At 67.5% G+C, this 54851-nt stretch carries 58 protein-coding genes (1 of these 58 running past the window's edge); 42 read left to right on the forward strand and 16 right to left on the reverse strand.

Translation table 11 applies throughout. The annotated features are described in order from the left end of the window. The 30 genes from MMG85_RS13645 to MMG85_RS13790 form a co-directional block, all read left to right on the forward strand. On the forward strand, positions 1-512 hold a 512-nt coding region (locus MMG85_RS13645; RefSeq protein ID WP_241046535.1), incomplete at its 5' end, for an EF-Tu/IF-2/RF-3 family GTPase. 571 nt (positions 513-1083) lie between these two features. Continuing rightward, a complete protein-coding gene (gene rpsJ, locus MMG85_RS13650) occupies positions 1084-1395 on the forward strand; it encodes a 30S ribosomal protein S10 (RefSeq protein WP_027070119.1) in 312 nt (103 codons plus the stop codon). A gap of 11 nt (positions 1396-1406) precedes the next feature. Beyond that, positions 1407-2060, forward strand: coding sequence for a 50S ribosomal protein L3 (gene rplC, locus MMG85_RS13655; RefSeq protein ID WP_055941268.1), 654 nt, complete (start codon positions 1407-1409; stop codon positions 2058-2060). 11 nt (positions 2061-2071) lie between these two features. Further along, a complete protein-coding gene (gene rplD / locus MMG85_RS13660) occupies positions 2072-2677 on the forward strand; it encodes a 50S ribosomal protein L4 (RefSeq protein ID WP_241046536.1) in 606 nt (201 codons plus the stop codon). Beyond that, positions 2674-2973: a 50S ribosomal protein L23 gene (rplW, locus tag MMG85_RS13665; RefSeq protein ID WP_055941273.1), complete on the forward strand. Its 300-nt coding sequence runs from the start codon at positions 2674-2676 to the stop codon at positions 2971-2973. Before rplD ends, rplW begins: the two co-directional genes overlap by 4 nt. Before the next feature lie 11 nt (positions 2974-2984). Further along, a complete protein-coding gene (rplB, locus tag MMG85_RS13670) occupies positions 2985-3812 on the forward strand; it encodes a 50S ribosomal protein L2 (RefSeq protein WP_055941275.1) in 828 nt (275 codons plus the stop codon). A 6-nt stretch (positions 3813-3818) separates the two neighbouring features. Further along, positions 3819-4094: a 30S ribosomal protein S19 gene (gene rpsS, locus MMG85_RS13675; RefSeq protein ID WP_055941277.1), complete on the forward strand. Its 276-nt coding sequence runs from the start codon at positions 3819-3821 to the stop codon at positions 4092-4094. Between the two features lie 12 nt (positions 4095-4106). Further along, entirely contained in the window at positions 4107-4442 is a 336-nt protein-coding gene (gene rplV / locus MMG85_RS13680) for a 50S ribosomal protein L22 (RefSeq protein ID WP_055943295.1), read from the forward strand. 2 nt (positions 4443-4444) lie between these two features. After that, the gene (rpsC, locus tag MMG85_RS13685; protein ID WP_055941280.1) at positions 4445-5164 is read left to right on the forward strand and encodes a 30S ribosomal protein S3; all 720 of its coding nucleotides are present in this window, start codon (positions 4445-4447) and stop codon (positions 5162-5164) included. Between the two features lie 6 nt (positions 5165-5170). Beyond that, the gene (gene rplP, locus MMG85_RS13690) at positions 5171-5584 is read left to right on the forward strand and encodes a 50S ribosomal protein L16 (protein WP_055941282.1); all 414 of its coding nucleotides are present in this window, start codon (positions 5171-5173) and stop codon (positions 5582-5584) included. Next, positions 5584-5769 (forward strand): 50S ribosomal protein L29, encoded by a 186-nt coding sequence (gene rpmC, locus MMG85_RS13695; RefSeq protein WP_055941284.1) that lies wholly within the window; start codon positions 5584-5586, stop codon positions 5767-5769. The genes rplP and rpmC overlap by 1 nt, the downstream gene beginning before the upstream one ends. A 12-nt stretch (positions 5770-5781) precedes the next feature. Beyond that, the gene (gene rpsQ, locus MMG85_RS13700; protein WP_241046537.1) at positions 5782-6048 is read left to right on the forward strand and encodes a 30S ribosomal protein S17; all 267 of its coding nucleotides are present in this window, start codon (positions 5782-5784) and stop codon (positions 6046-6048) included. 15 nt (positions 6049-6063) lie between these two features. After that, positions 6064-6432 carry a 50S ribosomal protein L14 gene (gene rplN, locus MMG85_RS13705; protein WP_013535986.1) on the forward strand — a complete coding sequence of 123 codons (369 nt, stop codon included), beginning with the start codon at positions 6064-6066 and terminating at the stop codon, positions 6430-6432. 15 nt (positions 6433-6447) lie between these two features. Next, positions 6448-6765: a 50S ribosomal protein L24 gene (gene rplX, locus MMG85_RS13710; protein WP_055941288.1), complete on the forward strand. Its 318-nt coding sequence runs from the start codon at positions 6448-6450 to the stop codon at positions 6763-6765. Between the two features lie 11 nt (positions 6766-6776). After that, a complete protein-coding gene (rplE, locus tag MMG85_RS13715; RefSeq protein WP_055941290.1) occupies positions 6777-7319 on the forward strand; it encodes a 50S ribosomal protein L5 in 543 nt (180 codons plus the stop codon). A 20-nt stretch (positions 7320-7339) separates the two neighbouring features. Beyond that, positions 7340-7645 (forward strand): 30S ribosomal protein S14, encoded by a 306-nt coding sequence (rpsN, locus tag MMG85_RS13720; RefSeq protein WP_055941292.1) that lies wholly within the window; start codon positions 7340-7342, stop codon positions 7643-7645. A gap of 204 nt (positions 7646-7849) precedes the next feature. Continuing rightward, complete coding sequence (rpsH, locus tag MMG85_RS13725) at positions 7850-8248, forward strand: 30S ribosomal protein S8 (RefSeq protein ID WP_055941294.1); 399 nt, start codon at positions 7850-7852, stop codon at positions 8246-8248. 16 nt (positions 8249-8264) lie between these two features. Beyond that, the gene (gene rplF, locus MMG85_RS13730) at positions 8265-8792 is read left to right on the forward strand and encodes a 50S ribosomal protein L6 (RefSeq protein ID WP_241046538.1); all 528 of its coding nucleotides are present in this window, start codon (positions 8265-8267) and stop codon (positions 8790-8792) included. Between the two features lie 29 nt (positions 8793-8821). Further along, the gene (gene rplR, locus MMG85_RS13735) at positions 8822-9178 is read left to right on the forward strand and encodes a 50S ribosomal protein L18 (RefSeq protein ID WP_241046539.1); all 357 of its coding nucleotides are present in this window, start codon (positions 8822-8824) and stop codon (positions 9176-9178) included. A gap of 156 nt (positions 9179-9334) precedes the next feature. Beyond that, positions 9335-9877, forward strand: a complete 543-nt coding sequence (gene rpsE / locus MMG85_RS13740) for a 30S ribosomal protein S5 (protein WP_055941300.1) — start codon at positions 9335-9337, stop codon at positions 9875-9877. Continuing rightward, entirely contained in the window at positions 9870-10061 is a 192-nt protein-coding gene (gene rpmD, locus MMG85_RS13745; RefSeq protein ID WP_055941302.1) for a 50S ribosomal protein L30, read from the forward strand. The genes rpsE and rpmD overlap by 8 nt, the downstream gene beginning before the upstream one ends. Continuing rightward, positions 10061-10504 carry a 50S ribosomal protein L15 gene (gene rplO / locus MMG85_RS13750; RefSeq protein ID WP_083537711.1) on the forward strand — a complete coding sequence of 148 codons (444 nt, stop codon included), beginning with the start codon at positions 10061-10063 and terminating at the stop codon, positions 10502-10504. The genes rpmD and rplO overlap by 1 nt, the downstream gene beginning before the upstream one ends. A 7-nt stretch (positions 10505-10511) precedes the next feature. After that, on the forward strand, positions 10512-11873 hold the full coding sequence (gene secY / locus MMG85_RS13755; RefSeq protein ID WP_241046540.1) for a preprotein translocase subunit SecY: 1362 nt from the start codon (positions 10512-10514) through the stop codon (positions 11871-11873). Between the two features lie 339 nt (positions 11874-12212). Then, positions 12213-12569: a 30S ribosomal protein S13 gene (gene rpsM, locus MMG85_RS13760; RefSeq protein WP_055943298.1), complete on the forward strand. Its 357-nt coding sequence runs from the start codon at positions 12213-12215 to the stop codon at positions 12567-12569. A gap of 12 nt (positions 12570-12581) precedes the next feature. Further along, positions 12582-12974 (forward strand): 30S ribosomal protein S11, encoded by a 393-nt coding sequence (rpsK, locus tag MMG85_RS13765; protein ID WP_055941307.1) that lies wholly within the window; start codon positions 12582-12584, stop codon positions 12972-12974. 14 nt (positions 12975-12988) lie between these two features. After that, the gene (rpsD, locus tag MMG85_RS13770; protein WP_055941309.1) at positions 12989-13618 is read left to right on the forward strand and encodes a 30S ribosomal protein S4; all 630 of its coding nucleotides are present in this window, start codon (positions 12989-12991) and stop codon (positions 13616-13618) included. Positions 13619-13668: 50 nt separating this feature from the next. Further along, the gene (gene rpoA, locus MMG85_RS13775; protein WP_055941311.1) at positions 13669-14667 is read left to right on the forward strand and encodes a DNA-directed RNA polymerase subunit alpha; all 999 of its coding nucleotides are present in this window, start codon (positions 13669-13671) and stop codon (positions 14665-14667) included. Positions 14668-14860: 193 nt separating this feature from the next. Continuing rightward, entirely contained in the window at positions 14861-15235 is a 375-nt protein-coding gene (rplQ, locus tag MMG85_RS13780) for a 50S ribosomal protein L17 (RefSeq protein ID WP_241046541.1), read from the forward strand. 161 nt (positions 15236-15396) lie between these two features. Then, the gene (locus MMG85_RS13785) at positions 15397-15912 is read left to right on the forward strand and encodes a disulfide bond formation protein B (RefSeq protein WP_241046542.1); all 516 of its coding nucleotides are present in this window, start codon (positions 15397-15399) and stop codon (positions 15910-15912) included. A gap of 51 nt (positions 15913-15963) precedes the next feature. Beyond that, positions 15964-17358, forward strand: a complete 1395-nt coding sequence (locus tag MMG85_RS13790) for a 3-deoxy-7-phosphoheptulonate synthase class II (RefSeq protein ID WP_241046543.1) — start codon at positions 15964-15966, stop codon at positions 17356-17358. 7 nt (positions 17359-17365) lie between these two features. Here MMG85_RS13790 and MMG85_RS13795 read toward each other — a convergent pair whose 3' ends face one another. The 4 genes from MMG85_RS13795 to typA form a co-directional block, all read right to left on the reverse strand. Further along, positions 17366-20884, reverse strand: a complete 3519-nt coding sequence (locus MMG85_RS13795; RefSeq protein WP_241046544.1) for an EAL domain-containing protein — start codon at positions 20882-20884, stop codon at positions 17366-17368. 102 nt (positions 20885-20986) lie between these two features. Beyond that, entirely contained in the window at positions 20987-22585 is a 1599-nt protein-coding gene (locus tag MMG85_RS13800) for an amidase (RefSeq protein ID WP_241046545.1), read from the reverse strand. A 51-nt stretch (positions 22586-22636) separates the two neighbouring features. Continuing rightward, entirely contained in the window at positions 22637-23107 is a 471-nt protein-coding gene (locus MMG85_RS13805) for a DUF2127 domain-containing protein (protein WP_241046546.1), read from the reverse strand. A 19-nt stretch (positions 23108-23126) separates the two neighbouring features. After that, positions 23127-24956 carry a translational GTPase TypA gene (gene typA, locus MMG85_RS13810; protein WP_055941322.1) on the reverse strand — a complete coding sequence of 610 codons (1830 nt, stop codon included), beginning with the start codon at positions 24954-24956 and terminating at the stop codon, positions 23127-23129. Positions 24957-25246: 290 nt separating this feature from the next. Here typA and MMG85_RS13815 point away from each other — a divergent pair, with 290 nt between their 5' ends. The 6 genes from MMG85_RS13815 to prpE all read left to right on the forward strand — a co-directional run bounded on the left by MMG85_RS13815 (position 25247) and on the right by prpE (position 32108). Next, positions 25247-25744 (forward strand): peptidylprolyl isomerase, encoded by a 498-nt coding sequence (locus tag MMG85_RS13815; RefSeq protein ID WP_241046547.1) that lies wholly within the window; start codon positions 25247-25249, stop codon positions 25742-25744. 52 nt (positions 25745-25796) lie between these two features. Then, entirely contained in the window at positions 25797-26579 is a 783-nt protein-coding gene (locus MMG85_RS13820) for a hypothetical protein (protein WP_241046548.1), read from the forward strand. 130 nt (positions 26580-26709) lie between these two features. Further along, positions 26710-27912, forward strand: a complete 1203-nt coding sequence (locus tag MMG85_RS13825) for a pyridoxal phosphate-dependent aminotransferase (RefSeq protein ID WP_241046549.1) — start codon at positions 26710-26712, stop codon at positions 27910-27912. A gap of 119 nt (positions 27913-28031) precedes the next feature. Beyond that, entirely contained in the window at positions 28032-29018 is a 987-nt protein-coding gene (locus tag MMG85_RS13830) for a malate dehydrogenase (RefSeq protein ID WP_055941329.1), read from the forward strand. A gap of 90 nt (positions 29019-29108) precedes the next feature. Next, positions 29109-30089 carry a hypothetical protein gene (locus MMG85_RS13835; protein ID WP_241046550.1) on the forward strand — a complete coding sequence of 327 codons (981 nt, stop codon included), beginning with the start codon at positions 29109-29111 and terminating at the stop codon, positions 30087-30089. Positions 30090-30206: 117 nt separating this feature from the next. After that, a complete protein-coding gene (prpE, locus tag MMG85_RS13840) occupies positions 30207-32108 on the forward strand; it encodes a propionate--CoA ligase (RefSeq protein ID WP_241046551.1) in 1902 nt (633 codons plus the stop codon). A 1-nt stretch (position 32109) separates the two neighbouring features. On the opposite strand, the gene MMG85_RS13845 is transcribed toward prpE, so the two are convergent. Together MMG85_RS13845 and MMG85_RS13850 are read right to left on the reverse strand one after the other, a co-directional pair. Then, the gene (locus MMG85_RS13845) at positions 32110-33516 is read right to left on the reverse strand and encodes a M14 family zinc carboxypeptidase (RefSeq protein WP_241046552.1); all 1407 of its coding nucleotides are present in this window, start codon (positions 33514-33516) and stop codon (positions 32110-32112) included. 85 nt (positions 33517-33601) lie between these two features. Next, complete coding sequence (locus MMG85_RS13850; protein WP_241046553.1) at positions 33602-34828, reverse strand: citrate synthase family protein; 1227 nt, start codon at positions 34826-34828, stop codon at positions 33602-33604. Positions 34829-34968: 140 nt separating this feature from the next. Between MMG85_RS13850 and prpB the strand changes: the two genes are divergently transcribed. The 3 genes from prpB to MMG85_RS13865 all read left to right on the forward strand — a co-directional run bounded on the left by prpB (position 34969) and on the right by MMG85_RS13865 (position 37844). Further along, a complete protein-coding gene (gene prpB, locus MMG85_RS13855; protein ID WP_241046554.1) occupies positions 34969-35853 on the forward strand; it encodes a methylisocitrate lyase in 885 nt (294 codons plus the stop codon). Between the two features lie 177 nt (positions 35854-36030). Further along, a complete protein-coding gene (prpC, locus tag MMG85_RS13860; RefSeq protein WP_055941340.1) occupies positions 36031-37179 on the forward strand; it encodes a 2-methylcitrate synthase in 1149 nt (382 codons plus the stop codon). A gap of 167 nt (positions 37180-37346) precedes the next feature. Then, a complete protein-coding gene (locus tag MMG85_RS13865) occupies positions 37347-37844 on the forward strand; it encodes a hypothetical protein (protein WP_241046555.1) in 498 nt (165 codons plus the stop codon). Between the two features lie 16 nt (positions 37845-37860). Here MMG85_RS13865 and MMG85_RS13870 read toward each other — a convergent pair whose 3' ends face one another. The 9 genes from MMG85_RS13870 to MMG85_RS13910 all read right to left on the reverse strand — a co-directional run bounded on the left by MMG85_RS13870 (position 37861) and on the right by MMG85_RS13910 (position 51116). Further along, a complete protein-coding gene (locus tag MMG85_RS13870) occupies positions 37861-38472 on the reverse strand; it encodes a glutathione binding-like protein (protein WP_241046556.1) in 612 nt (203 codons plus the stop codon). Positions 38473-38837: 365 nt separating this feature from the next. Next, on the reverse strand, positions 38838-39293 hold the full coding sequence (locus MMG85_RS13875; RefSeq protein ID WP_055941346.1) for a cell wall hydrolase: 456 nt from the start codon (positions 39291-39293) through the stop codon (positions 38838-38840). A 469-nt stretch (positions 39294-39762) separates the two neighbouring features. After that, positions 39763-41802, reverse strand: a complete 2040-nt coding sequence (locus MMG85_RS13880; protein ID WP_241046557.1) for an NADPH-dependent 2,4-dienoyl-CoA reductase — start codon at positions 41800-41802, stop codon at positions 39763-39765. A gap of 86 nt (positions 41803-41888) precedes the next feature. Continuing rightward, positions 41889-43115 carry a DUF2399 domain-containing protein gene (locus tag MMG85_RS18545; RefSeq protein ID WP_241046558.1) on the reverse strand — a complete coding sequence of 409 codons (1227 nt, stop codon included), beginning with the start codon at positions 43113-43115 and terminating at the stop codon, positions 41889-41891. Then, entirely contained in the window at positions 43112-46540 is a 3429-nt protein-coding gene (locus tag MMG85_RS13890) for an SbcC/MukB-like Walker B domain-containing protein (RefSeq protein ID WP_241046559.1), read from the reverse strand. Before MMG85_RS13890 ends, MMG85_RS18545 begins: the two co-directional genes overlap by 4 nt. After that, positions 46527-47168 (reverse strand): DUF4194 domain-containing protein, encoded by a 642-nt coding sequence (locus MMG85_RS13895; protein WP_241046560.1) that lies wholly within the window; start codon positions 47166-47168, stop codon positions 46527-46529. The genes MMG85_RS13890 and MMG85_RS13895 overlap by 14 nt, the downstream gene beginning before the upstream one ends. After that, entirely contained in the window at positions 47165-48610 is a 1446-nt protein-coding gene (locus MMG85_RS13900) for a Wadjet anti-phage system protein JetA family protein (RefSeq protein ID WP_241046561.1), read from the reverse strand. The genes MMG85_RS13895 and MMG85_RS13900 overlap by 4 nt, the downstream gene beginning before the upstream one ends. Positions 48611-48805: 195 nt before the next feature. Beyond that, the gene (locus MMG85_RS13905) at positions 48806-49822 is read right to left on the reverse strand and encodes a zinc-binding alcohol dehydrogenase family protein (protein ID WP_241046562.1); all 1017 of its coding nucleotides are present in this window, start codon (positions 49820-49822) and stop codon (positions 48806-48808) included. Positions 49823-49904: 82 nt separating this feature from the next. Further along, positions 49905-51116, reverse strand: a complete 1212-nt coding sequence (locus tag MMG85_RS13910; protein ID WP_241046563.1) for an MFS transporter — start codon at positions 51114-51116, stop codon at positions 49905-49907. 95 nt (positions 51117-51211) lie between these two features. On the opposite strand from MMG85_RS13910, the gene MMG85_RS13915 reads away from it, so the two are divergent. Beyond that, positions 51212-52132: a LysR family transcriptional regulator gene (locus tag MMG85_RS13915; RefSeq protein ID WP_241046564.1), complete on the forward strand. Its 921-nt coding sequence runs from the start codon at positions 51212-51214 to the stop codon at positions 52130-52132. Here MMG85_RS13915 and MMG85_RS13920 read toward each other — a convergent pair whose 3' ends face one another. Next, positions 52133-52933: a dioxygenase gene (locus MMG85_RS13920; RefSeq protein WP_241046565.1), complete on the reverse strand. Its 801-nt coding sequence runs from the start codon at positions 52931-52933 to the stop codon at positions 52133-52135. It abuts the gene before it with no gap. A gap of 320 nt (positions 52934-53253) precedes the next feature. Here MMG85_RS13920 and MMG85_RS13925 point away from each other — a divergent pair, with 320 nt between their 5' ends. Together MMG85_RS13925 and MMG85_RS13930 are read left to right on the forward strand one after the other, a co-directional pair. Beyond that, the gene (locus tag MMG85_RS13925) at positions 53254-54327 is read left to right on the forward strand and encodes an OmpA family protein (RefSeq protein WP_241046566.1); all 1074 of its coding nucleotides are present in this window, start codon (positions 53254-53256) and stop codon (positions 54325-54327) included. 199 nt (positions 54328-54526) lie between these two features. Continuing rightward, a protein-coding gene (locus tag MMG85_RS13930; protein ID WP_241046567.1) for a hypothetical protein crosses the window boundary here: on the forward strand, positions 54527-54851 show its 5' portion. It continues 179 nt past the right edge of the window; only the first 325 of its 504 coding nucleotides appear in the window; its start codon is at positions 54527-54529; the stop codon falls past the right edge of the window.

Below are 54851 nucleotides of genomic sequence, written 5' to 3' on the forward strand. Positions count from 1 at the left end.
GCACCGTGGTGACCGGCCGTATCGAGCGCGGCGTGATCAAGGTGGGCGAGGAAATCGAGATCGTCGGTATCCGTCCGACCCAGAAGACCACGGTCACGGGCGTGGAAATGTTCCGCAAGCTGCTGGACCAGGGCCAGGCGGGCGACAACGCCGGTCTGCTGCTGCGCGGCACCAAGCGTGACGACGTGGAGCGTGGCCAGGTGCTGGCCAAGCCGGGTTCGATCACCCCGCACACCGAGTTCGAAGCCGAAGTCTACGTGCTGAGCAAGGACGAAGGCGGCCGTCACACCCCGTTCTTCAAGGGTTACCGTCCGCAGTTCTACTTCCGCACGACCGACATCACCGGCGCGGTGACGCTGCCGGAAGGCGTGGAGATGGTCATGCCGGGCGACAACATCAAGATGGTGGTGACGCTTATCAACCCGGTGGCGATGGACGAAGGCCTGCGTTTCGCGATCCGCGAAGGCGGCCGTACCGTCGGCGCCGGCGTGGTAGCCAAGATCATCAAGTGACGTCCTGACCCGGGCGGGCATTGCCCGCCCGGCTTTGTCAGGCCGTCATCCCCGCGCAGGCGGGGATCCAGCGGCCTGATGAAGCGACAAGGGCGGACCGGAACCCCGGCCCGCCTCTTTTTTGCAGAAATCCCGCGTTTTCATTCAACGGGATGCTGCAAAACAGCAAAACCTGCGCTATCATTCGCGCCCCTTGAAAGCCGCTTGGCTCGAAAGGAATCGCATGATCCGCCAGCGCCCCCTGGGAGGCCGCTGGTTCTACCGCGAAAAGAGGTGCAGGAAGCGCCTCGTGTTCGCCAGACACGGAGTGTCGCGTGCCTTCCTGCGGGCCTTCGGGTCGGGCAGGGCTTCCCGGTGGTTGACGGGATGTGTCACGCGTCCTATACTTTCATGTCTGGGCGGGCCGGTTTACCGGCCTGCCTAGTTTTTCAGGAAGAATCCCCAGCCGATTCCGGCGCTGCCCGTCCGTGGAGTCCACGCGGCCGGTGGGGAGCTGGAACAGCTTGGACTAACCGGGGCAAGGCATCCCAGAGGCCGCGCCCGTCGCTCTTTAACGAAGGAAATTTCCGTCATGGCGGACCAAAAGATCCGAATCCGGCTCAAGGCGTACGATCATCGTCTGATCGACCGCTCGGCCAGCGAGATCGTCGAGACGGCCAAGCGGACCGGCGCGCAAGTGCGCGGCCCGATCCCGCTGCCGACCAAGATCGAGCGTTACACCATCCTGGTTTCCCCGCACGTCGACAAGGACGCGCGTGACCAGTACGAGACCCGCACGCACAAGCGCGTGCTCGACATCGTCGACCCGAATGACAAGACCGTGGACGCGCTGATGAAGCTCGAGCTCGCGGCTGGCGTCGACGTGCAGATCAAGTTGACCTGAGGCCCACGACCATGACCGCGAAGAAATATTCGTTGGGTCTCGTCGGCCGCAAGGCTGGCATGACCCGTGTGTTCACCGAAGACGGCAAGTCCATCCCGGTGACGCTGATCGAAGCTACCCCCAACCGCATCACCCAGATCAAGACCCCCGAAACCGACGGCTACAGCGCCGTGCAGGTCGTCGTGGGTACCCGTCGCGCCTCGCTGATCACCAAGCCGGTCGCCGGTCACCTGGCCAAGGCCAAGGTCGAAGCCGGTCGTGGCCTGTGGGAGCTGCGCGTGGAAGCCGACAAGCTGGGCGACTTCACCGTCGGCGGCGAGATCAAGGCCGACATCTTCGAAGTCGGCCAGATCGTCGACGTCCAGGGCGTCACCAAGGGCAAGGGCTTCCAGGGCACGATCAAGCGCTGGAACTTCCGCATGGGCGACGCCACCCACGGTAACTCGCTGTCGCATCGCGCGCCGGGTTCGCTGGGTCAGCGTCAGACGCCGGGTCGCGTGTTCCCGGGCAAGAAGATGTCCGGCCACATGGGCGCCGTGCAGCAGAGCACGCAGAACCTGGAAGTCGTCCGCGTGGACGCCGAGCGCGGCCTGATCGCCGTTCGCGGCGCCGTGCCGGGTGCACCGGGTGGTGACGTGATCGTGCGTCCGGCAAGCAAGGGTTGAGGAGAACGACCATGGAACTAGCCATTACAGGTAGCGCCAACAAGCTGTCGGTCTCCGACGACGTGTTCGGCCGCGAATTCAGCGAGGATCTGGTCCACCAGGTCGTCGTTGCCTACCGCAACGCCGGTCGTGCAGGCACCAAGGCGCAGAAGACGCGCGCCGAAGTCAACGGCACCACCAAGAAGTCCAAGAAGCAGAAGGGCGGCGGTGCCCGTCACGGTGCTCTGACCGCGCCGATCTTCGTCGGCGGCGGCGTGACCTTCGCGGCCAAGCCGCGCAGCTTCGCGCAGAAGGTCAACCGCAAGATGTACCGTGCGGCCATCAGCTCCATCCTGTCTGAGCTGAACCGCCAGAACCGCCTGAAGGTCGTGGAAGCGTTCGACGTGGACGCCACCAAGACCAGCGCCCTGATCGAGAAGCTGAAGGGCTTCGACGTGGGCAAGCGTCCGCTGATCGTCACCGAGGATGCTTCCGAGCACCTGTACCTGTCCGCCCGCAACCTTCCCTACGTGGAAGTGCGCGACGTGCAGGGCCTGGATCCGGCGGCGCTGGTCGGTGCCGACTCCGTGTTGATCACGGCCGACGCCATCAAGAAGATCGAGGAGTGGCTGGCATGATCAGCAACGAAAAGATTTTTGCCGTGCTGCGTGCTCCGCGCGTCTCCGAAAAGACCGTGCGCCTGCAGGAACTCTCCAACCAATACGTCTTCGAAGTCTCGAACGATGCCACCAAGGCCGATGTGAAGGCCGCGGTCGAGCAGCTGTTCGACGTCAAGGTCGAGACGGTCAACGTGGTCAACGTGAAGGGCAAGAACAAGTCCTTCCGTAACCGCGCCGGCCGCCGCGGCGACTGGCGCAAGGCGTACGTGCGTCTGGCCGATGGCCAAGCCATCGACGTGTCGGCCAAGGCCTGAGGTAGACCCACATGCCATTGATGAAATTCAAACCCACCTCTCCCGGTCGCCGTTCGGCGGTCCGCGTGGTGACGCCCGACCTGCACAAGGGTGCCCCGCATGCTGCGCTGCTCGAGAAGCAGAGCAAGTCCGGCGGTCGCAACCACCACGGTCGCATCACCACCCGTCACATCGGCGGTGGCCACAAGCAGCATTACCGTCTCATCGACTTCAAGCGCGACAAGGAAGGCATCCCGGCGCGTGTGGAGCGGATCGAATACGATCCCAACCGCACCGCGCACATCGCGCTGCTGTGCTACGTCGATGGCGAGCGTCGCTACATCATCGCCCCCAAGGGCCTGAAGGCCGGTGATCAGGTCATCGCCGGTAGCGATGCGCCGATCAAGGCCGGCAACACGCTGCCGCTGCGCAACATCCCGGTCGGTACGACGATCCACGGCATCGAGCTGAAGCCCGGCAAGGGCGCGCAGATCGCCCGCGCCGCCGGCGCCGCCGTGCAGCTGGTCGCACGCGAGCAGGGTTTCGCCACGCTGCGCCTCCGCTCCGGCGAGATGCGCAAGGTGCAGGTCGAGTGCCGCGCCACGGTGGGCGAAGTCGGCAACGACGAGCACAGCCTGGAGAAGCTCGGCAAGGCCGGTGCCAAGCGCTGGCGCGGTATCAAGCCGACCGTCCGCGGTGCGGCCATGAACCCGGTCGATCACCCGCACGGTGGTGGTGAAGCCAAGGCCGGCCAGGGCAACCCGCATCCGGTCACCCCCTGGGGTGTGCCGACCAAGGGTTACAAGACGCGCAAGAACAAGCGCACGCAGCAATTCATCGTCCGCGATCGTAGGGGCTAATCGACCATGGCACGTTCACTCAAGAAGGGCCCGTTCGTCGATCACCACCTCGTCAAGAAGGTGGAGGCCGCGGGCGGCAGCAAGAAGCCGATCAAGACCTGGTCGCGCCGTTCGATGATCCTGCCGGAAATGGTGGGTTTCACGATCGCCATCCACAACGGCAAGAACCACGTTCCGGTGCTGGTCAACGAGAACATGGTCGGCCACAAGCTCGGCGAATTTGCCGTCACCCGGACCTTCAAGGGTCACGGTGGCGACAAGAAAGCCGGCGGCAAGAAGTAAGGAGAGATGACCATGGAAGCGAAAGCCATCCTGCGCACCGCGCGCATCTCTCCCCAGAAGGCCCGCCTGGTCGCCGACCAGGTGCGTGGCCTGCCGGCCGAACGCGCCGTCAACCTGCTGAAGTTCTCGGACAAGAAGGCCGCCCACCTGATCAAGAAGGTCGTGGAGTCCGCCATCGCCAACGCCGAGAACAACCAGGGTGCCGACGTCGACGAGCTGAAGGTCAAGACCATCATGGTCGACGAAGGTCCGATGCTGAAGCGTTTCATGGCCCGTGCCAAGGGCCGTGGTACCCGCATTCTGAAGCGCACCAGCCACATCACCGTGGTCGTGGGCGAGGGTAAATAAACATGGGTCACAAAGTTCATCCGACCGGTATCCGTCTGGGCATCGCCAAGGACTGGAATTCCAAGTGGTTCGCCAACAAGCGCGACTACGCCGAGTACCTCGCCGCGGACCTCAAGGTGCGTGAAATGCTTCGCAAGAAGCTGGCGCAGGCAGGCATTTCCAAGATCCTGATCGAGCGTCCGGCCAAGACCGCCCGCGTGACCATCCACACCGCCCGCCCGGGCGTGGTGATCGGCAAGCGCGGTGAGGACATCGAGAAGCTGCGCAAGGAAGTGAGCGACCTGATGGGCGTCCCGGCGCACATCAACGTCACCGAAGTGCGCAAGCCCGAGCTGGACGCGCAGTTGGTGTCCGAGTCGATCGCGCAGCAGCTGGAACGCCGCATCATGTTCCGTCGCGCCATGAAGCGCGCCGTCGGCAACGCGATGCGCCTGGGTGCCCTGGGCATCAAGGTCAACGTGGCAGGCCGCTTGAACGGTGCGGAAATCGCCCGTTCGGAGTGGTACCGCGAAGGCCGCGTGCCGCTGCACACGCTGCGTGCCGACATCGATTACGGTTTTGCCGAGGCGAAGACCACCTACGGCATCATCGGCATCAAGGTGTGGGTCTACAAAGGCGAGATCTTCGATTTCAGCCAGGTGGGTCAGGAGAAGCAGGACGACGCGCGCCCCGAGCGCAGCGAACGTCCGTCGCGCCCGCCCCGTGACCGCGACGCGAGGTAATCAGTCATGTTGCAACCCAAGCGAACCAAATACCGCAAGATGCACAAGGGCCGTAACGAAGGCCTGAGCTGGAGCGGCAACCTCGTCAGTTTCGGCGAGTACGGCCTGAAGGCCACGGCGCACGGTCAGCTGACCGCGCGCCAGATCGAAGCAGCGCGTCGTTCCATCAGTCGCTACGTGAAGCGTGGCGGCAAGATGTGGATCCGCGTGTTCCCCGACAAGCCCATCACCAAGAAGCCCATCGAAGTCCGCATGGGTTCCGGCAAGGGCAACGTCGAGTACTGGGTCGCGCAGATCCAGCCGGGCCGCATGATCTATGAAATCGAAGGCGTCAGCGAAGACATCGCGCGTGAGGCGTTCCGCCTGGCCGCGGCCAAGCTGTCCGTCACCACCACTTTCGTGACCCGGACGGTGCGCTAATGGAACTCAAGCAACTCCGCGAGAAGTCGGCAGACGAGCTGAAGGCCCACCTGACCGAGCTGCGCAAGGAGCAATTCTCCCTGCGCATGCAGAAGGTCACCGGCCAGCTGCCGAAGACCCACGAGACCCGCCGTGTCCGCCGCGAGATCGCTCGCGTCAAGACGCTGCTCGGCAGCCAGAAGTAAGGAGCGCCCAAGATGAGCGATAACAAAGACAAAGCGCAACGCACCATCGAAGGCCGCGTCGTCAGCAACAAGATGGACAAGACGGTCACCATCCTGGTGGAGCGTCAGGTCAAGCACGCCCTGTACGGCAAGTACATCAAGCGTTCCACCAAGCTGCACGCGCACGACGCGGACAACAGCTGCAAGGAAGGCGACGTGGTGCGCGTGACCGAGATCGCCCCGATGTCCAAGACCAAGAACTGGCGCGTGGTGGCAATCGTCACCCGCGCGGCTGAATAAGAGGAGATCTGAATCATGATCCAGATGCAGAGCTACCTTGACGCGGCCGACAACTCCGGCGCCAAGGAACTGATGTGCATCAAGGTGCTGGGCGGCTCGAAGCGCCGTTACGCCGGCATCGGCGACATCATCAAGGTGACCGTCAAGGACGCCATCCCGCGTGGCAAGGTCAAGAAGGGCGAAGTCTACGACGCCGTGGTCGTGCGTACCCGCAAGGGTGTCCGCCGTCCGGACGGTTCGCTGATCCGCTTCGATGGCAACGCCGCCGTCCTGCTCAACAACAAGCAGGAGCCGATCGGAACCCGCATCTTCGGGCCCGTGACCCGCGAGCTGCGTTCCGAGAAGTTCATGAAGATCGTTTCGCTCGCGCCTGAAGTGCTCTGAGCGGAGGACATAGAAATGGCAAACCGTATCAAGAAGGGCGACCAGGTCGTCGTCACCGCCGGCAAGGACAAGGGCAAGAAGGGCGACGTCGTGCGTGTGGACGGCGACCGCGTGGTCGTGTCCAACGTCAATGTCGTCAAGCGCCACACCAAGCCGAACCCGCAGGCCGGTGTCGCCGGCGGCGTGGTTGAGAGCGAGCGCTCGATCCACATCTCCAATGTCGCGCTGTTCAACCCGGCAACGGGCAAGGGCGAGCGTATCGGTTTCAAGGTGCTGGAGGATGGACGCAAACTGCGTGTGTTCCGCTCCAGCGGTGAGGCGCTCGACGCCTGAGGAATGAGGACATGACCACCCGTCTCGAAAAAATCTACAAGGAAGAAGTGGCGCCGGCTCTGATGAAGAAGTTCGGCTACACCAATCCGATGGAAGTGCCGAAGATCACCAAGATCACCATCAACATGGGTGTGGGTGAAGCGGCGACCAACAAGAAGATCCTGGAAAATGCCGTGGCCGACCTGGCCAAGATCACCGGCCAGAAGCCGATCACGACCAAGTCCCGCGTGTCGGTGGCTTCGTTCAAGATCCGCGATGGCTGGCCGATCGGCTGCAAGGTCACCCTGCGTCGCGCCAAGATGTACGAGTTCCTGGATCGCCTGATCAGCATCTCGCTGCCGCGCGTCCGCGACTTCCGTGGCGTCTCCGGCCGTTCGTTCGATGGCCGCGGCAACTACAACATGGGCGTGAAGGAACAGATCATCTTCCCGGAAATCGATTTCGACGCCGTCGACGCGATCCGCGGCATGGATATCGCCATCACGACGACCGCCAAGAACGACGCCGAAGCCAAGGCGCTGCTCGAAGCGTTCAAGTTCCCGTTCCGCAACTGATTCGCTAGGAAAACGACATCATGGCAAAGACCTCGATGGTCAACCGCGACATCAAGCGGGAAAAGCTGGCCAAGCAGTACGCCGCCAAGCGTGACGCGCTGAAGAAGATCATCTCCAGCCAGAACGCGTCGTACGAAGAAAAGGCCGACGCGGTCACCAAGCTGCAGAAGCTGCCGCGCGACTCGTCGCCGAGCCGCCAGCGCAACCGCTGCGAGCTGTCCGGTCGTTCGCGTGGCGTGTACCGCAAGTTCGGCCTGGGCCGCAACATGCTGCGCAAGGCCACCATGAACGGCGACGTGCCCGGCCTGCGCAAGGCGAGCTGGTAAGGACGCCAGGGGCGCCCGACCCGGGCTCCCCCGTGGTTTCAAGGACAAGTCCGGCACACGCCGGACTTGTTGTTGTACAATGTTCGGCTCCCGCGACCCGGTCGAGGGAGGGTCGGGGAACCGGCTGCCCGCCTGGGGGATTCCAGGGACAACACAAGATTTTCGCGAAAGCGGATATCGGTGCTACTCATAAGGCAGACTCTAATGAGCATGACTGATCCCATCGCCGACATGCTGGTGCGCATTCGCAATGCCGCCGCTGTGGGCAAGCCGACGGTGAAGATGCCGTCCTCCAAGATCAAGACCTCGATCGCCAACGTCCTCAAGGCGGAAGGCTACATCGGCGACGTCCGCGTGACGCCGACCGAGAACAACAAGGCCGAGCTCGAGATCGTCCTGAAGTACTTCGAAGGCAAGCCGGTCATCGAGAAGCTGAGCCGCGTGTCCCGTTCGGGCCTGCGCCAGTACCGTGGCAAGGCCGAGCTGCCCAAGGTCCTCGGCGGCCTGGGCGTTGCCATCATTTCCACTTCCAAGGGCATCATGACCGATGCGCAGGCCCGTGCGGCCGGCGTGGGTGGTGAAGTCCTGTGCTTCGTGGCCTAAGCGAAGGAGCCCAGACATGTCCCGCGTAGCCAAGCAGCCGATCAATCTCCCCAAGGGCGTCGAACTGAACGCCCAGGGTGAAACCCTCAACGTCAAGGGCCCGAAGGGCACCCTGTCCATCGCCAAGCCGGCCGGCGTCGAACTCAAAGTCGACAATGGTACGGTGAACCTGTCGCCGGCCACCCCGGCCGACGATGCCATCACCGGCACCATCCGCGCGATCCTGGCCAATATGGTCAAGGGCGTATCGGACGGTTTCGAGCGCAAGCTCGAGCTGGTCGGCGTGGGTTACCGCGCCGCGATGCAGGGCAAGGACCTGAACCTGTCGCTGGGTTTCTCCCACCCGATCCTGTTCAAGACGCCGGAAGGCATCACCATCGTCACCCCGACCCAGACCGAAATCCTGGTGCAGGGTGCCGACAAGCAGCGCGTTGGTGAAGTCGCCGCCAAGATCCGCGGTTTCCGTCCGCCGGAGCCCTACAAGGGCAAGGGCGTGAAGTACTCCGACGAAACCATCATCCGCAAGGAAGCGAAGAAGGCCTAACCGGGCTTTCGGCTTCGAGGAACCAGATCATGAGCATCAAGAACACCGCCCGCCTGCGCCGCGCCAAGTCGACCCGCGCGCACATCCGCGAACTCGGCGTGCCGCGCCTGTCGGTGCTGCGCACCGGCCAGCACATCTATGCGCAGCTGTTCACCGCCGATGGCTCCAAGGTCATCGCGTCGGCCAACACGCTGCAGGCCGATGTGAAGGATGGCCTGAAGAACGGCAAGAACAGCGATGCCGCCGCCCGCGTGGGCAAGTTCATCGCCGAGCGCGCCAAGGCCGAAGGCATCGAGAAGATCGCGTTCGACCGTTCGGGCTACCGTTACCACGGCCGCATCAAGGCCCTGGCCGACGCGGCCCGCGAAGGCGGCCTGCAGTTCTAATCCTGAAGGGCATGGGGGCAACCCCATGCCTTGTCCTGCCGGCGCGGGCTGCGCCGGGCGCGGTCGCTCTTCTGCAGCGGCCGTTGCGCCACCGCTCCACACCACAACCATAAGCGGCCAAGCCGTACATATCCCAACCATCAAGGAATTCAAGCAATGGCAGAAGAACGTCAGCCGCGGGGTCGCGATCGCGACCGCAACCGCGAAGAGAAAGTCGACGACGGCATGATCGAGAAGCTGGTCGCGGTCAACCGCGTCAGCAAGACCGTCAAGGGCGGTCGCCAGTTCACCTTCACCGCACTGACGGTGGTGGGCGACGGCAACGGCAAGATCGGTTTCGGTTATGGCAAGGCGCGCGAAGTGCCGGTCGCCATCCAGAAGTCGATGGAATATGCCCGCAAGGGCATGCTGAATGTCGATCTGAACAACGGCACGCTGTGGCACCCGGTGAAGGCCGGCCACGGTGCGGCGCGCGTGTTCATGCAGCCGGCCTCGGAAGGTACGGGCGTCATCGCCGGCGGCGCCATGCGCGCCGTGCTGGAAGCGGTGGGCGTGAAGAACGTGCTGGCCAAGGCCGTCGGCTCGCGCAACCCGATCAACCTGGTCCGCGCCACGCTGAAGGGCCTGAGCGACATGCAGTCGCCCACGCGCATCGCGGCCAAGCGCGGCAAGAAGGTGGAGGAACTCCTCAATGGCTAACGAGTCCAACAAGACCGTCAAGGTGCGCTTGGTGCGTGGCCTGCGTGGTTCCCAGTCGCGCCACCGCCTGTCGGTGAAGGCGCTGGGCCTGAACAAGCTCAACGATGTGCGTGAACTGAAGGACAGCCCGCAGGTACGCGGCCTGATCGCCAAGGTCCACTACCTCGTCAAGGTCGAGGAGTAATCAACATGCGTCTCAACACACTGAAGCCCGCCGACGGCGCCCGCACCGAACGCACCCGCGTCGGCCGTGGTATCGGTTCCGGCCTGGGCAAGACCGCCGGTCGCGGCCACAAGGGCTCGTTCGCGCGCGCCGGCAAGGGCAAGATCAAGGCGAAGTTCGAAGGCGGCCAGATGCCGCTGGTCAAGCGTCTGCCGAAGGTCGGCTTCCGCTCCAAGCTGAAGCTGGATTGCGCCGAAGTGCTGTCCTACCAGTTGGAGAAGCTGGAAGCCGGCGAGATCGACTTCGCCGCGCTGCGTGCCGCCAAGCTGGTGCCCAGCACCGCCAAGCGCGCCAAGATCGTCAAGAAGGGCGAACTGACCAAGAAGTTCGTGCTGAAGGGCGTGGCCGCCACGGCCGGTGCCAAGGCCGCCATCGAGGCTGCCGGCGGCAGCGTGCAGGAGTAACGGACGCATGGCGCAGGGTAATGCCGCCGGTGCGCTGGCAGGCGCGGGCAAGTTCACCGAACTCCGCCAGCGCCTGCTGTTCGTGCTGGGCGCGCTGATCGTCTACCGGATCGGCTGTTTCATCCCGGTCCCGGGCGTCAATCCCGATGCCATGCTTGCGATGATGCAGGCGCAGGGCGGCGGCATCGTGGACATGTTCAACATGTTCTCGGGCGGCGCCCTGCACCGTTTCAGCATCTTCGCGCTGAACGTCATGCCCTACATTTCGGCATCGATCGTGATGCAGCTGGGCGTGCACATCTTCCCCACCCTGAAGGCGCTGCAGAAGGAAGGCGAGTCCGGTCGCCGCAAGATCACCCAGTACTCGCGCATCGGCGCCGTGCTGCTGGCGATCGTGCAGGGCGGCAGCATCGCCACCGCGCTGCAGAACCAGGTCGCGCCGGGCGGCATGCCGGTGGTGTACGCGCCGGGCATGGGCTTCGTGCTGACCGCCGTGGTCGCACTGACCGCCGGCACCATCTTCCTGATGTGGATCGGCGAGCAGGTGACCGAGCGCGGCATCGGCAACGGCGTCTCGCTGATCATCTTCGCGGGCATCGTGGCCGGCCTGCCGGGTGCGGTCATCCAGACCGTCGGCGCCTTCCGCGACGGCACGCTGAGCTTCATCTCGCTGCTGGTCATCGCCGTGGTGGTGTTGGGCTTCACGTTCCTGGTGGTGTTCGTGGAACGCGGGCAGCGACGGATCACGGTGAACTACGCGCGCCGCCAGGGCGGTCGCAACGCGTACATGAACCAGACCTCGTTCCTGCCGCTCAAGCTCAACATGGCCGGCGTGATCCCGCCGATCTTCGCCTCCAGCATCCTGGCCTTCCCGGCCACGCTGGCGATGTGGTCCGGCCAGAACAGCGGCGCCACGACTTGGCTGCAGCGCGTTTCCAACGCGCTGGCGCCGGGCGAGCCGCTGCACATGATCGTGTTCGCGGCGATGATCATCGGCTTCGCGTTCTTCTACACGGCGCTGGTGTTCAACTCGCAGGAAACCGCGGAGAACCTGAAGAAGTCGGGTGCGCTGATCCCGGGCATCCGTCCGGGCAAGGCCACGGCCGACTATGTCGATGGCGTGCTGACGCGCCTGACGGCGATCGGTTCGATGTACCTGGTGGCGGTCTGCCTGTTGCCGGAAGTGATGCGTACCCAGCTGGGCACGTCGTTCTACTTCGGCGGCACCTCGTTGCTGATCGTGGTGGTGGTGGTGATGGACTTCATCGCGCAGATCCAGGCGCACCTGATGTCGCACCAGTACGAGAGCCTGTTGAAGAAGGCCAACCTGAAAGGTGGTTCGCGGGGCGGTCTTGCCCCCCGCGGCTGAGGTATAATCGCGGGCTTCCCGCACCAGCCCGGCCTGTCATGGCCGGCTGACTTAGATGGGCGGCCCCTGCAGCGATCCGGTGCGGGGGTGTGAGCCAGCCGGTCCTGCGCCAGAGTAGCGCGGGCGGGGCAGGGCGGGGTAACCCCGTTCCGCACCAGGCAGGCTCCGGCGCTGGAGCATGGGCACACTCCCCATGCCGGTCCGCTGTCGGCACTGCCGGCACGGGCTTCCCGTAAACACCGGATCTTGTTAGAATTTCCAGTTCACTCCGCCTATCTGCGCGAATCCCGCCCGGGATGACCGTACACGGGCCAATACTCACAGTTGGAGAGCCGCGTCATGGCGCGTATTGCAGGTGTCAACCTGCCTGCCCAGAAGCATGTCTGGGTCGGTTTGCAAAGCATCTACGGCATTGGCCGTACCCGTTCCAAGAAGGTCTGCGAAGCCGCCGGCGTCGCCTCGACCACCAAGATCCGCGACCTGTCGGAGCCGGAAGTCGAGCGCCTGCGCGCCGAAGTCGGCAAGTACGTGGTCGAGGGCGACCTGCGCCGTGAAGTCGGCATCGCGATCAAGCGCCTGATGGACCTGGGTTGCTACCGCGGTCTGCGCCACCGTCGCGGCCTGCCGCTGCGTGGCCAGCGCACCCGCACCAATGCCCGCACCCGCAAGGGTCCGCGCAAAGCCATCAAGAAGTAAGGGGCGACCATCATGGCCAAGCCAGCAGCTGCCAAAGTCAAGAAGAAGATCAAGCGCGTCATCACCGACGGCGTCGCCCACGTCCACGCTTCTTTCAACAACACCATCGTCACCATCACCGACCGCCAGGGCAATGCGCTCTCGTGGGCGACATCGGGTGGTGCCGGTTTCCGCGGTTCCCGCAAGTCCACGCCGTTCGCGGCGCAGGTCGCGGCCGAAAAGGCCGGCCGTGCCGCACTGGACTACGGCGTGAAGTCGCTGGAAGTCCGCATCAAGGGCCCGGGTCCGGGTCGTGAGTCGGCCGTGCGTTCGTTGAACAACGTGGGCTACAAGATCACCAACATCATCGACGTGACGCCCATCCCGCACAACGGGTGCCGTCCGCCGAAAAAGCGTCGCGTCTAAGGGGGCGATAAGAAATGGCTCGTTATATCGGTCCTACCTGTAAGCTCGCGCGCCGTGAAGGCGCCGACCTGTCGCTCAAGAGCCCGGCCCGTGCGCTGGACTCCAAGTGCAAGCTGGAGCAGAAGCCCGGCCAGCACGGCGCGACCGCCCGCAAGGGTAAGCTGTCCGACTACGCCACCCAGCTGCGTGAAAAGCAGAAGGTCAAGCGTATCTACGGTCTGCTGGAGCGTCAGTTCCGCAACTACTACAAGAAGGCCTCGACCAAGAAGGGCAACACCGGCGAGAACCTGCTGCAGCTGCTGGAAACCCGTCTCGACAACGTCATCTACCGCATGGGCTTCGCTGTGACCCGTCCGGCTGCCCGCCAGTTGGTCTCGCACCGTGGCGTGCTGGTCAATGGCAAGCCGGTCAACCTGCCGTCCTATCAGGTCAAGGCCGGCGACGCGATCGCGCTGTCGGAGAAGGCCCAGAAGCAGCTCCGCGTCCAGGAGTCGCTGACCGTTGCCGAGCAGCTCGACCTGAACCCGTCGTGGGTAGAAGTCGACGCCAAGAAGTTCAGCGGTGTGTTCAAGGCGGTGCCGGCGCGTTCGGACCTGCCCGCCGACATCAACGAAGCGCTGATCGTCGAGTTGTACTCGAAGTAATTCATTCACGCACCCCCGGGCGACCGGGGGACCGCAGGAGACAAAGCAACATGACGGGTATTACTCAGCAAGTGCTGCGCCCCCGCGGCCCGCAGATCGAGCGCCTGACCGGCAATCGCGCGAAAGTGGTCATCGAGCCGCTGGAACGTGGTTACGGCCATACGCTCGGCAATGCGTTGCGCCGCGTGCTGCTGTCGTCGATCCCCGGCTTCGCGATCACCGAAGTCGAGATCGATGGCGTGCTGCACGAATACAGCACCATCGAAGGCATGCAGGAAGACGTGCTGGAAGTGCTGTTGAACCTGAAGGATGTGGCCATCCGCATCCACAGCGGCGACTCCTCCACGTTGAGCCTGGCCAAGCAGGGCCCGGGCGTGGTGACCGCCGGCGACATCAAGACCGACCACAACGTCGAGATCCTCAACCCGGAACTGGTCATCTGCAACCTGACCAAGGATACGGCGCTGAACATGCGCCTGAAGATCGAGCGTGGTTTCGGCTACCAGCCGGCCGCCGCCCGGCGTCGTCCGGACGAAGAAACCCGCGTGATCGGTCGCCTGGTGCTGGACGCCTCGTTCTCGCCGGTCCGTCGCGTCGCGTACGCGGTGGAAGCCGCGCGCGTCGAGCAGCGCACCGACCTGGACAAGCTGGTCCTGGACATCGAAACCAACGGCACGATCGATGCCGAGGAAGCCGTGCGCACCGCCGCCGACATCCTCAGCGACCAGCTGTCGGTGTTCGGTGACTTCACGCACCGCGACCGCGGCGCGCCGAAGCAGGCCGCCAGCGGCGTGGATCCGGTGCTGCTGCGCCCGATCGACGACCTGGAGCTGACCGTGCGTTCGGCCAACTGCCTGAAGGCCGAGAGCATCTACTACATCGGCGACCTGATCCAGAAGACGGAAGTCGAACTGCTCAAGACCCCGAACCTCGGCAAGAAGTCGCTGACCGAGATCAAGGAAGTCCTGGCGCAGCGCGGCCTGTCCCTGGGCATGAAGCTGGAGAACTGGCCGCCGGCCGGTGTCGCCCAGCACGGCATGCTCGGCTGATGATGTAACAGGGAACTCCTGCGTCCGCGCGGGAGTTCCTCTGCTTCAAACGTGTTACCCATGCCGACGGACCTGAAGGTCCGCGGTTATCCGGTCAAGGACGGCCGGTTCGGACCAACCGCAGTCCATTGTGGCAACGCCTGGAAGGCGACAGCGAAATCCAACGACCCACCATTCACCAGGAATCACACCCATGCGCCACCAGAAAGCCGGTCGCAAGTTCAACCGCACCAGCGCCCATCGCGAAGCGATGTTCCGCAACATGGCCGCCTCGCTCATCAAGCACGGCCTGATCAAGACCACCCTGCCGAAGGCCAAGGAACTGCGCCGCGTCGCCGAGCCGCTGATCACCCTCGGCAAGGTCGATGGCGTCGCCAACCGCCGTCTCGCCTTCTCGCGCCTGCGCGACAAGGAAGCCGTCGGCACGCTGTTCACCACCCTCGGCCCGCGTTACCAGGCGCGTCCGGGTGGCTACCTGCGCATCCTGAAGTGCGGCTTCCGTGCCGGCGACAACGCGCCGATGGCGTACGTCGAGCTGGTCGACCGTCCGGAAGCGGCGGCCGAATAAGCCCCGCCTCCTGCAGCACACCAGAAACCCCGGCCGATGCCGGTGTTTTTGTTTTCCGGCGATGTCGGGCCTGTCACATCGGCAGCGACAAACGGCCACGGGGTGACGTTCGGTAGGTTGCGCGTGGATAATGCAGGCAAGACCTCACGCTGCTGGTGCCGATGAATCCTCTTCGCTGGAGTTTCCGCGCGCAGTGCTTGCTGGGCTTCGCCGTCTGCGCGGGCCTGCTGGGCTATGCGCTGTACGTGCAGTTCGTGCAGCAACTGGAACCGTGCCCGTTCTGCATCTTCCAGCGGCTGGCGTTCGCGGCGACGGGCGTGCTGTTCCTGCTCGGCGCGCTGCACGGTCCGCGACGGTCGACGGGACGGCGCACCTACGGCGTGCTGGCCTTCCTTGCTGCGGCCACCGGTATCGGCATCGCGGGCAAGCACGTGTGGGTGCAGCTGTATCCGCCGCTGATGCCGAGCTGCGGTCCCGGCTGGGACTACATGATCGAGAACAACACCTGGCTGGGCGTGGTGCAGAAAGTGCTGGCCGCCAAGGGCGACTGCAGCACGATCGACTGGAGTTTCCTTGGCCTGACCATGCCGATGTGGAGCCTGGTGTGGTTCGTGCTGCTGGCCGTCTGGGCACTCTGGACCGGCTTCCGCGCCCGCAGGACCTCGACCTTCCGCTGATTTGACGCGGCGCACCAATCTGGCACGATGGTGGGCCCCCAGGAGTCCACCATGAATCCGTCCGACCGCAACCTGCGCGCCGTCACCCTGCCGCCGAACTGGGCGCCGGACAGCTGGCGCCAGCGCCAGGCGATGCAGATGCCCACCTATCCCGATGCCGCCGCGCTGGCATCGGCGCTGGCCGAGCTGCGCGAACTGCCGCCGCTGGTGACGTCGTGGGAAATCTTCTCGCTGAAGAAGCAGCTGGCCGAGGCGCAGGAAGGCAAGCGCTTCCTGCTGCAGGGCGGCGACTGCGCGGAGAATTTCAGCGACTGCGAGTCGGGGCTGATCTCGAACCGGTTGAAGGTGCTGCTGCAGATGAGCCTGGTGCTGGTGCACGGACTGCGCCTGCCGGTGGTCCGCGTCGGCCGCTTCGCCGGGCAGTACGCCAAGCCGCGTTCGGCGGATACCGAAACGCGTGATGGCGTCACCCTGCCCAGCTATCGCGGCGACGTGGTCAATGCGCCCGAATTCACGGCCGAGGCGCGCGTGCCGGATCCGCGCCGCATGATCAAGGCGCATGCGCGCTCGGCGATGACGATGAACTTCGTGCGCGCCCTGATCGATGGCGGCTTCGCCGACCTGCATCACCCCGAATACTGGAACCTCAACTGGGTCGGCTATTCGCCGCTGGCGGCCGAGTACCAGCACATGGTCGCGTCGATCGGCGACGCGGTGAGGTTCATGGAGACCCTCTCGGGCTCCGAAGTACACAACCTCAACCGCATCGATTTCTACACCTCGCACGAGGCCTTGCTGCTGCCCTACGAGGAAGCGCTGACCCGCGAGGTGCCGCGCCAGTGGGGCTGGTTCAACCTCAGCACGCACTATCCGTGGATCGGCATGCGTACCGCCGCCGTCGATGGCGCGCACGTGGAGTACCTGCGCGGCGTGCGCAACCCCATCGCGATCAAGGTGGGGCCGTCGGTCACGCCGGACCAGTTGCTGCGGCTGATCGACGTGCTGAATCCGGAAGACGAACCCGGCCGCCTGACCTTCATCCATCGCATGGGCGCGAGCCAGATCGCGGACAAGCTGCCGCCGTTGCTGGATGCGGTGCGTCGCGATGGCCGTCGCGTGCTGTGGGTCTGCGATCCGATGCACGGCAACACCGAGAGCACCAGCAACGGGTTCAAGACGCGGCGTTTCGACAACGTCCGCAGCGAGGTCGAGCAGTCGTTCGACCTGCATGCCGCCGCCGGCACCCGCCTGGGGGGCGTGCATCTGGAGCTGACGGGCGAGGACGTCACCGAATGCACCGGCGGCGCCCGCGAGTTGACCGATGCGGACCTGGAACGGGCGTATCGCTCCACCGTCGATCCGCGGCTGAACTACGAGCAGTCGCTCGAGATCGCCATGTGCATCGTGCGCAAGCAGAACCAGTTGGCCACGCCGACGGCGCGGTAGGCCGGTTTCACGACGCCGGCATGCCGGCGTCGTGGGCGGCACGGGGAATGTCCCAGGTCTTGCCGCGCGCGTAGAGCTTTGCGAATTCGGGCGCCGGCAGCGGCTCGCTGAAGTAGTTGCCCTGCAGCTCGTCGCAGCCGTTGGCGGCGAGCCAAGCGGCCTGCTCGGAGGTTTCCACGCCCTCGGCGATGGTGCGGCACTGCAGCTGCGCGGCCAGGCTGATGATGGCGCGGGTGATGGCGGCCTGGTTCGGCTCGGACACGTCACGCACGAACGACTGGTCGATCTTCAGCACGTTGAAGCCGTAGTTGCCCAGGTAGCTGAGGCTGGAGAAGCCGGTGCCGAAGTCGTCGATGGCGATGCGCACGCCCAGCGCCTTCAATGCGCGCAGCGTGCGGTCTGTGCGCTGCACGTCGCGCATCAGCGTGGTCTCGGTGACCTCGAGTTCGAGGAACCCGGCGGCCAGCCCGCTGTCCTGCAGCGCGTCCACCACCGTGTCCACCAGATCATCGGTGTCGAAGTTGGCGGCAGCGATGTTCACCGACACACGGATAGGGGGCAGGCCTGCCTGCTGCCAGATCCGGTTCTGCCGGCACGCGGCGCGGATCGCCCATTGGTCGATGTCGACGATGAGGTTGGTTTCTTCGGCGATCGGCAGGAACTCGCCCGGCATCATCAGCCGGTCGCCGCGCTGCCAGCGCGCCAGACCCTCGACACCGACGATGCGGCCGCTGGCACGGTCGATCTGCGGCTGGTAGTGCAGCGACAGGTCGCCGTTGCGCAGGCTGCGGCGCAGGCTGTTTTCCAGTTCGATGCGGGCATCGACGCTGGAGGCGAGTTCGCGCGTGTAGAAGCGGGTGGCGTTGCGGCCGTTGCGCTTGGCCAGGTACATCGCCGCATCGGCGCGCATCATCAGCGTGGCCGCGTCGTAGCCGTCTTCCGGGAACAGGCTGACCCCGATGCTGAAGGCCTGGTGCAGTTCGTGCGCAGCCACCGTGTAGGGCGTGCCTGCCAGGGCCAGCAGCCGATCGGCGACCTGCAACACGCTGTCGCGTGCCAGCACGTTGGGCAGCAGCACCACGAATTCGTCGCCACCGGTGCGGTACACCGTGCCGAGGTTGCCGATGTTGCGCTGGATGCGGCGCGCCACCTGCTGCAGCAGTTCGTCGCCGGTGTGGTGGCCCAGCGCATCGTTGACGTGCTTGAACAGATCCAGGTCCAGGAACAACACGGCGATGCCGTTGCCGTGGTTCGTCGCATGCGTGATGGCCTGGCCCAGGCGTTCGTTGAGCTGCAGGCGGTTCGGCAGGCCGGTGAGCGCGTCGTGGTGGGCGAGATAAGTCATGCGCGAGCTGAGAGCGCGTGATTCGGTGATGTCGCGCAACACCATCACCGTGCCCACCATGCGCTCGTCGCGGTCGTGGATGGAGGACAGCGAGCGTTCCACCAGCAGGCGGCTGTCGTCCCGGCGCACCAGTTGCAGGTCGCCGGGTTGCCCCATCGGGTGCGGCTCGTCGTCGGCGTCGTACGCTTCCACGCGCACCAGCGGCGCCACCTGGTCCAGGGGCTGCTGCAGTGCCTGGTCCAGGCGCCATCCGCAGAGCGCTTCCGCGGCCGGATTCATGTAGGTCACGCGGCTGGCGCCATCCACGGTGATGACCGCTTCGCTGATCGAGGTCAGCGTGACCTCGGCCAGTTCGTTGGCATCGTGCAGCGCATGCTCCAGCCGCGCCTTCTCGGTGATATCGACGGACATGACGAAGAAGCCGCAGATCGTGCCGGTCTCGTCGGTGTCGGGGGTGTAGAAGCTGTGCATCCTCCGCATGCCGTCGGCGGTGTCGAAGCTGCTTTCGAACTCGCCCTCGCGCCCGGAAAACGCCGTCTCGATCTGCGGCTTGTGCCGCAGATAGGCCTGCTCGCCGAACAGCTCGCGCATGTGCAGGCCGGGCATCGGTGGCGTCCGCCAGCGCACCAGTTCGGCGAACGCGCGGTTGTGGAACACCAGTCGATGCTCCGCGTCGAACTGCGCGATCAGCGCCGGCAGGCGGTCGGTGACGCGCTTCAGGTGGTCGCGCGCCATCGCCAGTTCGCGGTGCGCCCGGCGCTGCTCGCTCACGTCGTTGCCCATCAGGTACCAGCCGGCGATCTTCCTGTCGGATTCGACATCGGGCACCAGGTACAGGTGCACGGGGCGCGCCGGTCGTCCCAGTTCGGTATCCCAGGCGGTCCAGTGGTCCGGCGTGCAGTCGCGCATCGCACGCTTCAGCGAAGCGAGGAAGTCCGGCGCATCGGCGTGCACGTCGTCCACGTGGCGGTCGCTCCATTCCTCCGGCGTGCCCGACCACGTGCGGCAGGCGCGGTTGGCGAAACCGTAGCGGCCGTCGGCGTCGATGTAGGCGATCAGCGCGGGGAGATGATCGGCGACGGCATCCAGCAGCGCCCGGCTGCGACGCTCCGTGCGCGCGAGATTGTGCAGCAGCAGGAACAGCAGCAGTCCAAGGCCGATGCCGCACAGCGTCAGCATCACGATCGAGGTCAGCCCGGGCAGTGCCTCGCGCAGGGGCGGGGAGCGCAGCACCAGCTGCCAGTCGCTGCCCAGCAGGCGAAGCTCGCGCTGGGCGATGAAGGCGGGCTGCCAATCGCTGCCGTGCCGGGTCTCCAGTGCGCGGGTCTGGAAAATGGGGGCGCCTGCATGGTCGTGCGCGCGCAGTTGCAGGTCGAACTCGTCGTCTCCGGCGTGGCCGACGGCGTCCTCCACGACCCGGCGCCAGCCGAAGCCGGCGGTAGCGAAACCGCGCAGCAGGCGACGCCGCGCGTCCACGTCGCCGCGCGCGGCGATCGGGTCGTCGTAGACCGGCGCGTAGAGCAGGAAGCCGGCCAGGCCGGTGCTGCCTTTCGTCGCATCGCCCAGTGCCACCAGCGGTGCGGCAGACAGTTCGCCGCTGTCGCGCGCGGCTTCGATCGCGGCCCGGCGCACGGTCTCCGCCATCACGTCCTTGCCGAGCAGCGGGCGTATCCCCGGTGAGTCGGGATACAGCAGGTCAAGCACCACATACTCGTCGCGGTCGCCGGCGGGGTGGATGGCGAAGGCATCGCCGTAGCGCGCGCGTTGTGCCGCGAGATAGGCGTCGCGTTCGTCATGGCGCACGTGGCGCGCGAATCCGAGCCCGTGTACGGCCGATTGACGCGTGGGCACCTGCAGCTTCTCCACGAAGGCGTAGAAGCTGTCCTGTTCGATGTCCTGGCGCCCCTCCAGCACGGCGGCGGCGGCACGCACCGTGTCTTCGTAGGCATGCATGCGCGTGGTCACGGCCGTGGCCACGGCGTCGGCGCGCGCATCGAACTGCGCGCGGGCATGTTCGCGGGCCTGCTGCCAGGCCGTGGCGCCGGACCACAGCGACAGCAGGCAGGCAATGACCAGCACGCCCCAGGCCAGCGAATTCAGGTTGCGCTGCCGCCGCCGGGCGGTGGATCCGGATCCACTGAACGCCCGCAGCTCCGATGCCCGGTCCGCGCCTGACTCCACGCGTGCGCTCCCCGCCTGCTGGTTGCCGGCTATCACGCCACGAACGCGCAGCGCCTGCAAGCGCTGTCGCACGCGGGCCAGCTCACACTTGCGGGGTGTCGCTCAGCGGCGTACGGCGCGCGCCGGCAGCGTGGGCCAGTATTCGGGCGGCTTGCGTGCCCGCGTGCGCTGTTCGTAGTCGTACCCCAGCGCGATCAACTGCGCTTCGCTCCATGCCGTGCCCATGAACACCAGGCCCAGCGGCAGGCCATCGCTATGGCCCATCGGGACGGTCAGGCTGGGATAGCCCGCCACGGCGGCGGCGCTGTAGCCGGACCCGGGGAAGTGGTCGCCGGCCTTGTGGTCGGTGAGCCAGGCCGGACCGGTGGTCGGCGCGATCAGCGCCACCAGTTGCTGGGCCTTGAGTGCGGCGTCGATGCCTTCCGGGCCGGCCAGCCGGCGCGCGCGGCTGCGGGCGGCGATGTAGGCGGTCTCGCCCAGGCTGCCCTTGCTGTTGGCCTGCTCGAACAACTCCTGGCCGAAGAACGGCATTTCCGACACGCGGTAGCGCTCGTTGTAGCCGATCAGCTGCGTCAGCGTGGTCAGCGGCGCCTGCCGTTCGCTCAGGTAGCGCTCCACGCCATGCTTGAACTCGTACAGCATCAGCTCCAGCTCGTCGGCGTTCCACTGGCCGTCGGTGGGGATCTCCGCATCGACCACGATCGCCCCGGCCTCGCGCATCACCTGGATCGCGCCTTCCAGCGCGGCCGCCGCGTCGGGGTGGATTGCCGTCTTGCTGCGCAGCACGCCGATGCGGGCGCCCTTCAAGGCGCCGGGCTTCAGCCGTGCGCTGTAGTCCACGGCGGTGTTCCAGGCGGCCTGGGTGGTCGCGGCATCGGCCGCATCGCGTCCGGCCAGCGCGGCCAACAGCAGGGCGGCGTCCGACACGCTGCGGGTGATGGGGCCGGCGGTGTCCTGGCTGTGCGAGATGGGCAGGATGCCCTGCCGGCTGACCAGGCCGACGGTCGGCTTCAGTCCCACCACACCGTTGATGGCGGCGGGACAGAGGATGCTGCCGTCGGTCTCGGTGCCCACGCTGACCGCCGCGAGGTTGGCCGACACCGCCACCGCACTGCCGGAACTCGACCCGCAGGGATTGCGGTCCAGCGCGTACGGGTTGCGGGTCTGCCCGCCACGGCCGCTCCATCCGGAGGTGGAGTGTGTGGAACGGAAATTCGCCCACTCGCTGAGGTTGGTCTTGCCCAGGATGACCGCGCCGGCCTCGCGCAGGCGCCGCACGAGGAACGCGTCCTGGCCGGGCCGGAAATCCTTCAGCGCCAGCGAGCCGGCGGATGTGGCCATCGGCACCGCGTCGATATTGTCCTTGAGCAGCACCGGGATGCCGTGCAGCGGGCCGCGCACGGCGTTGGCGCGGCGCTCGACGTCGCGCAGTGCGGCTTCCTTCAGGGCGTCCGGATTCAGTTCTATGACCGCATTGAGCTGCGGCCCGGCCTTGTCGATGGCGGCGATGCGGTCCAGGTAGGCCTGCGTCAGGCCGCGGCTGTCCAGTTCGCCCGCCTGCATGCGCGCCTGCAGGTCGCTGATGTCGAGCTCGGCGTAGATGAAATCGGTGGGGGCGGGCACCGTCGCGGCCGGAGGCGTCGCCGGCTGGCAGGCCACCAGGGCGAGCATCAGGCCAAGCGGCAGCGGGAATCGACGCATGCGGACACCTTCGCGGGGTTGCCGCAGGCTACGCAGGGGCCGGCCCGCGCGTCAAATATCCCGGCGGCGGCGGATATCCCGCCACAGGACCCACACGATCACCAGGTTCACGATCAGCAGCGCCCACGTGTGCCAGCCGGGGTGGTGGTACAGCGCGTAGACGTCCAGCGGCAGGTAGGCGGCCGAACCGATGCAGCCCAGCCACGACGCCCAGGCGCGGGCGCGCCACAAGCCCCAGCCCTCTAGCAGGCGCATGCCCGCATACACCGCGATGATCAGCACGGTGATGTGGATGGAGCCGGGGTTGATCCGGTCCAGCCACTGGCTCATCACGCCGGGGCCGGCGTCGGGAATGAAGCGGGTGACCACCGCCTGCACGCTCTCGCGCAGGCGGTCGGGGCCCAACGCCAGCAGGCCGCCGGCGAAGGCCAGGGCCAGCACGCCCTTGGCGCCCTCGAACAGGGCGATGGCGTGCAGGCCGGGATGCGCCCTGGGATCCGGGTCGTACGCGGATGTCTCCAAGGCGCGGTACCTGCCGGAATCAGGCGGCGCGCGAGGCGCGCTTGCGGTCGCTTTCGGTCAGGAACTTCTTGCGCAGGCGGATTTCCTTCGGCGTGATCTCGACCAGTTCGTCGTCGTCGATGAAGTCCAGCGCCTGCTCCAGCGAGAACTTGATCGCCGGCGTCAGCTGGATCGCGTCATCCTTGCCCGAGGCGCGCATGTTGGTCAGCGGCTTGGTCTTGATCGCGTTGACGGTCAGGTCGTTGTCCTTGGAATGGATGCCGATCAGCTGGCCTTCGTACACGTTGTCGCCTTCGGCGGCGAACAGCTTGCCGCGCTCCTGCAGCGGGCCGAGCGAGTAGGCCGGCGTGGCGCCCGGGGCGTTGGCGATCATCACGCCGTTGAGGCGCTTGGCGATGGCGCCCTGTTCCTTCGGACCGTAGTGGTCGAACACGTGGAACAGCAGGCCCGAGCCCTGCGTCAGCGTCTTGAACTCGTTCTGGAAGCCGATCAGGCCACGCGCCGGGATCTGGTAGTCCAGGCGCACGCGGCCCTTGCCGTCCGGTTCCATGTTCTTCAGCTGGCCCTTGCGCACGCCCAGCTTCTCCATCACGCCGCCCTGGTGGGTTTCCTCCACGTCGACGACGAGCTGCTCGATCGGCTCCATCAACTGGCCGTCGATCTCCTTGATGATCACTTCCGGACGCGACACGGCCAGCTCGTAACCCTCGCGGCGCATGTTCTCGATCAGCACCGACAGGTGCAGCTCGCCACGGCCGGAGACCAGGAACTTGTCCGCGTCTTCCAGCTGCTCGACCTTCAGTGCCACGTTGTGCACGGTCTCGCGCTCCAGGCGCTCCTTCAGCTGGCGGCTGGTCAGGAACTTGCCGCCCGACAGGTCCTTGTGGCCGGCGAACGGCGAGTTATTGACCTGGAACGTCATGCTGATGGTCGGCTCGTCGACGGTCAGCGCCGGCAGTGCTTCCGGGGTGTCCAGCGCGCAGACGGTATCGGAGATGGTCAGGTCCTGGATGCCCGAGATGGCGACGATGTCGCCGGCCTCGGCGCTGTCCTGCTCGATGCGTTCCAGGCCCAGGAAACCCAGCACCTGCAGCACCTTGCCCTGGCGCTTCTTGCCTTCGCGGTCGATGACGGCGACCGGCATGTTCTTCTTCAGCGTGCCGCGCTGGATGCGGCCGATGCCGATGACGCCGACGAAGTTGTTGTAGTCCAGCTGGCTGATGCGCATCTGGAAGGCGCCGTCCGGATCGACTTCCGGCTTCGGCGCGTGCTTCATGATGGCTTCGTACAGCGGGGTCATGTCGCCGCCGCGAACGGTGTCTTCCAGGCCGGCATAACCGTTCAGCGCCGAGGCGTAGACGATCGGGAAGTCCATCTGCTCGGGAGTGGCGCCCAGGCGGTCGAACAGGTCCCACACCTGCTCCACGACCCATTCCGGACGCGAGCCGGGACGGTCGACCTTGTTGATCACCACGATCGGCTTGAAGCCCATCGCGAAGGCCTTCTGGGTGACGAAGCGGGTCTGCGGCATCGGGCCGTCCATCGCGTCGACCAGGATCAGCACGGTGTCCACCATCGACAGCACGCGCTCGACCTCGCCGCCGAAGTCGGCGTGGCCCGGGGTGTCGACGATGTTGATGCGGTTGCCCTGCCAGGTGATGGCGGTGTTCTTGGCCAGGATCGTGATGCCACGTTCCTTTTCCTGGTCGTTGCTGTCCATCACGCGCTCGGCCAGCACGGTGCGCTCGGAGAGGGTGCCGGACTGCTTCAGCAGCTGGTCGACGAGGGTGGTCTTGCCGTGGTCGACGTGAGCGACGATCGCGATATTGCGGAGGTTTTGGATGGACATGGATTCTGGGATCGGAAAAACGCACCCGGATACCCCTTGAGCAGGGCAGGGCGCGAGGACGGGGAGGAAAGAAGGCGGCGTATTATAGCCGGCTACGGCGCGCTAAGCACCTGATTTTCCGAACAACGTCAGAATGGAAGCCGGTTGCCGGAGGGTCTGCCCTTGAAATCGCCCCGGATCGTCGTGATCTGGGTGCGGGGGGCGCCTGAACGGGCGCCCGTCTTCCCTTTGGCGACCACTACGGCCGGTCCGGCTGTCCGTCCCCTTTTTCACCCCTGGAGAACCACACGATGAGCCAGCTGACCGCCACCTTCGACACCTCGCGCGGCCCGATCACGATCGAGCTGTACCCCGACAAGGCCCCGCTGACGGTGGCCAACTTCGTCAACCTGGCCAAGCGCGGGTTCTACGATGGCCTGAACTTCCACCGCGTGATCCCCGACTTCATGATCCAGGGCGGCTGTCCGGAAGGCTCGGGCCGCGGCGGCCCGGGTTACCGCTTCGAGGACGAGACCACCAATGGCGTGCGCCACGAGCGTGGCGTGCTGTCGATGGCCAACGCCGGCCCGAGCACTAACGGCAGCCAGTTCTTCATCACCCACGTGCCCACCCCGTGGCTGGATGGCAAGCACACCGTGTTCGGCAAGGTCACCGAAGGCCTGGACGTGGTGGATGCGGTGAAGCAGGGCGACCTGATCACCAAGGTTACCCTCAGCGGCGACACCGATGCCGTGCTGTCCGCCAAGGCCGACCGCGTAGCGGAGTGGAACCGCGTCCTGTCCGCCTGATGCAAGGGAGGGCCGGTCACTGACCGGCCCTTCTTCTTTACGGAGCACCACCATGAAGGATCGCCGTCCGCGCCCGATGCGCGCGATGCTGCTGTTCGCCGCCGTGCTGATGCTGGCGGCCTGTCGCCAGGAGGCCGAGACCGATCCGGTCGCCGCAGCGCCGGACGTGGAGCAGCCGTCGGCCGAACGTTTCCAGCAGAGCCTCGAGGGCCTCTGGAGCACCGACGAGAACGAAGGCGATGACGCGGAAACGCTCTACGCATTCGCGTGGCAGGCCGAAGGCGGGCTGCGCGTCGTGCGCGACGGCGCCTGGCTGGACGGCAAGGTCGAGGATGTCGACCTGGACAACGGCACGCTGGCCCTGCACGTGACCTCGGACACGGGGCCCAGCGAGACCGTCACCGTGCGCAAGGTCCCGGATCCGGAGACGCGGGATGCCTTCAGCCTGCGCATCACCTGGGGCGGCGGCCAGACGGAGGCCTTGGGCTTCGTGAGGCGCCTGACGGCGCGGGATCGCGAGGGGGTGGAGGAGGCGATTGGTGCCGCGGCCCAGCGGGGTGATGGAAGCGCGGCCTGCGACACCGATGCGCCCGCCGGCAGCGTACGCGCGGCACTGGTCTGCGGACACGAGGAGTTCGGCATCCTGGACGCCGGCATGCGCAAGCAGTTCAAGGAACTGGCCGACCGCTACCCCGATGGCGACCGCACGGTGGAGGCGGCGACCCGGCAACTGGACGCCTGCGGGACCCCCGCCTGTCTGCGCGCGGCGTACGCGCAGTGGCAGGCCTACTTCGACGAGAACTACGACCTGGGCGACGTCGTGGACTACCACTGACGGCGCGTGGCTGACCGGCCCGGTGTAGACCATGGCCGGGTCGGTCGCGGCGGAGTGCCGTGATACCATTTTGCGCCGCAAAAAAAGACGGCGGCGCCGCTCCCTAACCGTTTCCTCGCGAGGTTGTGCAATGCCCCTGCTTGCCCGGCGCATCGGTCGCGCCAAGCCAAGTGCGATCATGGCGGTGGCCGAGAAGGCCAAGCAGCTGAAAGCCGCTGGCCGCGACATCATCAGCTTCTCGATCGGCGTGCCGAATTTCCTGCCCGGCGACCATGTCTACCAGGCCGCGCGCGACGCGCTGGCCAAGGACTCCGGCCAGTACGGCAGCAACCGCGGCACCGACGCGCTGCTCGATGCGTTCCTGCAGCACATCGAAGCGCTGGGCCTCACCGGCTATACGCGCGCCAACCTGTCCACTGGCATCGGCGCCAAGCACATCCTCTACAACCTGGCCGAGTCGCTGCTGGACGAAGGCGACACCCTCGTCTATCCGTCGCCGTACTGGACCACCTACGCCGACATCGCCGACATCGTCAACGCGAAAGCGGTGCCGCTGCCGTGCCCGGCCAGCCAGGACTACAAGCTGACGCCCGCGCAGCTGGACGAGGCGCTGGCGACGCACACGCCCAAGGTGTTCCTGTTCAACAATCCATCCAACCCGACCGGCATGGTCTACACGCGCGAGGAAGTCGCCGCGCTGGCCGATGTGCTGGTGAAGTATCCCGACACCTGGATCATCACCGACGACATCTACAACCGCATGCTGTTCGATGGGCTCGCGTACACCAACTTCGTGCAGGCGCGTCCGGAGCTGCGCGAGCGCACGGTGTTCGTCGATTCGCTGTCCAAGACCTACGGCATGCCGGGCTGGCGCGTCGGTTTCATGGCCGGCCCCGACGTGGTCGCCAAAGCGCTGACCACGATGAACTCCAACCACATCACCAACGTGCCGGAAGTGGTCACCGCCGCGGCGATCGCCGCGCTGACCGGTCCGCAAGACGTGCCTACGCAGAAGAACGCCGAGTTCCAGGCCAAGCGCGACCAGGTGCTGGCGGCCATGGAAGCGATCCCCGGCGTGGTCTGCCCGCGTCCGCAGGGCGCGTTCTACGTGTTCCCCGACATCAGCTGCGCGTTCGGCAAGTCGCACAACGGCGTGAAGATCGAGAACGACGTCGACGTCTGCAACGCGCTGCTCGACGCGAAGGGCGTGGCCTGCGTGCCGGGCTCGGCGTTCGGCGAGCCGCGTGCACTGCGCATCAGCTACACCTGCCCGACGCCGCAACTGGCGCCGGGGCTGCAGCGTTTCCAGGAATTCTTTGCCGAGTTGACGTGACAAGTACGGCGGGAACAGGGAACGGGGAACCGGGAATGAAGGTTCCGCGCGACGCTGCCCGCGATGCTCCATTCCCTGTTCCCAAGTCCCCGTTCCCGCTTTCCAAAGGAGTTTCCCTCATGAAAACCCCCGTCCGTGTTGCCGTCACCGGCGCTGCTGGCCAGATCGGCTACGCGCTGCTGTTCCGCATCGCCTCCGGCGAAATGCTGGGCAAGGACCAGCCGGTCATCCTGCAGCTGCTCGAGCTGCCGCTGGAGAAGGCCCAGGCCGCGCTGCAGGGCGTGATCATGGAGCTGGAAGACTGCGCGTTCCCGCTGTTGGCCGGCGTCGTCGGCACCGACGATCCGGAAGTCGCGTTCAAGGACGCCGACGTCGCCCTGCTGGTCGGTGCGCGTCCGCGTGGCCCGGGCATGGAGCGCAAGGATCTGCTGCTGGAGAACGCCAAGATCTTCACCGCCCAGGGCGCCGCGCTGAACAAGGTCGCCAGCCGCAACGTCAAGGTGCTGGTGGTCGGCAACCCGGCCAACACCAACGCCTACATCGCGATGAAGTCCGCGCCGGACCTGCCGGCGAAGAACTTCACCGCCATGCTGCGCCTGGACCACAACCGCGCGCTGTCGCAGCTGGCCAGCAAGGCCGGCGTGGCCGTGGGCGACATCGAGAAGCTGGTCGTGTGGGGCAACCACAGCCCGACCATGTACCCGGACTACCGCTTCGCCACGGTCAACGGCCAGTCGCTGAAGGACAAGATCAACGACGCCGACTGGAACGCCAACGAGTTCATCCCGAAGGTCGGCAAGCGCGGCGCCGCGATCATCGAGGCGCGCGGGCTGTCCTCGGCCGCGTCGGCCGCCAACGCCGCCATCGACCACGTGCGCGACTGGGTGCTGGGCAGCAACGGCAAGTGGGTGACGATGGGCATTCCGTCCGACGGCAGCTACGGCATTCCGGAAGGCGTGATGTTCGGCTTCGCCGTCACCACCGAGAACGGCGAGTACACGATGGTGAAGGATCTGCCGGTCGACGCCTTCAGCCAGGCCGCGATCGACAAGACGCTGGGCGAACTGGAAGAAGAGCGCAGCGGTGTGGCGCACCTGCTGGGCTGATCGCCCTGCCATGGTGTACAAGAAGCGCCGGGGATACCGGCGCTTTTTTTGTCCCGCCCTGGGGCAGGCGACCGGTGGCTGGGGGTTCGCATGATCGTTCCGCAGTTCTGGGCCGAAGGTCGGCTGCAGCATCGCTCCAGGGGCCGGCAGGTCACCGTGCGCCGCTTCGGCTGGTCGGACCTGAGTCCGGAAGATGCGCAGGCGGTCGCCGATGAACGCACGCGCGAGGCGTTCGAGCGCGTGCTGGCAGGCGAGCCGCTGGCGCGTCGCGAAGACAAAGTTCCGTACAACGGCGCGGTCGGCGTACCGATCCGCGAGGAGATCGTCGCCCGCGACGGCGATTGCGTGATCACCCGCAATTCCTACGGCGCGCTCTGCCTCAACACGCCGCACGCGCTGTTCGTGGACGTCGATTTTGAAGCGCCTGGCCCCGCCGCCGCTTTGAAGCGCAACGTCCGTCTGCCCTTGCTCGCGCTGGCGGCGGGCGCCGGCATCTGGGCCGGATCCTGGTGGGTAGGTCTGGTGGCGGCGGTCGTTGCCTGGCTGGTGGCGAGCCGGGTGATTCGCCATCTCCATGCGGCCCGCATGCGCCGCGATGGTGGTCCGGAGGCGTGGGCGGACGCGCGCGTGGAGGCCTTCGCCGCGGCCAACCCCGACTGGTGCCTGCGCCAGTACCGCACGCCCGCGGGGTTCCGCCTGCTCGTCATGCATCGCCCCTTCGATCCGGCCGAGCCAGAGGTCGAAGCCTGTTTCAATGCGCTGAAGACCGATCCGCTGTACGCCCTGATGTGCGTGCGCCAGCATTGTTTCCGCGCACGCGTCAGTCCCAAGCCGTGGCGTATCGGCATTGCCCGGCACCTGCGTCCGCGACCGGGCACCTGGCCGATCAAGCCCGAACGCATGGCCGAACGCCGGCAATGGGTGGCGGACTATGAACGGCGTTCGGAAGGTTTCGCCGCCTGCCGCTACGTCCGCACGCTGGGAGAGGCGCGCGCGGATGTGCGCATCGAGGCCGTACGCGTGCTCCACGACCGGCTGTGTCGTGCCGACAGCGGGTTGCCGCTGGCGTGATCCTGCCGGCGTGCAGGCACAGCGGTGCGACAGGTTGTCCCATGCGACCAAGGTAGGAAGGTTGCCGGCGCAGCGCGGGACTATGCTGCGGGCACGCGTCGCAGCTGGGAGCATCGCATGGCATACGAAGACGTCTACCGGCGCTCGATCGAGCAGCCCGAGGCCTTCTGGGGCGAGGAAGCGAAGGCCATCCACTGGCATGTGCCGCCGCAGCAGGTGCTGGACTATTCGACGCCGCCGTTCCGCCGCTGGTTCGTCGGCGGGCAGACCAACCTCTGCTACAACGCGGTGGATCGCCACCTCGCCGAACGCGGCGATCAACTGGCGCTGGTGGCGGTGTCCACCGAAACCGATGTCACCCGCGAGCTGACCTATCGCGAGCTGCATCGAGAAGTGAATGCGTTCGCCGCCGTGCTGAAGAAGCTCGATGTCGGTCGCGGCGACCGCGTGGTCATCTACATGCCCAACATGGCCGAGGCGGTGTTCGCGATGCTGGCCTGTGCGCGCATCGGCGCCGTGCATTCGGTGGTGTTCGGCGGCTTTGCCGCGCACAACCTGGCGCTGCGCATCGACGACGCGCAGCCCAAGCTGCTGATCGCCGCCGATGCCGGCAGCCGCGGCGGCAAGGTCATTCCGTACAAGGCGCTGGTCGACGAAGCCTGCGCGAAAGCCGTTTCGCCGCCGCCGAAAGTGCTGATCGTGTCGCGCGGGCTCGATCCGGCCGAACCGAAGGTGGCCGGACGCGACGAGGACTACGCCACGTTGCGCGCCGCCGTCGGCGATGCGGAGGTGCCGGTGGAATGGCTGGAATCGAACGAACCCAGCTACCTGCTCTACACCTCCGGCACCACCGGCAAGCCGAAGGGGGTGCAGCGCGATGTCGGCGGCTACGCGGTGGCGATGGCGCTGTCGATGCGTACCGTGTTCGATGTCGGCCCGGGGCAGGTGATGTTCTCCACTTCCGACGTGGGCTGGGCGGTCGGGCATTCTTACAACGTGTACGGTCCGTTGATCGTCGGTGCGACTTCCGTGTTGTACGAAGGCCTGCCGACGCATCCCGACGCCGGCATCTGGTGGGCGCTGTGCGAGCAGTACGGCGTGCGCACCATGTTCTCCTCGCCCACGGCGGTGCGCGTGCTGAAGAAGCACGACATCGACTTCATCAAGCGCCATGACCTGTCCGAACTGAAATATCTGTTCCTCGCGGGCGAGCCACTGGACGAGCCGACGGCGCACTGGATCACCGACGCGATCGGCAAACCGGTGATCGACAACTACTGGCAGACCGAAACCGGCTGGCCGGCATTGACGCTGTTGCCGGGCCTGGACATGAAGCCTGTGCGCTTCGGTTCGCCCGGGTTCCCGAACCTCGGCTACCGCATGAAGGTGATCGACGAGAGCACCGGCGAGGAAGTCGGGCCCGGGCAGAAGGGCGTGCTGGTGATGCAGCCGCCGCTGCCGCCGGGCTGCATGACGACGATCTGGAACGACGACGCGCGCTTCCTGTCCAGCTACTTCAGCCACTTCAAGGAGCTGCTGTACAGCTCGCTGGACTGGGCGATCCGCGACGCCGACGGCTATACCTTCATCCTCGGTCGCACCGACGATGTCATCAACGTGGCCGGCCATCGCCTGGGCACGCGCGAGATCGAGGAATCGGTTTCCGGTTTCGCCGCCGTCGCGGAAGCGGCGGTGATCGGCGTCGCCGACGAGCTGAAGGGTCAGGTGCCGGTAGTGTTCGCCACCTTGCGGCAGGCGACCGACGAGCCGCACGCGCGCGTGCAGGCGGCCGACGGCATGCGCCGCGCGGTGGAGCAGAGCCTGGGCGCGGTGGCGCGGCCGGCGCGGGTCTACATCGTCAATGCGTTGCCGAAGACGCGTTCGGGCAAGCTGCTGCGGCGTTCGCTGCAGGCGCTGGCGCAGGGCGCCGATCCCGGCGATCTGTCCACGCTGGACGATCCGAACGCGCTGGAAGAAGTGAAGCGCGCCCTGCAACGCGGGCCCGACGTCGGCAGCTGAGTCAGCGCGCCGGCGGCGAAGGTGTCGCCGGATCCACGCTGCGATCCAGCGTCCACACCACGTCGCGGCCCTGCGGGTCGCGGCTCAGTACGAAGCGCGCGCTGGCGCCGGGCGTGAGCGGCAGCGGCGAACGCGGATCGTCGTTGTCGCCCTCATCGTTCGCCTCGATCACGGTGCGTTCGCCCGCATGCCCTGGCAGCGGAACGATGAACAGCCCGCGTGCGTCGATGCTGCGGCGCGCCTTCTTCGTGCCGAGGTCGCCGACGTCGGCGATCGCACCGTCGGTCTCGGTCAGCGGATTGCGGAAGTTGACCAGCAGGTCGGCGCGCATCGGGGGACGACCAGGCACGGCCAGCGTGCCGCCGCGCAGCACCAGGTCGGGCCACACGTCCCCGTTCTCCGGCAGGTCGCGGTACAACGCGTGCGGCACACCGGCGTGGCTGCCGGTGGCGATGCTGTCCAGCGCCGCCACCAGGCCGAGGAAATACAGCTTGCGCAGGCGCTGCTTCTGCACGTCGCCTTCGATCCCGCCGGCTTCGATCAGTACCGTGCTGGCGCCCCACTGGGTGGTGAGATCGCCGAAGGCACGCGGGTCGAAGGTCTCGTCCCAGCGCGCGATATGGCCGGCGAGATACGGCTCCAGCGCGATACGGATGACGCCGGCCACTTCGATGGCACGCGTGCGCACGTCGTTGACATCGGCGGCATGGTTGTACGGCGGCGACAGCAGCGCGATGGCGGTGCCGCGATCGGAATCGCCGGCGCGATAACCCACGCGCTGGTCGTGCAGGTTGAAACCGTACATCGGCTTCACCTGGTCGAACAGGGACTTCAGCGTGCGCGCTTCCGGCGTGGCCAGCATCCGCGCATCGCGGTTGAGGTCGATGCCCTGCGCGTTGCGGCGCTGGAAGCGCGCGGCGCCGTCCGGATTGACGATGGGAAAGACGTGCAGCGTGGTGTTCGCCTGCAGCGCTTTCACCCGCGGGTCGTCCGGGTGCTCGCCGAGAAAGCGGAACAAGTCCGCCAGCGCCATCGACGCGGTGCTCTCGTCGCCGTGCATCTGCGACCACAGCAGCACCGATGTCTTGCCGTTGCCCCAGCGCACATGGCGCAGCGGGCGGTCTTCCACGCTGCGACCGATCTCTTCGATGCGGAAGCCGCGGTCTTTCGCCAGCAGCGGCGTGGCGACCGACCACCAGTGTTCCGCGTTGAACGTGCGGTCCTCCAGTCCCGCGACGCGCAGTTGCGTGTCGTAGCGCGTGTCGAGGTCGGCCAGCCATGCGGGCGGCGAGGGGACCGGTGTCGATGCCGGTGCCGTTGCGTCGGCGTCGGGCATGTCGGCGTTCCGGGCGATGGTGGAAGGGGTCATCATCGTCAACAGCAGGCACAGGGCGAGGACAGGGCGCATTGCGGCAGTGGCAGAAGCAGGCTTCCGCAGGGTCGGTGCATGCGCGGTCGATGTCAAATCCGGGTGCGGGCGTGACGCCTCTCCGTCACGTCGTTGAGGTCGGCGGCGTGATGCCGGTATAGCGGGCGCGCGGACGTATCAGACCGCCCTGCGCCTGTTGTTCCAGCGCATGCGCCAGCCAGCCGGCCAGACGACCCGCGGCGAACATCACCAGCGCCGGTGTCGCCGGCAGACGGTTGAGATGGCAGATCGCGGCGAGCATGAAGTCGATGTTCGGGCGCAGGCCGCTGATCTCTTCGGTGGCGACGATCAGGGTTTCCAGTGCCGCCATCTCGCGCGTGCCGGCGTGGCGGTCGCGCGCGCGCGCCAGCAGTTCCGCGCCACGCGGATCGCCCTGCGGATACAGCGCGTGGCCGAAGCCGGGCAGGTCGTCGCCGCGTTGCCAGCGCTCGGTGATGAAGGCGCGGGCGGACGCGGCGTCGCGTGCGTCGGCGATCAGCGCATAGGCGCGCGCGGTGGCGCCGCCATGGCGCGGGCCCGACAGCGCCGCCAGGCCGCTGCACACCGTCGCGTGCAGGTGCGCGCCGGTGGAGGCCACGACGCGCGCGGCGAACGCGGACACGTTGAGTTCGTGGTCGGCGCAGACCACCAGCGCCGCGCGCACCAGTTCGGCGAAGCCGTCGTCATCGGGGCGCCATGCCTGCGCCAGCACGCGATGCACGGGCGCGGCCGACCGCGGCTGCGCCACCAGCAGCGCGGCGTTGTGGCGCAGCAGGCCGGCGGCGATCTCATGACGTACGCGCGGCGCGGAGTTGAACGAATGGCGCACATCCAGTGCGAGCAAGGGGATGGCGGCCATCGCCCGCTCGAGCGGCGGCAACGACGCCGCGGAGGCGAGCGGCTCGACCACGGCGGGCCATCGGCCCGGCGACGGTGCCGCGAACGGGTCGTCCGCACCGACGTCCCACAGTTGCCGGGCCACGTCTTCCAGCGTCGCCCCCTCGTGCACCATCGCGATCGCGGATCGCCCACGGTAGTAGGGGCCGTCGGGCCGGATCAGCGAGATCCGCGTCTCCAGCACCGGCAGGCCGCGATCCAGGCTCTGCGCCGCGCCGCGGGCCGCGCCCCGGCCCACCTGTTTGCGCTGCGCCAGCCGTTCCACGTCCTGGCGCAAGTAAAGGCGGCTGCGGTGGTCCTTGCCCGGGCGCGATTCCAGCAGGCCGCGGCTGACATAGGCGTACAGCGTGGCCTGGCTGATGCCGAGCAGGCGGCAGGTCTCGCGGGCGGTCAGCAAGTCGGTGGCGGAAGCCATGCGGAAATATTGATTTACTCGATCAAGATTGATCAACCCTGCGGATGGTGCCAGATTTACCGCCCGAGGAGGGGCGTAATCTTCACGCACCTCTGGCCCGGCCCCGATGGCCGGCTTCGAACACGAGGAGTTTCCGCCGCATGAGCATCCCGTCCGCTGGCAGCCGTTTCCGCGCTGCGCTCGCCGCCGAATCGCCGCTGCAGGTGATCGGCGCCATCAACGCCAACCATGCACTGCTGGCCAAGCGCGCCGGCTACCAGGCCATCTATCTGTCCGGCGGCGGCGTCGCCGCGGGTTCGCTGGGCCTGCCCGACCTGGGCATCAACACGCTGGACGACGTGCTGATCGACGTGCGCCGCATCACCGACGTCTGCGACCTGCCGCTGATGGTCGACATCGACACCGGCTTCGGCCCCAGCGCGTTCAACATCGAGCGCACGGTGAAGTCGCTGATCAAGGCCGGCGCCGCCGCCTGCCACATCGAGGACCAGGTCGGCGCTAAGCGCTGCGGCCATCGTCCGGGCAAGGAGATCGTGTCCGCCGGCGAGATGGTCGACCGCGTCAAGGCCGCCGCCGATGCGAAGACCGATCCGGACTTCTTCCTGATCGCGCGCACCGACGCCATCCAGGTGGAAGGCGTGGATGCCGCCATCGAGCGCGCCATCGCCTGCGTCGAGGCCGGCGCCGACGGCATCTTTGCCGAAGCCGCCTACGACCTGCCCACCTACCAGCGTTTTGTCGACGCGGTGAAGGTGCCGGTGCTGGCCAACATCACCGAGTTCGGCAAGACGCCGCTGTTCACCCGCGACGAACTGGCTTCGGTCGGCGTGGCGATCCAGCTGTATCCGCTGTCGGCGTTCCGCGCCATGAACAAGGCCGCCGAGAACGTGTACGAAGCGATCCGTCATGACGGTCACCAGAAGAATGTGGTCGACACCATGCAGACGCGCGAGGAGCTGTACGACCGCATCGGCTACCACGCCTTCGAGCAGAAGCTCGATACCCTGTTTTCCGCAAAGAAGTAGCCAAGGCCCTTCTCCCGCCGGGAGAAGAGCCTGCCCCGTACTCGATACGGGGTGCCCGAAGGGCGGATGAGGGTGCGGCGAAGTCAGTGATGTCCAAGGCGCACGGACTCCGCCGCACCCTCACCCCGACCCCTCTCCCGGTGGGAGAGGGGCTTTACATCATCAAGAGGTGTTGAAATGTCAGACGCTGCCGTTCCCTTCAAGCCCAAGAAATCCGTCGCCCTGTCGGGCACCGCCGCCGGCAACACCGCGCTGTGCACGGTCGGCCGCACCGGCAACGACCTGCACTACCGCGGTTACGACATCCTCGACCTGGCCACGACCAGCGAGTTCGAGGAAGTCGCCTACCTGCTGGTGCACGGCAAGCTGCCCAACCGCGCCGAGCTGGCCGGTTACAAGGCCAAGCTGAAGTCGCTGCGCGGCATCCCGGCGGCGGTGAAGGCCGCGCTAGAGGAACTGCCGCCGTCGGCGCACCCGATGGACGTGATGCGCACCGGCGTGTCCGTGCTGGGCTGCGTGTCGCCGGAGAAGGACGACCACAACCATCCGGGCGCGCGCGACATCGCCGACAAGCTGATGGCGTCGCTGGGTTCCATGCTGCTGTACTGGTATCACTGGAGCCACAACGGCCGCGCCATCGACGTGGAGACCGACGACGACTCCATCGGCGGCCACTTCCTGCATCTGCTGCACGGCGAGAAGCCTAAGGACAGCTGGGTGCGTGCGATGCACACGTCGCTGATCCTGTACGCCGAGCACGAGTTCAACGCCTCCACCTTCACCTGCCGCGTCATCGCCGGCACCGGCAGCGACATGCATTCCTGCATCGCCGGCGGCATCGGTGCGCTGCGCGGCCCGAAGCATGGCGGCGCGAACGAGGTCGCGTTCGAAGTGCAGAAGCGCTACGAAACGCCGGATGAGGCGGAAGCCGACATCAAGGCGCGCGTCGAACGCAAGGAAGTGGTGATCGGCTTCGGCCATCCGGTCTACACCGTCGGCGACCCGCGCAACGGCGTCATCAAGCAGGTGGCGAAGGACCTGTCAGCCGAGCAGTCGAACATGAAGATGTACGACATCGCCGAGCGGCTGGAATCGGTGATGTGGGACATCAAGAAGATGTTCCCCAACCTGGACTGGTTCAGTGCGGTCAGCTACCACATGATGGGCGTGCCGACGGCGATGTTCACCCCGCTGTTCGTGATCGCCCGCACCAGTGGCTGGAGCGCGCACGTGATCGAGCAGCGCATCGACGGCAAGATCATCCGTCCCAGCGCAAATTACACGGGGCCTGAGGATCTGGAGTTCGTGCCGCTGGACCAGCGCTGACCCCTTGCGGTGCGCAAGGCGGGGCCGTTCCGGCGCAGGTCGGGCGGCCCCGTGTCGTTTGTGTGACCCCCGTGGTAGCCGGGAGGCGCGCCATCGCGTACTACTGGTGGTACAAGGGGAGCGTCGCGACCGTCGGGAGGGGCCCGTGGCGCGCGCAAGGGGATGTCATGCAGACGATGTGGTGCAAGACCGATGCGGGTCGGAACGAGATCCAGCAGCGCACGCGCAAGCTGCCGGCAGGGTTGCGCTCGATCCTGCTGCTGGTGGATGGCCAGCGCAACGACGACGAACTGCAGGCGATGATGAGCGGGCTGCACGCCCCCGACGACGCCCTGCAGCAGCTGGCCGCCGAGGGGCTGATCGAGCGGCGCTCGGGTGCAGCGTGGGTGCTGGCGGCCGTCTCGGCACCGAAGGCGGGCGATGACCTGCAGGTGTCCACCACGACGGCGGCCGACCGCTACAACCTGCTGTATGCGCGCATCACCGACGACATCCGCGCACACATCGGCCTGAAGGGATACTTCCTGCAGCTCAAGGTCGAGCGCTGCGCCGATGCCGATGAACTGGTGGCGCTGCTGCCCGATGTGGCCACGGCGCTGACCAAGGCGCGCGACCACACCTTCGCCACGCGCTGGCTGGAAGAGGTGCGCGCGTCGGTGGTCTGACGCGCGCCCGCCGCGATCAGGCCAGGCCTTCGGCCTTGAGGGCGGCCTGCACACCCGCATCCGCGTCCATGCGCTGCGTGAACGCGGTGATGTTCGGCAGGCCGGACAGGTCCACGCCAGTGCGCTGGGCCCAACGCAACGTGATGTAGAAATAGGGATCGGCGAAGCTGCGGAAGCCGGCCAGCCAGTCGCGACCTTCCAACTGCTTTTCGGCACTTTCGAACAGGCCGCGCAGGCGCTTGCGTGCGGCGTCCTTCACCGCATCGAACTGCGTTTCATCGCCGATGAAGCGGGCCGGCCCGAACAGTGGATGGAACGCCGGGTGCAGGTCGGAATTGACGAACGCCAGCCACTTGGCCGCCAGCGCGCGTTGCTGCGGCGAGCCGTCGCCGGCGAGCTGCGCCTGCGGATGCGTGTCGGCGATGTAACCCATGATCGCGGCGTTCTGCGTCAGCACGAAATCACCGTCGACGATCGCCGGCACCGCGCCGGTGGGATTGATGGCCAGGTAGGCGGGTTCCTTCATTTCCGCGGCGGTCATCACCTGCACCTCGAACGGCTGTCCGGTCCATTGCAGCGCGATGTGGTCGGCGGTCGAGCACGCGCCCGGCTTGGTGTAGAGCTTCATCGTGGTTCCATGGAAAAGAAAAGGCCCGCGATTATCGCGGGCCCTGGAGGCTTGCGGGGTGATGTGGGGTGCAACGGATTGTGCTGTGCACGCGCGACATGTATCGCGGTGGTTGGCTTCTCATCCGCGCGCTCTACTCGAGGGAGGGGGGAGTAGGTGCCGTGCGGAGCCGGCGCATGCCCTGATCGTTGCGGTGTGATGTGGTACGCAGCGCTGATTTTGCTGAGCACGTGTAGTTCGCATCGCGGCGGTTTGCCCTCACCCCTTCCCCTCTCCCGGGAGGAGAGGGGAGTAGGTGCCGTGCGGGTTCGGCTTCGGTGAGCGGAAGGCTTGGTCTTGCGTCGCGCCTTTGGAAGCTTTTGTTTTTAGGAGCGGGGCTTGAGCTTTTGTACGCGCAGGAAGGTGTGGTCGCCGATGGTGGCCACGTGGTACGCGTTGCGCCAGCTCGGGCTGGCGATCTGGTGCGCCATGAAGTGGCTGGCGCCCGGCACGATCTCCTGGCGCTGGCCGGGCGGCAGGGCCCAGTTGCGCTCGGCGTTCAGGGCGACGGTGACCGACTTGGCCCAGGCGTCCGGGTTCCGCAGGCGGGTATTTGGGCCGACGATGGTCGGGGCGAACTGCTTGCGGGCGGTGACCACGGAGCAGACGGAGTCGCCCCAGAGTCCGCTGTCGCGACGGCGCAGGGCGACTTCGGCGACGGCTTGCTGGCCGCGAAGGGTCTGGTCGCGGGCTTCCAGGTATACGGTGGTGCTGAGGCAAAGCGAATCAGCGGCCGGCTGCGGCAACATCTGCGACAGCCATAGGATCCAGGCCAGTTTCATGGGAACTCCTTGCTCCGTCTTTCCCGCACCCCTGCCTCCCCCGTCACGATGGGAGCGGCAAACCTGGGACATGCGGCAGGGCGTCATGGGGAGGCAGCCTTCACACGGGCTGCCCGGGGACCGGCAAGGCCGGACCAGAGGGGTCCGAGCGCCGGGCTCAGCCCGCCTGAGACTGGGCGGCGGGCCGGAAAGTGCGCGCAAGGTAGGGGGGGGCGTCCCAACTCGGCCTGAACGGGCCGGCTTGACGGAGGGGGGGCGGATCTGGCTGGAAATTGTGAGCAACGTCGCACCCGCAAAGGCCTGGGAGGGGTGCGACAGGCGCGAGAAACGTCGCCCGACGAGTGAAATCCATGCGCCTGTAGGAGCGCCCCATGGGCGCGATGCCGTTGATTGAGGCGTGCGAAGAGCATCGCGCCCAAGGGGCGCTCCTACAGAGCGGGTGTGTCGGCTGGCCGGTAGGTCGACGGGATTACAGACTGGCTGCCAGCCGGCTGCCCTGGTCGATCGCGCGCTTGGCATCCAGCTCGGCGGCCACGTCGGCACCGCCGATCAGGTGCGGGGTCTTGCCGGCGGCGATCAGCGCGGCCTGCAGGTCGCGGCGCGGTTCCTGGCCGGCGCAGACCACCACGTGGTCGACCGGCAGCAGCTGCTCGGCGCCTTCCACCTTGATGCGCAGGCCGGTGTCGTCCACGCCCAGGTATTCCACGCCGCCCAGCATCTTCACCTGCTTGGCTTTCAGCGTGGCGCGGTGGACCCAGCCGCTGGTCTTGCCCAGGCGGGCGCCCGGCTTGCCCGGACTGCGCTGCAGCAGCCAGACCTCGCGCGCCGGCGGCTCGGGCTGCGGCTTCACCAGGCTGCCGCGAGCTTCAAAGGTCGAATCCACGCCCCATTCGGCCATCCAGCGCGCCGGGTCCAGCGAGGACGAATGGCCTTCGTGGGTCAGGTACTCGGCCACGTCGAAGCCGATGCCGCCCGCGCCGATCAGCGCCGCGCGGGCGCCGACCGTCACCCGGCCGGACAGCACGTCCACATAGCTGACCACCTTGGCGTGGTCCGAACCGGGGAAGGCCACCCTGCGTGGGGTGATGCCGGTGGCCAGCACCACTTCGTCGAAGCCGGCCAGGTCGGCCGCGGTCACCGGCGTGGACAGCTTCACCTCGACCCGCGTGTCTTCCAGCAGGTGGCGGAAGTAGCGCAACGTCTCGTGGAACTCTTCCTTGCCCGGGATGCGCTTGGCGTAGTTGAACTGGCCGCCGATCTCGTCCGCGGCATCGAACAGCGTCACCCGGTGGCCGCGTCCGGCGGCGACCGTCGCGCAGGCCAGGCCGGCGGGACCGGCGCCGACCACGGCGACATTCTTCGGCGCGAAGGTCTTCTTATAGACGAGGTCGGTCTCGTGGCAGGCGCGCGGGTTGACCAGGCAGCTGGCCAGCTTGTTCTCGAACACATGGTCAAGGCAGGCCTGGTTGCAGGCGATGCAGGTGTTGATCGCCTGCGGCCTGCCGACGCGCGCCTTGGCTGCCCACTGCGGATCGGCCAGCAGCGGCCGCGCCAGCGACACCATGTCGGCCTTGCCGGCGGCCAGGATGTCTTCGGCCACCTCCGGCATGTTGATGCGGTTGGTCGCCACCAGCGGTATGCGCACGTGCGGCTTCAGCTTGGCGGTGACGTCGACGAAGGCCGCGCGCGGCACCGAGGTGACGATGGTCGGCACGCGGGCCTCGTGCCAGCCGATGCCGGAGTTGATGATCGTGGCGCCGGCCGCTTCCACCGCTTTGGCCTGGGCGACGATCTCGTCCCACTGGTTGCCGTCCTCGACCAGGTCGATCAGCGACAGGCGATAGATGAGGATGAAGTCAGGACCGACCGCCTCGCGCACGCGCCGCACGATCTCCACCGCAAAGCGCATGCGCTTCTCCGGCGTGCCGCCCCAGGCATCGTTGCGCTTGTTGGTGCGCGGCGCGGTGAATTCGTTGATGAAGTAGCCTTCCGACCCCATGATCTCGACGCCGTCGTAGCCGGCGTCGCGTGCCAGTTTCGCGGCGTTGGCGTAGGCGTTGATCTGACGTTCGATGCCGCGTGCCGACAGCGCGCGCGGGGTGAACGGGTTGATCGGTGCCTTGATCTTTGACGGTGCCACCGTCAGCGGGTGATAGCCGTAGCGGCCGGCGTGCAGCAGTTGCGCGCAGATCTTGGCGCCGTGTTCGTGCACGGCCCCGGTGACGAACTTGTGCGGGCGCGCTTCCCACGGCCACGACAGCTTGCCGCCGAACGGCTTCAGCCAGCCCACCAGGTTCGGCGAGAAGCCACCGGTGACGATCAGGCCGACGCCGCCGGCCGCACGCTCGGCGAAATACGCAGCCAGGCGTGGGAAATCCCTGGCCCGGTCTTCCAGGCCCGTATGCATCGAGCCCATCAGCACGCGGTTGCGCACCGTGGTGAAGCCCAGGTCCAGCGGCGTGAACAGGTGCGGGTAGGGCGTGGGATCGGTGGCGGTCGTCGACGTCATGCGGGTAGTGGATACGCGGGCGTATGGGTGGGCGCACGATGCCGCGAATCACGGGGGCACGCAAGCGCGGAGGGCAGGGGGCGGGGTCAGGGTGGAGGGTCGGTGGTATGCGGTAATTCGGCAGGCAGGGCTTCCTGCTCCCGGCACAGCGGGTGCGCGCGCAGGGCGTGGGCGACGCCGTCCCAGCCCGCGCGTTCGGCCCATCGGCACATCGCGGCGAGGACGGCGGGCGTCGGCACGTGCACCTGCTGACCGTCCACGCGATCTCCGTCCGTCGGCGACATCCGCCACGGCTGCAGGCGATGTCCGCTGGCGGCGGCCGTTTCCGCGAGCACGGCGGCAATGCGGAAGCCGCCCTCGTCGATGTCGCCCCAATGCCACACCGGCAGATCGTCCGCCAGCGAGCCCAGTAGCCGGGCGTAGGCGCGGCGCCAGGCCGGCGATGGCATGCCGCCGGTGTAGAGCAGCAGGGTCCGGTCTGCGCCCGTTGCGCGCGCCGCGTCATGGAAGCTGGCCAGGTTCTCCACACTGAGCAGGCAGCTGGCCGAGGTGCGCACGCCCTGCACGGCGTCGACCGGCACGCCGAGGAAGGCGGTGGCGAGCGGGAGTTCAACCCCGCCGTCCAGCAGCAGCGTGCCGGTGCCGGCCAGCAGCAGCGGCTGCGGTTCGCGCCGCAGGCCCAGGGCGGCCCAGACGTGCTCCTTCTCCACCATCCCGTCCGCCACCAGCGCGCCGCCGCTCAGCAGATCCAGCCAGGGCGTGAGCTGTTCCAGCCGCTTGCTGGCCTGCGGACGGCCGGCGAACAGGCGCGCGCTCTCGCGGCGCAGGATGCGCTCGTGGGCGTCGTCGGCGAGGCGGGCCTGCACCGCCAGCGCGGCATCGGCCAGGTCCTGCGCCGCTTCCGGCCCGTGGCCCCGCACCTTGCGGTCGCTGCGCCACGCCTCCAGCACCTCGGCGAGCACCGGGAACAGCGGCAACCACGGCGACAGCACGGTGGCCGCTTCGCGCACGCGGCTGTCCAGCAAGGGCACGCCCAAGTGGTCCGCCAGGGCCTGGAGGTCGGTCACCGTGAGCCGCAGCAGGTGTTCGCCATCGCCGCGATGGCGGTCGCGCTGCACGACGATGGCGCCGGCGCGCTCGGCCAGGGCCACCTGCGCATGGAAGGTCTCGCGTTCGGCCAGCGTGCGCAGCGACAGGTAGTCGCGCGCGCTGGCTTCGGTCATCGGCAACGAGGCGGGAGCGGCATCGCCGCGCAGCCGGGCGCGCTCGCCCTTGCGCAGCAGTCGCTCCAGCACGCGCCGCGGATCGCTCACACCGGCGCCTGCTGCCTTTCGATGCGGGCGGTCTCCTCGGCCAGCAGTTCCGGGTGCAGGTCGAACTGGTCGGACAGCAGCAGGGCGCGGGCGGCCGCCTGCACTTCGATGCGCTCGGCCTGCAGCAGGTCGCCGTCGCGGAACAGCTCGATGTAGCTGTCCAGCACACCGCTGAGCGTGCCCTGCGCGGTGTCCGGCGCGGCCAGCACCAGCTGCAGGCCGAGCGAGCGCAGGTAGTTGGTGGTGGCGCGTGCGTTCTGCGCGTCGATCTTGTCGCCGAATTCGTCCAGCAGGATCAGGCCCATGCCGCCCGCGTGCGCTTCGTTCTTGCCATAGGCTGCGGCCAGCGCCGCGCCGGCGATCACGTACAGCGGCGCGCGGTGTTCGCCGCCCGAGCCGGAGCGCATGCGCTCGCTGAGCGTGCCGATCACGCTGTCGTCCTGGCGAATCTGCACCTCGAAGCGGAAGAAGCGGCGGTAGTCGTCCAGCGGCGAGGTGGCGGTGCGTGCGGCGGCGCCGTCCTCGATCAGCTCGCGGAACGCCGCCGGCACTTCGCCGGCGGTACCGAACAGGGTGTCCTCGCCGCCGACATCCACGGCGCGCCGGATGAAGCGCTCCAGCTCGCGGAACTCCGGCACCACCTCGTAATGGAACTGGTAGCGCTCGTTGTTGGAGAACGGCGGGCTGCTGCGCAGGGTGCGGTTGAGCGTGGCGATCTGCTGGCGCAGGCGGATGAAGTTGTCGTTGAGCGCGGCGGCCACGCTGGCGCGGAAGGTCTCCACGGCCGTGTCGTAGGCCTGGCGCGCTTCGCCTTCGTAGCGCACCAGGTCGGTGTCGCGCAACTGGGTCAGTTCGCGACGCAGCAGCGCCACCGCCGGTCGCCAGGCGCTGGCGTCGAAGTCCACGCCCAGACCGTGGTCGCGCGCATACTGCGCCAGTGCGCTCCAGGCCTCGGGCAGCAGCTTGCCGAGCTGCCGGTCGCTCTCGTCGGCGCGCCGCTCGCAGGTCTTGCCGCGTTCCTCCAGCGACTCGACCTTGCTGTCGAGCTCGTCGCGGTGCCGCTCGATCAGGTTGGGATCGACATCGGGGTCCTTGAAGGCCTCCACCGCGCGGCGGGCGACCAGTTCTTCCTGCTGGCGCAGGCCTTCGAGCAGGCGACGGCTGCGATCGAGGTCGGCGACGGCGACAGCTTCCTGCCCGACCAGCGCATCGGTACGCGCCTCGCATTCGCCGAGCTGGGCGGCGAGTTCGCGCACGGCGTCGGACAGGCGGAGCAGGTCCGGGTCCAGCGCGGCCAGGCGGTTTTCCTGCGCGGCTCGGTAGCGCCCGGCTACCTGCCGGTGTTCGAGCGCGCGTTCGTGCAGCGCCTGTGCCACCGCATCGGCATCGGCCAGTCGCGCGAGTCCGCGCTGGCTGTCGTCGGCGCGGCGCAGGCGCGGCTCGATCTCGCGCACGTCGCGTTCGGCCTTTTCGATTTCCTCGTGCAGTACGCGCAGGCGGGCGCGGTTGTCGGAGGCGCCGATGCGCAGGTCGCCGGCCGCGGGCAGGCGCAGGCGCTCGATGCTGCCGCCGCGCGCGAGCAGGCCGTCGCGGGTCAGGCCCTGGCGGCTGCGCACCAGCTCGGCCTCGTTCTCCACGCAGCGCAGTTCGCCGAGTTGACGGCGCAGGAAGGCCAGCGCGTCGGCGTTGACGCCTTCCAGCAGCGCAGCCACGGTGCCGGCCGCCGCGTCCTTGCCACGCGCATCGCGTGCCTGGCTGGACAGCGCCAGTTTCACGCCATAGACCGAGCGTCCGCCGGACAGGCTGCGATACAGCTTGACCGCGCGCTCCTCGTCCTCGCCGGGGATCAGCAGCGCCTCGACGTTGCTGCGCAGGTAGGCTTCGATGGCGGGCTGCCATGCGGGGTCGGCAACGCGCACCAGGTCGCAGACCGGGCGGGCATCGATGCCGGCCTCGCGCAGGTAGCTCATCAGCCGCACGGTGTCGGCGTGCAGCTCCGCCTGGCCGGCGGCCAGCCGCTTCTGGTTCTGGCGCGCGGTGTCCAGCGCATCGCGGGCCTTGTCGTGGGCGGCATGCAGCTGGCGGGCGTAGTGGTCGACCTGTTCGCGCAACGGCGCGGTCGCGCGAAGCGCCTGGCGGACGCGCGCGAACAGGTCCTCCGGCGTCCAAGGCAGGGCATCTCCGTCCGGGAGCGCCGAAAGCGTCGCATGCCAGTCATCCCAGTCGGCACGCGCGGACTGCAACACGACGGCGTCGATGCCGTCGAGCGCGAGCGCATCGAGCTGGCGAAACTGTTCGCGCACGAAACCGATCTCGCGCAGCAGCTCCTTGTTCAACTGCCCCAGGCGTTCGCGGTCGCGGTTGGCCAGTTCGTCCAGTTGCGCCTGTTCGCCATAACCGGCGCTGCCCTGCAGGCGTGCATGGGCACGTGACTGCTCATCGCGCAGGGTGTCGCGCTCGGCACGCGTATCCACGAGGCGGCGACGTGTGTCGGCCAGCGCGTCCTCCGCCGTGGTCACCGCGCCTTCGGCCTGTTCCAGCTGCTCGCCGTACAGGTCGCGCGCGTACTCCGCCGCGAGTGCGCGGTACGACGCAGCACGCACCGCCTGCGCGGCGATGCGGTTGTACTGCTGTTCGACGCCTTCGGCCGCGTCGATGCGCTGGCGCACCTGTTCGATGCGGTCGCGGATCTGGCGGAAGCTTTCCAGCAGCGCGCGGAAGCGGGCGATGTCGGTGGGCCGGTCCTCGGCGACCAGCGTGCGCACGAACAGGTCCACGTCTTCCACGCGCTGCAGGTTGAGCGCGTTGAGGAACGCCTTGCGGTAGGCGTTGATGTCGGCGCTGGCCGTGGGCGAGGCGCGCAATCGCAGCAGCAGGTCCTTGACGAAGCGCTCGGCCACCGTGTGCAGTTCGGGTTGTCCGCCGGCGGCCTTGCAGCGGCGCAGGGCCATTTCGCGGAACGTCGTCCACGCCAGCGGCAGTTCCTTGCCCTTGACCTGCTCCACGTGGTCGGTCAGCTCCAGCGCCACGCCCGGCAGCAGATAGAGGCCGTGCAGACGATGGTCGGGCTCGTCCACCGATGCGCCCAGCGCGATGCCGGCGGTCAGGACCTCGCCGGTGTCGGTATCGCGGAACACCAGCGAGATGTAGGTGGTCGCGGTGCGCCGCTTGCGGCCGTCATCGCCGCTGCGGAACACGCCCAGGCAGTAGTCGCGGATGGTGCGCGCGCGGTGGCTGCCGCCGGCCTGCGCGTTGAAGCGGATGCGGCTGCGGTCGCCGCCCAGCAACACGATCTGCAGCGCGTCCAGCAAGGCGCTCTTGCCGGCGCCGTTGGGCGCGATGATGGCGGTGGTGGCGTCCAGTTCCAGGGTCTGCGCCTCGAACAGGAAGAACTGCACCAGGTGCACGCGCTCAAGCTGCTGCATCGCCGTCCTCCGTGACGTCGTCGTGGTCGGTCGCGTCGGCATCGTCGTCGCGGTTGTGCTGGTCCAAGCGTTGCAGCCATTGCTCGCCGACGATCTCGACGATGGCGGGCCGCACATGCAGGTGGAACGGCTGCGGATCGTCGGGTTCCGATTCCACCAGCCGGCACGTGCCCCAGCGCTTGAGCGTGCGCGCCAGTTCGCGCAGCGCGCCGACCTCGGGCATCGGCCGTCCGGCGAGTGCCTGGTACGCCTCCTGCAGTTCGGGAAGCTCCACGGTGACGACGCCTTCGTCTTCCACCATGCCCTGTCGCATCGCCTCGTCGTAGCGCTGCCGCAGCACCAGCAGCAACAGCGTTTCGGCCAGCGTCACCGGCACGCCTTCGGCGTGCGCGGGCAGCGCCACCACGTAGCGGTAGTGCGCGTTGCGCTCCAGGCGGATGCCCAGCGGCGCCAGCGCGGCGACGAAATCGTCGTAGTGATCTTCCACCAGGTGGTAAGCCAGGCGCGTGCTGCGGTCGCTGGCGTACAGCACCTGCTCCACCACCAGCCGGTAGGCGGCGCGTTCGAAATCCTGCACGGCATAGACGCCGTTGGAGAGTTGGCTGAGGGTGTTCCAACTGCGTTTCATGCGGTTTTCCGTGAAGGCTGGCCAATGCGGCGCACGACGAAGCGCGGCGCGCGCAGGTAGCCGTTGTCGTCGCGCCCGCCGGCGTCGAGCAACTCGATGCGGCAGCCGCGCAACAGGCGACCCAGCGGGTCTTCGCGCCGCAGGCCGCCGGTGCGATGGCTGCGCAGGGCGAGCGTGAGCAGGGTCTGGTAGGCGCGCAGGTCTTCGATGCTGGCGATGGAGAACGCGCCGGACTCGACCTCGTCGCGGTTGTCCAGGTGCGTGCCGATGTAGCGCGCCATGTCGTCGGCATTGACCAGTCGCGCGCGTTTCATCCGCCGCAGCAGACTGAGCCGGGCCAGTTGTTCGGGGGTGGGTGGCTGGGTGGCGTTGGCGCTGCGCGGGATCGGCTGCGGCTTCTGCCGCGGCGGGCGCAGGCGGGTCGCGTCCATCAGGGCGCCCGGCGCCACCGGCAAACGCAGCGCAGCTTCCGGTGCGTGCTGCACGCCGCGGCAGGCGCGGCGCAACAGCGTGTCCAGCTTGTCCGGCGCACGCAGGCGGTAGTCGAGGAAGGCCAGTGCGCGCCGGTTGGCCTGGCGGATGTCGTCGTCCAGCCGGCCCAGGTATTCGTCGATGCGCTCCAGTTCGCGCAGCCGCCGCAGGCTGCGCGCGAAGCGCTGGTCGCCGCGGGCGTCATCGCCGCCGCCGACGTGCTCGCGATACCACGCTTGCAGCGCGGTGCGGCGCTCGCCGGTCTCGATCTGCTGCGCCACCGACAGGATCGCGCTGCGTCGCGCCAGCGGATGATCGCCCTTGTGCAGTTCGGCGTAGTCGCCGATGAAGAATGCGCTGACATAGCGCTCGAACCACTGGCGTGCGAACTGCGCGGTGGATTCGGCCTTGCTCAGTTCCGGCATCAGGTCGCGGACCTGCAGGCTCATCGACGACAGCGACACCAGCAGTCGCCGTGCCTGGTCGGCGGCTTCGTCCAGGGCATCGCCGGACGCCTTGCCGTCGGCCACCTGCTGCAGCTGGTGTTCGATCGAGCGCATCTTCGCCGAGACGAAGGTCGGGCCGTGCTCGGCGAACTCCACCAGCAGCGAGAGGAACTGGTGCACGACCGGCGGCATTGTGACCATTTCGCGCGCGCCGATGCGTTCCTGCCGCAGCCATCCGGTGCTGCGGAAGCGCTCGTAGATGCTGTTGACCCGCACCGGCAGCGGCGTGTCGGGGGTCTGGCCGTCTTCGTCTTCCCAGGGGTCGTCGGCCAGCAGGTAGCGCTCCAGCGCCGCGGTGATCTCGCGACGCTGGAACCCCATGCTCGGCGGCACCGGCGCATCCGGCCCGAAGAATTCGTCGAACAGCCGGCACAGCAGCAGCCAGTAGTGCTCCCGGTTGGCCGAGGCGAGTGGGCCGAACAGCCCGCCGGGCAGCAGGGGGAACAGCGACGGCGGCTGGGTCATCGCCGCGCGGGCCGCCCGGTCGGGCCGGACTTGTGAGGTGACGGACGCCGCGGCGCCGGGGAAGAGGGCATGGCAGGGATCGGAAAGACGGGCGGATCGCGCCGGAACGCGCAACGGCCGGCCACGATATCGCAAGTCGCCCGGCCGCCGGTAGCGAGCCGGGCGCGGCCCCGCCCCGTGGCCTTTTGCAGGCGCTTACCAGCCCGCGAGCACCAGCTTGCCCACGGTGGTGCCGGATTCCAGCCGGCGATGCGCTTCGCGCAGGTTCGCCGCGTTGATCGGCGACAGCGTGCCGGTCAGCGTGCCGCGCAGTTCGCCGGCGTCGAGCAGGTCGGCCACGCGGTCCAGCAGCGCGCCCTGTTCGCCCATGTCGGCGGTGCGGAAGCGCGGACGGGCGAACATCATTTCCCAGTGGATGCCGATGCTCTTGGCCTTGTAGGGGTCGCCGATGCGCAGCTCGCCGCGCGGCTCGACGATCAGGCCGACATGGCCGAGCGGGGCCAGCAGCTCGCCCAGCTCGGTCCAGTAATGGTCGGTGTCGGCCAGGTTCAGGGCGGCATCGACGTTGTCTAAGCCCAGCGCCTTCAGCTGCGGAGCCAGCGGTTCGCGGTGGTTGATCACATGGTCCGCGCCCAGTGCCTTGCACCAGTCGATGGTGTCCTGCCGCGAGGCGGTGGCGATGACGGTGAAGCCGGCGCGCCTGGCCAGCTGGATCGCGATCGAGCCCACGCCGCCGGCACCGGCGATCACCAGCAGCGACTTGCCGTGGCCGCCACCATCAGGCATGTACGGCATGCGGTGGAACAGCAGCTCCCACGCGGTGATCGTGGTCAGCGGCAGCGCGGCGGCCTGCGCGAAGTCGAGCGACGCCGGCTTGCGCCCGACGATGCGCTCGTCGACGAGCTGGAACTGCGCATTGCTGCCGGAGCGGGTGATGTCGCCGGCGTAGTAGACGTTATCGCCCGGCTTGAAGCGCGTCACCGCTTCGCCGACCGCTTCGACCACGCCGGCGGCGTCGTAGCCCAGCACCTTCGGCTGCGCTTCGACCTGCGGCTTGGGCGCGCGCACCTTGGTGTCGACCGGATTCACCGACACGGCTTCCACCCGCACCAGCAGGTCATGGCCGCTGGCGATGGGTGTGTCGAGTTCGACATCGACCAGCGACTGCGGGTCGTCGATGGGCAGGTAACGGGTCAGGGCAACGGCTTTCATGGGGGATCCTCGTGGGGGAATCAGGCGGCGTGCCGCGATAATGCGACGCGCGGTGGAAAGAGGCGATGAGACGAACGGCGGATCAGGCGCAGCCCGCGTCGGTGGCGAGCGTGTAGCGCTGGCGGCGTTCCAGCGCCAGCGCCCACAGCGCGACGGCGAACGCGGAGGCCGGCACCAGCGCGGCGACCCAGGGCAGCGCCGACAGGCCCAGCCCCTGCGAGATCACCACGCCGCCCAGCCACGCGCCCAGCGCGTTGCCCAGATTGAACGCGCCGATGTTGAGGCTGGAGGCCAGGCTTTGCGCGCCGCTGGCCTTCTGCAGCACCCACAGCTGCAGCGGCGACACGGTGGCGAAGGCGGCTGCGCCCAGCAGGCCGGTGAACGCGATCATCGCCCAGCGGCTGTGCAGCACGAAGGTCATGGCGCCCATCACCAGCGCCAGCAGGGCCAGCGTGCCCAGCAGCGCGGGCGCCAGGCGACGGTCGGCGAAACGGCCCCCCAGCAGGTTGCCGACGATCATGCCCACGCCGAACACCAGCAGGATCGGCGACACCGCCGCATCGGCGAAGCCGGTCACCTGCGTCAGCAGCGGCTGGATATAGGTGTAGACGGTGAACATGCCGCCGAAGCCGAGCACCGTCATCAGCAGGCCCAGCAGCACCTGCCGCTGGGTGACCACGCGCAGTTCGTCGCGGAACGACAGCGCCGCCGGCGCGCTGCGGTCGGCCGGTACCAGCGTCGCGATGATCACCGTCGCCAGTACGCCGATCGCGGTGACCGCCCAGAACGTCGCCCGCCAGCCGAACTGCAGGCCCAGCCATGCGCCGGCCGGCACGCCGAGCAGCGTCGCCACGGTCAGGCCGGTGAACATGATGGAGATGGCGGAGGCCTTGCGGTCTTCGCTGACCATGCCGGTGGCGACCACCGCGCCGACGCCGAAGAAGGTGCCGTGCGCCAGCGAGGTGACCACCCGCGCCGCCATCAGCAGTTCGTAGTTCGGCGCCAGCGCGCAGGCCAGATTGCCCAGGGTGAACACCATCATCAGCGCCACCAGCACCGCCTTGCGCTGCATCCGGCTGGTGGCGGCGGTCAGCAGCGGGGCGCCGACGAAGACCCCCAGCGCATAGCCGGAGATCAGCAGGCCGGCGGCGGCGATCGACACCTGCAGGTCGGCGGCCACCTGCATCAGCAGCCCCATGATGACGAACTCGGTGGTGCCGATGCCGAACGCACCGGCGGTCAGCGCATACAGGCCCAGCGGCATGCGCGGGGCGGGGGAGGGGATGGGAGACATGGGAGTGGTCGTTCCGGGAAGGCGTGCAGGGTGACGCTTTCCCTGGCGGCATAAAACCGAGAAGATGGCGAATCACTTTCAATGGATTATTGAAAATGGATCGTGTCGGCGACCTCACCCTGTTCCTGCGCGTGCTGGACCTGGGGTCGATCACGGCCGCCGCCCACAGCCTGGACCTGTCGGTGGCGGTGGCCAGCCAGCGCCTGAAACGGCTGGAGAAGGACCTGGGCGTGCGGTTGCTGCACCGGACCACGCGCCGGCTGCACCCCACGCCTGAAGGGCTGGCGCTGGCGCAGCAGGGGCGGGTGCTGGTGGAGGAACTGGAATCGCTGGGCAGCGGCCTGCGCGAAGCGGCCAGCGACGTCGCCGGCACGCTGCGGGTGACGATGTCGGCCTCGTTCGGGCGGCAGTACGTGTCGCCGCTGCTGCCCGATTTCCTCGCCCGCCACCCCAAGGTCCGCCTGAGCGTGCATCTGAGCGACAACGTGGTGGACCTGGTCAGCGAGGGCTTCGACCTCGCCATCCGCATCGGCGCACTCGACGACTCGCGCATGGTGGCGCGGCGGATCGCCCCCAACCGCAGGGTGCTGTGCGCTTCGCCGGCGTATCTGGATCGGCGGGGTGCGCCGCAGACGCCGGCGCAACTCGCCGACCACGACTGCCTGCTGCTGTTCGGCACGGGCGGGCGCCAGGACGTGTGGCGGCTGGGCACGCCGGACGGCGGCGAGGTGGCGGTGCGCGTGCAGGGGCGCTTCGAGAGCAACTTCGGCGAAGTGCTGCGCGATGCCTCGCTGGCCGGGCAGGGCATCGTGGTGCATTCGTTATGGCATGTCGCGGACGATCTGCGCGCGGGACGCCTGAAGGTCGTGCTGCCCGACTTCCCGCTGGCCACGACCGCGATCAGCGCCGTGATGCCGCAACGCCGGCTGGTGCCGCCGCGGGTGCGGGCCTTCGTGGACGTGCTGTCGAATGCGTTCGGCGAGCACCCGCCGTGGGAACGCGGACTGTCCGCGTAGTCAGTCGGTGTCGAAGGCGAAGGCGTCCAATGCCAGCCCGCCCATCTCGACATCGCGATGGAGCAGCCGCCCCCGGGCGCCCACGCCACCGGCACCCAGCGCGACGTAGAGCGGATACAGATGTTCGGGAGTGGGATGGTTCTGCTGCGCGTACGGCAGCGCGGTCCACTCGAGCGCGGCGGCCAGATCGCCGGCCAGCAGGGCCGCGCTCAGCGGATCGGTGAAGGCCGTCACCCAGGGATATGTCAATGCCTGGCCCTGCTGCCAATCCAGCGCGCGAAGATTGTGCGAGAAGCCACCGGATCCGACGACGAGCACGCCGTCCTTGCGCAACGGAGCCAACGCCAGCCCCAGGCGGTAATGCCATGCAGCGCTCTGGGCCGGATTCACCGACAGCGCCACCACCGGAATGTCGGCGGCCGGATACATCCGCCGCAGCGGCACCCAGACACCGTGGTCGAGACCGTGCAGCGGATCCTCGCGCGCTTCGAAGCCGGCGGCCGTCAGGCGTCCGGCGATGTCGTGGGCGAGCGCGGGTGCGCCCGCCGCCGGATACCTGATCCGGTAGAGCGCGTCCGGGAAGCCGCCGAAGTCGTGGATCGTCTGCGGCGCTGCGGCCGCGGTCAGGGTCGGACGGGCGTGTACGAAATGGGCCGAGGCCACCACGATCGCCCGCGGCCGCGGCAGCCGTTCTCCCAGCAGATCCAGGAAGCGGCCGGTGGGCGAATCGTCCACCGCCAACATCGGCGAGCCGTGCGACAGGAACAGGCTGGGCAACGTCGGGGCGAGGGGTGCGCTCATCTCGGGAGAATCCGCCCTCGCGGACGGGTTACCAAGGCACGCATCTGCACCAGTCCGTCTCACCGGCGGGGGCTTGGCGCGGTCCGACTATCGGTCGCGCAGGGTCCCCGCCGAATGTGAAGATTTGTGCCAGTTCCCTTCAGGAGTGTTAACCTTGCCCGACTTGTTATGGTACCGTTAACACAGTCTTCACGTACCCACGCATAATCTGTTCAGCAAGGCGACGGATGCCTGTCGCCTCGAATAACAACTAGAAACGCCGCAAGTGAAGTGCTTCGGTTTCTCTAACTACTGAACTTCTACAAGGAAAGGAGCTGCAAATGAACAAGAAGATTCTCTGCGCCGCGCTGTTGGGCGGCCTGAGCCTCGCAAACCACGCGATGGCGCAGGAGTTCGATGACCGCTGGTACCTCACCGGTTCGGCCGGTTTCAACCTGCAGGACGATGACCGCACCACCCGCAACGCCCCTTTCCTGGGCCTGGGCCTGGGCAAGTTCATCAGCCCGAACTGGTCGCTCGACGGTGAACTGAACTATCAGAACCCGAAGTTCGAAGACAACCAGGATGCCCTGTGGAGCCAGTACGGCGTTTCGCTGGACCTGCGTCGCCACTTCATCCAGGAAGGCCGCGGCTGGAACCCGTACATCGTGGCGGGCCTGGGCATGCAGCGTTCGGAAGAAGAGTCGCTGATCAATGCCACCAACCAGCGTCGTGACAACAACCTGGCCGCCAAGCTGGGCGTCGGCCTGCAGACCACGCTCGACAATCGCGTCGGCGTGCGTGCCGAGCTGGCCTACCGCGCCGACTTCGACGACCAGAGCGCTGCGGCTCCGCAGGAAGACTGGTTCGGCGACGTGCTGGCCTCGGTCGGCGTCGTGATCCCGCTGGGCCCGAAGGCCGAAGCCGCTGCTCCGCCGGCCCCGCCGGCTGCGCCGAGCTGCGCCGATCTGGACGACGACGGTGACGGCGTCAACAACTGCGACGACAAGTGCCCCGGTTCGCAGGCTGGCCAGACCATCGGTCCGGACGGCTGCCCGGTGCAGGTTTCGATCGACCTGAAGGGCGTGAACTTCGACTTCGACAAGTCGACCCTGCGTCCCGACGCGATCGCGATCCTGAGCGAAGCCGCCGAGATCCTGAAGCGCTACCCCGACCTGCGCGTCGAAGTGGCCGGCCACACCGACCTGTGCGGTGCGGACGCCTACAACCAGTCGCTGTCGCAGCGTCGTTCGCAGACCGTGTACGACTACCTGACCAGCAACGGCGTGGACGCCTCGCGTCTGGTGGGCCCGATCGGTTACGGCGAGAGCCGTCCGCTGGAGCCGACCGCGCAGACCCTGCCGGGCTGCAAGAGCGAGCGTAACCGTCGTACGGAACTGAACGTCCAGAACTGATCGGACGCGCTTCCCGCAACACCCGAAGCCCGGCCTAGTGCCGGGCTTCGTTTTTTACGGCACGGTGCGCGGCATTTGCGTGACCGTGCTTCCGTCTTTCCGCATTGATGCATCGCGCGGCGTCCTATTTCTTGCCATGCCATGAGACGCTGCCTACACTCCGGGCACGTTCCGCAGGAAACCTCCAGGAGTTGTGCCGATGCGCCGTCATGTCCTCGCCAGTGTGCTGTGCATCGCCGCGATTCCCGCCGCCCACGCGGCGCCCGATTGCAGCGGCAGCCTGGTGCCGGCGCCGCTGAAGACGCCGGCCACGGTGATCGCACCGGTCGCCCCCGAGTTCACCGCCGCCGCCACGCAGTTGGGCGCGCCGTCGGGCGTGCTGGCCTCGCACGGGTTCGATGAGTCGCAATCGGTCGATCGCGTGCTGATGCGCCTGCGCATCGAGGGCTGCCGCAATGTCGCCAAGGCCCTGCCCGCCGCACCGTCGGCCACCGCTGCCACCGGCAGTTCCGCGGCGTACCAGC

The sequence above is a fragment of the Pseudoxanthomonas sp. LH2527 genome (assembly GCF_022539275.1).
Taxonomy (GTDB): Bacteria; Pseudomonadota; Gammaproteobacteria; order Xanthomonadales; family Xanthomonadaceae; genus Pseudoxanthomonas_A.

Bases quoted from the DNA above. Each gene is read 5' to 3' on its own strand.
- MMG85_RS13865 (WP_241046555.1), top strand. From the start codon at position 37,347: ATGCAGACGATGTGGTGCAAGACCGATGCGGGTCGGAACGAGATCCAG.
- rplP (WP_055941282.1), top strand. From the start codon at position 5,171: ATGTTGCAACCCAAGCGAACCAAATACCGCAAGATGCACAAGGGCCGT.
- MMG85_RS13800 (WP_241046545.1), bottom strand. From the start codon at position 22,585: ATGCGTCGATTCCCGCTGCCGCTTGGCCTGATGCTCGCCCTGGTGGCC.
- rplN (WP_013535986.1), top strand. From the start codon at position 6,064: ATGATCCAGATGCAGAGCTACCTTGACGCGGCCGACAACTCCGGCGCC.
- rpsQ (WP_241046537.1), top strand. From the start codon at position 5,782: ATGAGCGATAACAAAGACAAAGCGCAACGCACCATCGAAGGCCGCGTC.
- rpsH (WP_055941294.1), top strand. From the start codon at position 7,850: ATGAGCATGACTGATCCCATCGCCGACATGCTGGTGCGCATTCGCAAT.
- MMG85_RS13850 (WP_241046553.1), bottom strand. From the start codon at position 34,828: ATGGCTTCCGCCACCGACTTGCTGACCGCCCGCGAGACCTGCCGCCTG.
- MMG85_RS13825 (WP_241046549.1), top strand. From the start codon at position 26,710: ATGCCCCTGCTTGCCCGGCGCATCGGTCGCGCCAAGCCAAGTGCGATC.
- rplC (WP_055941268.1), top strand. From the start codon at position 1,407: ATGACCGCGAAGAAATATTCGTTGGGTCTCGTCGGCCGCAAGGCTGGC.
- rplB (WP_055941275.1), top strand. From the start codon at position 2,985: ATGCCATTGATGAAATTCAAACCCACCTCTCCCGGTCGCCGTTCGGCG.
- rpsD (WP_055941309.1), top strand. From the start codon at position 12,989: ATGGCTCGTTATATCGGTCCTACCTGTAAGCTCGCGCGCCGTGAAGGC.
- MMG85_RS13875 (WP_055941346.1), bottom strand. From the start codon at position 39,293: ATGAAACTGGCCTGGATCCTATGGCTGTCGCAGATGTTGCCGCAGCCG.
- rplE (WP_055941290.1), top strand. From the start codon at position 6,777: ATGACCACCCGTCTCGAAAAAATCTACAAGGAAGAAGTGGCGCCGGCT.
- MMG85_RS13890 (WP_241046559.1), bottom strand. From the start codon at position 46,540: ATGCAGCAGCTTGAGCGCGTGCACCTGGTGCAGTTCTTCCTGTTCGAG.
- rplR (WP_241046539.1), top strand. From the start codon at position 8,822: ATGAGCATCAAGAACACCGCCCGCCTGCGCCGCGCCAAGTCGACCCGC.
- rpsC (WP_055941280.1), top strand. From the start codon at position 4,445: ATGGGTCACAAAGTTCATCCGACCGGTATCCGTCTGGGCATCGCCAAG.
- rplX (WP_055941288.1), top strand. From the start codon at position 6,448: ATGGCAAACCGTATCAAGAAGGGCGACCAGGTCGTCGTCACCGCCGGC.
- prpC (WP_055941340.1), top strand. From the start codon at position 36,031: ATGTCAGACGCTGCCGTTCCCTTCAAGCCCAAGAAATCCGTCGCCCTG.
- MMG85_RS13870 (WP_241046556.1), bottom strand. From the start codon at position 38,472: ATGAAGCTCTACACCAAGCCGGGCGCGTGCTCGACCGCCGACCACATC.
- MMG85_RS13905 (WP_241046562.1), bottom strand. From the start codon at position 49,822: ATGAAAGCCGTTGCCCTGACCCGTTACCTGCCCATCGACGACCCGCAG.
- MMG85_RS13820 (WP_241046548.1), top strand. From the start codon at position 25,797: ATGAAGGATCGCCGTCCGCGCCCGATGCGCGCGATGCTGCTGTTCGCC.
- rplD (WP_241046536.1), top strand. From the start codon at position 2,072: ATGGAACTAGCCATTACAGGTAGCGCCAACAAGCTGTCGGTCTCCGAC.
- MMG85_RS13920 (WP_241046565.1), bottom strand. From the start codon at position 52,933: ATGAGCGCACCCCTCGCCCCGACGTTGCCCAGCCTGTTCCTGTCGCAC.
- MMG85_RS13925 (WP_241046566.1), top strand. From the start codon at position 53,254: ATGAACAAGAAGATTCTCTGCGCCGCGCTGTTGGGCGGCCTGAGCCTC.
- MMG85_RS13895 (WP_241046560.1), bottom strand. From the start codon at position 47,168: ATGAAACGCAGTTGGAACACCCTCAGCCAACTCTCCAACGGCGTCTAT.
- rplQ (WP_241046541.1), top strand. From the start codon at position 14,861: ATGCGCCACCAGAAAGCCGGTCGCAAGTTCAACCGCACCAGCGCCCAT.
- prpE (WP_241046551.1), top strand. From the start codon at position 30,207: ATGGCATACGAAGACGTCTACCGGCGCTCGATCGAGCAGCCCGAGGCC.
- MMG85_RS13915 (WP_241046564.1), top strand. From the start codon at position 51,212: ATGGATCGTGTCGGCGACCTCACCCTGTTCCTGCGCGTGCTGGACCTG.
- rpsE (WP_055941300.1), top strand. From the start codon at position 9,335: ATGGCAGAAGAACGTCAGCCGCGGGGTCGCGATCGCGACCGCAACCGC.
- MMG85_RS13880 (WP_241046557.1), bottom strand. From the start codon at position 41,802: ATGACGTCGACGACCGCCACCGATCCCACGCCCTACCCGCACCTGTTC.
- rpsN (WP_055941292.1), top strand. From the start codon at position 7,340: ATGGCAAAGACCTCGATGGTCAACCGCGACATCAAGCGGGAAAAGCTG.
- rpmD (WP_055941302.1), top strand. From the start codon at position 9,870: ATGGCTAACGAGTCCAACAAGACCGTCAAGGTGCGCTTGGTGCGTGGC.
- rpsK (WP_055941307.1), top strand. From the start codon at position 12,582: ATGGCCAAGCCAGCAGCTGCCAAAGTCAAGAAGAAGATCAAGCGCGTC.
- rplW (WP_055941273.1), top strand. From the start codon at position 2,674: ATGATCAGCAACGAAAAGATTTTTGCCGTGCTGCGTGCTCCGCGCGTC.
- typA (WP_055941322.1), bottom strand. From the start codon at position 24,956: ATGTCCATCCAAAACCTCCGCAATATCGCGATCGTCGCTCACGTCGAC.
- MMG85_RS13830 (WP_055941329.1), top strand. From the start codon at position 28,032: ATGAAAACCCCCGTCCGTGTTGCCGTCACCGGCGCTGCTGGCCAGATC.
- rplV (WP_055943295.1), top strand. From the start codon at position 4,107: ATGGAAGCGAAAGCCATCCTGCGCACCGCGCGCATCTCTCCCCAGAAG.
- MMG85_RS13815 (WP_241046547.1), top strand. From the start codon at position 25,247: ATGAGCCAGCTGACCGCCACCTTCGACACCTCGCGCGGCCCGATCACG.
- rplF (WP_241046538.1), top strand. From the start codon at position 8,265: ATGTCCCGCGTAGCCAAGCAGCCGATCAATCTCCCCAAGGGCGTCGAA.
- rpsM (WP_055943298.1), top strand. From the start codon at position 12,213: ATGGCGCGTATTGCAGGTGTCAACCTGCCTGCCCAGAAGCATGTCTGG.
- rpmC (WP_055941284.1), top strand. From the start codon at position 5,584: ATGGAACTCAAGCAACTCCGCGAGAAGTCGGCAGACGAGCTGAAGGCC.
- rpoA (WP_055941311.1), top strand. From the start codon at position 13,669: ATGACGGGTATTACTCAGCAAGTGCTGCGCCCCCGCGGCCCGCAGATC.
- MMG85_RS13910 (WP_241046563.1), bottom strand. From the start codon at position 51,116: ATGTCTCCCATCCCCTCCCCCGCCCCGCGCATGCCGCTGGGCCTGTAT.
- rpsJ (WP_027070119.1), top strand. From the start codon at position 1,084: ATGGCGGACCAAAAGATCCGAATCCGGCTCAAGGCGTACGATCATCGT.
- prpB (WP_241046554.1), top strand. From the start codon at position 34,969: ATGAGCATCCCGTCCGCTGGCAGCCGTTTCCGCGCTGCGCTCGCCGCC.
- MMG85_RS13845 (WP_241046552.1), bottom strand. From the start codon at position 33,516: ATGCGCCCTGTCCTCGCCCTGTGCCTGCTGTTGACGATGATGACCCCT.
- secY (WP_241046540.1), top strand. From the start codon at position 10,512: ATGGCGCAGGGTAATGCCGCCGGTGCGCTGGCAGGCGCGGGCAAGTTC.
- MMG85_RS13790 (WP_241046543.1), top strand. From the start codon at position 15,964: ATGAATCCGTCCGACCGCAACCTGCGCGCCGTCACCCTGCCGCCGAAC.
- MMG85_RS13900 (WP_241046561.1), bottom strand. From the start codon at position 48,610: ATGACCCAGCCGCCGTCGCTGTTCCCCCTGCTGCCCGGCGGGCTGTTC.
- MMG85_RS13785 (WP_241046542.1), top strand. From the start codon at position 15,397: ATGAATCCTCTTCGCTGGAGTTTCCGCGCGCAGTGCTTGCTGGGCTTC.
- MMG85_RS13835 (WP_241046550.1), top strand. From the start codon at position 29,109: ATGATCGTTCCGCAGTTCTGGGCCGAAGGTCGGCTGCAGCATCGCTCC.
- rpsS (WP_055941277.1), top strand. From the start codon at position 3,819: ATGGCACGTTCACTCAAGAAGGGCCCGTTCGTCGATCACCACCTCGTC.